Source organism: Flavobacterium sp. W20_MBD1_R3 (genome assembly GCF_052119725.1).
Lineage (GTDB): Bacteria > Bacteroidota > Bacteroidia > Flavobacteriales > Flavobacteriaceae > Flavobacterium.
In genome coordinates this window covers 634,387-692,057 of record NZ_JBGQOR010000001.1, presented here as the reverse complement: position 1 = coordinate 692,057, position 57,671 = coordinate 634,387, and the positions used below count along the sequence as shown (strand labels likewise).

41 protein-coding genes and 3 tRNA genes (2 of these 44 only partly in view) are annotated in these 57,671 nt (G+C 33.6%); 21 read left to right on the top strand and 23 right to left on the bottom strand.

All coding sequences use genetic code 11. The features are described 5' to 3' along the window. A protein-coding gene (locus ACEN2F_RS02890; RefSeq protein ID WP_441735794.1) for a PKD-like domain-containing protein crosses the window boundary here: on the top strand, nucleotides 1-5,671 show its 3' portion. It extends 2,594 nt beyond the left edge of the window; the window shows 5,671 of its 8,265 coding nt (coding positions 2,595-8,265); the start codon falls outside the window, past its left edge; it ends in the stop codon at nucleotides 5,669-5,671. A 13-nt stretch (nucleotides 5,672-5,684) separates the two neighbouring features. Further along, nucleotides 5,685-6,710 (top strand): PorP/SprF family type IX secretion system membrane protein, encoded by a 1,026-nt coding sequence (locus tag ACEN2F_RS02885; RefSeq protein WP_441735792.1) that lies wholly within the window; start codon nucleotides 5,685-5,687, stop codon nucleotides 6,708-6,710. A 346-nt stretch (nucleotides 6,711-7,056) separates the two neighbouring features. On the opposite strand, the gene ACEN2F_RS02880 is transcribed toward ACEN2F_RS02885, so the two are convergent. Next, complete coding sequence (locus tag ACEN2F_RS02880) at nucleotides 7,057-7,245, bottom strand: hypothetical protein (protein WP_441735789.1); 189 nt, start codon at nucleotides 7,243-7,245, stop codon at nucleotides 7,057-7,059. A gap of 82 nt (nucleotides 7,246-7,327) precedes the next feature. Here ACEN2F_RS02880 and ACEN2F_RS02875 point away from each other — a divergent pair, with 82 nt between their 5' ends. Then, a complete protein-coding gene (locus ACEN2F_RS02875) occupies nucleotides 7,328-7,711 on the top strand; it encodes a hypothetical protein (RefSeq protein WP_441735787.1) in 384 nt (127 codons plus the stop codon). Between the two features lie 98 nt (nucleotides 7,712-7,809). Here ACEN2F_RS02875 and ACEN2F_RS02870 read toward each other — a convergent pair whose 3' ends face one another. Continuing rightward, complete coding sequence (locus ACEN2F_RS02870) at nucleotides 7,810-8,877, bottom strand: branched-chain amino acid aminotransferase (protein WP_441735786.1); 1,068 nt, start codon at nucleotides 8,875-8,877, stop codon at nucleotides 7,810-7,812. Between the two features lie 297 nt (nucleotides 8,878-9,174). On the opposite strand from ACEN2F_RS02870, the gene mnmD reads away from it, so the two are divergent. Together mnmD and ACEN2F_RS02860 are read left to right on the top strand one after the other, a co-directional pair. Then, nucleotides 9,175-9,837 (top strand): tRNA (5-methylaminomethyl-2-thiouridine)(34)-methyltransferase MnmD, encoded by a 663-nt coding sequence (gene mnmD, locus ACEN2F_RS02865; protein WP_441735784.1) that lies wholly within the window; start codon nucleotides 9,175-9,177, stop codon nucleotides 9,835-9,837. 164 nt (nucleotides 9,838-10,001) lie between these two features. After that, nucleotides 10,002-10,199 carry a hypothetical protein gene (locus ACEN2F_RS02860; RefSeq protein ID WP_441735782.1) on the top strand — a complete coding sequence of 66 codons (198 nt, stop codon included), beginning with the start codon at nucleotides 10,002-10,004 and terminating at the stop codon, nucleotides 10,197-10,199. Nucleotides 10,200-10,229: 30 nt separating this feature from the next. On the opposite strand, the gene ACEN2F_RS02855 is transcribed toward ACEN2F_RS02860, so the two are convergent. Then, nucleotides 10,230-11,171, bottom strand: a complete 942-nt coding sequence (locus ACEN2F_RS02855) for a LysR substrate-binding domain-containing protein (protein ID WP_441735780.1) — start codon at nucleotides 11,169-11,171, stop codon at nucleotides 10,230-10,232. Nucleotides 11,172-11,286: 115 nt separating this feature from the next. Here ACEN2F_RS02855 and ACEN2F_RS02850 point away from each other — a divergent pair, with 115 nt between their 5' ends. From ACEN2F_RS02850 to can, 4 genes are all read left to right on the top strand, one after another. Continuing rightward, nucleotides 11,287-11,766 carry a Dps family protein gene (locus ACEN2F_RS02850; protein WP_441735778.1) on the top strand — a complete coding sequence of 160 codons (480 nt, stop codon included), beginning with the start codon at nucleotides 11,287-11,289 and terminating at the stop codon, nucleotides 11,764-11,766. 135 nt (nucleotides 11,767-11,901) lie between these two features. Then, nucleotides 11,902-12,177, top strand: a complete 276-nt coding sequence (locus ACEN2F_RS02845) for a hypothetical protein (RefSeq protein ID WP_441735775.1) — start codon at nucleotides 11,902-11,904, stop codon at nucleotides 12,175-12,177. 83 nt (nucleotides 12,178-12,260) lie between these two features. Next, complete coding sequence (locus ACEN2F_RS02840; protein ID WP_441735772.1) at nucleotides 12,261-13,919, top strand: SulP family inorganic anion transporter; 1,659 nt, start codon at nucleotides 12,261-12,263, stop codon at nucleotides 13,917-13,919. Between the two features lie 84 nt (nucleotides 13,920-14,003). Then, nucleotides 14,004-14,639, top strand: a complete 636-nt coding sequence (gene can / locus ACEN2F_RS02835; RefSeq protein ID WP_441735769.1) for a carbonate dehydratase — start codon at nucleotides 14,004-14,006, stop codon at nucleotides 14,637-14,639. 44 nt (nucleotides 14,640-14,683) lie between these two features. On the opposite strand, the gene ACEN2F_RS02830 is transcribed toward can, so the two are convergent. Both ACEN2F_RS02830 and ACEN2F_RS02825 read right to left on the bottom strand, forming a co-directional pair. Beyond that, on the bottom strand, nucleotides 14,684-15,883 hold the full coding sequence (locus tag ACEN2F_RS02830) for an LETM1-related biofilm-associated protein (protein WP_441735766.1): 1,200 nt from the start codon (nucleotides 15,881-15,883) through the stop codon (nucleotides 14,684-14,686). Between the two features lie 214 nt (nucleotides 15,884-16,097). Continuing rightward, nucleotides 16,098-16,874 carry a superoxide dismutase gene (locus tag ACEN2F_RS02825; RefSeq protein ID WP_441735765.1) on the bottom strand — a complete coding sequence of 259 codons (777 nt, stop codon included), beginning with the start codon at nucleotides 16,872-16,874 and terminating at the stop codon, nucleotides 16,098-16,100. A gap of 622 nt (nucleotides 16,875-17,496) precedes the next feature. Between ACEN2F_RS02825 and ACEN2F_RS02820 the strand changes: the two genes are divergently transcribed. Both ACEN2F_RS02820 and ACEN2F_RS02815 read left to right on the top strand, forming a co-directional pair. Further along, the gene (locus ACEN2F_RS02820) at nucleotides 17,497-19,608 is read left to right on the top strand and encodes a response regulator (RefSeq protein WP_441735763.1); all 2,112 of its coding nucleotides are present in this window, start codon (nucleotides 17,497-17,499) and stop codon (nucleotides 19,606-19,608) included. Nucleotides 19,609-20,023: 415 nt separating this feature from the next. Beyond that, the gene (locus ACEN2F_RS02815; protein ID WP_441735761.1) at nucleotides 20,024-21,376 is read left to right on the top strand and encodes an NAD-dependent succinate-semialdehyde dehydrogenase; all 1,353 of its coding nucleotides are present in this window, start codon (nucleotides 20,024-20,026) and stop codon (nucleotides 21,374-21,376) included. Between the two features lie 133 nt (nucleotides 21,377-21,509). Here ACEN2F_RS02815 and ACEN2F_RS02810 read toward each other — a convergent pair whose 3' ends face one another. Next, the gene (locus ACEN2F_RS02810) at nucleotides 21,510-21,989 is read right to left on the bottom strand and encodes a hypothetical protein (RefSeq protein ID WP_441735758.1); all 480 of its coding nucleotides are present in this window, start codon (nucleotides 21,987-21,989) and stop codon (nucleotides 21,510-21,512) included. Between the two features lie 190 nt (nucleotides 21,990-22,179). After that, the gene (locus ACEN2F_RS02805) at nucleotides 22,180-22,488 is read right to left on the bottom strand and encodes a hypothetical protein (protein WP_441735756.1); all 309 of its coding nucleotides are present in this window, start codon (nucleotides 22,486-22,488) and stop codon (nucleotides 22,180-22,182) included. A gap of 610 nt (nucleotides 22,489-23,098) precedes the next feature. Between ACEN2F_RS02805 and ACEN2F_RS02800 the strand changes: the two genes are divergently transcribed. Next, entirely contained in the window at nucleotides 23,099-24,148 is a 1,050-nt protein-coding gene (locus ACEN2F_RS02800) for a porin (RefSeq protein ID WP_441735753.1), read from the top strand. 282 nt (nucleotides 24,149-24,430) lie between these two features. On the opposite strand, the gene ACEN2F_RS02795 is transcribed toward ACEN2F_RS02800, so the two are convergent. From ACEN2F_RS02795 to ACEN2F_RS02775, 5 genes are all read right to left on the bottom strand, one after another. After that, nucleotides 24,431-25,336, bottom strand: a complete 906-nt coding sequence (locus tag ACEN2F_RS02795) for an N-acetylmuramoyl-L-alanine amidase (RefSeq protein WP_441735751.1) — start codon at nucleotides 25,334-25,336, stop codon at nucleotides 24,431-24,433. A gap of 36 nt (nucleotides 25,337-25,372) precedes the next feature. Then, entirely contained in the window at nucleotides 25,373-25,852 is a 480-nt protein-coding gene (locus ACEN2F_RS02790) for a hypothetical protein (RefSeq protein WP_441735749.1), read from the bottom strand. A 39-nt stretch (nucleotides 25,853-25,891) separates the two neighbouring features. After that, entirely contained in the window at nucleotides 25,892-27,205 is a 1,314-nt protein-coding gene (gene rimO / locus ACEN2F_RS02785) for a 30S ribosomal protein S12 methylthiotransferase RimO (RefSeq protein ID WP_441735747.1), read from the bottom strand. Nucleotides 27,206-27,412: 207 nt separating this feature from the next. Further along, nucleotides 27,413-28,993 (bottom strand): OmpP1/FadL family transporter, encoded by a 1,581-nt coding sequence (locus tag ACEN2F_RS02780; RefSeq protein WP_441735745.1) that lies wholly within the window; start codon nucleotides 28,991-28,993, stop codon nucleotides 27,413-27,415. 55 nt (nucleotides 28,994-29,048) lie between these two features. Next, nucleotides 29,049-30,080: a hypothetical protein gene (locus tag ACEN2F_RS02775; RefSeq protein WP_441735742.1), complete on the bottom strand. Its 1,032-nt coding sequence runs from the start codon at nucleotides 30,078-30,080 to the stop codon at nucleotides 29,049-29,051. A gap of 101 nt (nucleotides 30,081-30,181) precedes the next feature. On the opposite strand from ACEN2F_RS02775, the gene proS reads away from it, so the two are divergent. From proS to rpsT, 5 genes are all read left to right on the top strand, one after another. Further along, nucleotides 30,182-31,660 carry a proline--tRNA ligase gene (proS, locus tag ACEN2F_RS02770; protein ID WP_441735740.1) on the top strand — a complete coding sequence of 493 codons (1,479 nt, stop codon included), beginning with the start codon at nucleotides 30,182-30,184 and terminating at the stop codon, nucleotides 31,658-31,660. 78 nt (nucleotides 31,661-31,738) lie between these two features. Next, nucleotides 31,739-31,810: transfer RNA gene (locus ACEN2F_RS02765), tRNA-Glu, on the top strand. 45 nt (nucleotides 31,811-31,855) lie between these two features. Next, nucleotides 31,856-31,927: transfer RNA gene (locus tag ACEN2F_RS02760), tRNA-Glu, on the top strand. Nucleotides 31,928-31,970: 43 nt separating this feature from the next. Further along, a tRNA-Glu gene (locus tag ACEN2F_RS02755) sits at nucleotides 31,971-32,042 on the top strand. Between the two features lie 33 nt (nucleotides 32,043-32,075). Next, on the top strand, nucleotides 32,076-32,327 hold the full coding sequence (gene rpsT, locus ACEN2F_RS02750; RefSeq protein ID WP_441735738.1) for a 30S ribosomal protein S20: 252 nt from the start codon (nucleotides 32,076-32,078) through the stop codon (nucleotides 32,325-32,327). A gap of 66 nt (nucleotides 32,328-32,393) precedes the next feature. Here rpsT and ACEN2F_RS02745 read toward each other — a convergent pair whose 3' ends face one another. Both ACEN2F_RS02745 and ACEN2F_RS02740 read right to left on the bottom strand, forming a co-directional pair. Beyond that, nucleotides 32,394-32,795, bottom strand: a complete 402-nt coding sequence (locus ACEN2F_RS02745; RefSeq protein WP_441735736.1) for a response regulator — start codon at nucleotides 32,793-32,795, stop codon at nucleotides 32,394-32,396. A 4-nt stretch (nucleotides 32,796-32,799) separates the two neighbouring features. Further along, entirely contained in the window at nucleotides 32,800-34,512 is a 1,713-nt protein-coding gene (locus tag ACEN2F_RS02740; RefSeq protein ID WP_441735733.1) for a PAS domain-containing sensor histidine kinase, read from the bottom strand. A 170-nt stretch (nucleotides 34,513-34,682) separates the two neighbouring features. On the opposite strand from ACEN2F_RS02740, the gene typA reads away from it, so the two are divergent. After that, the gene (gene typA / locus ACEN2F_RS02735; protein ID WP_441735731.1) at nucleotides 34,683-36,479 is read left to right on the top strand and encodes a translational GTPase TypA; all 1,797 of its coding nucleotides are present in this window, start codon (nucleotides 34,683-34,685) and stop codon (nucleotides 36,477-36,479) included. Between the two features lie 555 nt (nucleotides 36,480-37,034). Here the strand turns inward: typA and ACEN2F_RS02730 are convergent. From ACEN2F_RS02730 to ACEN2F_RS02705, 6 genes are all read right to left on the bottom strand, one after another. Beyond that, complete coding sequence (locus ACEN2F_RS02730; RefSeq protein WP_441735729.1) at nucleotides 37,035-41,510, bottom strand: T9SS type B sorting domain-containing protein; 4,476 nt, start codon at nucleotides 41,508-41,510, stop codon at nucleotides 37,035-37,037. Between the two features lie 23 nt (nucleotides 41,511-41,533). Then, entirely contained in the window at nucleotides 41,534-43,858 is a 2,325-nt protein-coding gene (locus tag ACEN2F_RS02725; RefSeq protein ID WP_441735727.1) for a choice-of-anchor L domain-containing protein, read from the bottom strand. A 15-nt stretch (nucleotides 43,859-43,873) separates the two neighbouring features. Beyond that, complete coding sequence (locus ACEN2F_RS02720; RefSeq protein ID WP_441735724.1) at nucleotides 43,874-44,710, bottom strand: ABC transporter permease; 837 nt, start codon at nucleotides 44,708-44,710, stop codon at nucleotides 43,874-43,876. Between the two features lie 46 nt (nucleotides 44,711-44,756). Then, nucleotides 44,757-45,653, bottom strand: coding sequence for an ABC transporter ATP-binding protein (locus ACEN2F_RS02715; protein WP_441735935.1), 897 nt, complete (start codon nucleotides 45,651-45,653; stop codon nucleotides 44,757-44,759). A 65-nt stretch (nucleotides 45,654-45,718) separates the two neighbouring features. Further along, nucleotides 45,719-46,120, bottom strand: a complete 402-nt coding sequence (locus ACEN2F_RS02710; protein WP_441735722.1) for a response regulator — start codon at nucleotides 46,118-46,120, stop codon at nucleotides 45,719-45,721. Then, on the bottom strand, nucleotides 46,110-47,939 hold the full coding sequence (locus ACEN2F_RS02705) for a PAS domain-containing sensor histidine kinase (RefSeq protein WP_441735720.1): 1,830 nt from the start codon (nucleotides 47,937-47,939) through the stop codon (nucleotides 46,110-46,112). Before ACEN2F_RS02705 ends, ACEN2F_RS02710 begins: the two co-directional genes overlap by 11 nt. Nucleotides 47,940-48,165: 226 nt before the next feature. On the opposite strand from ACEN2F_RS02705, the gene ACEN2F_RS02700 reads away from it, so the two are divergent. Then, nucleotides 48,166-49,230, top strand: coding sequence for a hypothetical protein (locus ACEN2F_RS02700; RefSeq protein ID WP_441735719.1), 1,065 nt, complete (start codon nucleotides 48,166-48,168; stop codon nucleotides 49,228-49,230). A gap of 80 nt (nucleotides 49,231-49,310) precedes the next feature. Beyond that, nucleotides 49,311-50,186, top strand: a complete 876-nt coding sequence (locus ACEN2F_RS02695; protein WP_441735717.1) for a hypothetical protein — start codon at nucleotides 49,311-49,313, stop codon at nucleotides 50,184-50,186. On the opposite strand, the gene ACEN2F_RS02690 is transcribed toward ACEN2F_RS02695, so the two are convergent. Then, complete coding sequence (locus ACEN2F_RS02690) at nucleotides 50,169-53,903, bottom strand: metallophosphoesterase (protein WP_441735715.1); 3,735 nt, start codon at nucleotides 53,901-53,903, stop codon at nucleotides 50,169-50,171. The genes ACEN2F_RS02695 and ACEN2F_RS02690 overlap by 18 nt on opposite strands. A gap of 25 nt (nucleotides 53,904-53,928) precedes the next feature. On the opposite strand from ACEN2F_RS02690, the gene ACEN2F_RS02685 reads away from it, so the two are divergent. Next, nucleotides 53,929-55,113: a Pycsar system effector family protein gene (locus ACEN2F_RS02685; protein ID WP_441735712.1), complete on the top strand. Its 1,185-nt coding sequence runs from the start codon at nucleotides 53,929-53,931 to the stop codon at nucleotides 55,111-55,113. Here the strand turns inward: ACEN2F_RS02685 and ACEN2F_RS02680 are convergent. Further along, the gene (locus tag ACEN2F_RS02680; protein WP_441735709.1) at nucleotides 55,110-57,479 is read right to left on the bottom strand and encodes a GAF domain-containing protein; all 2,370 of its coding nucleotides are present in this window, start codon (nucleotides 57,477-57,479) and stop codon (nucleotides 55,110-55,112) included. The two genes, ACEN2F_RS02685 and ACEN2F_RS02680, sit on opposite strands and share 4 nt — an antisense overlap. A 153-nt stretch (nucleotides 57,480-57,632) precedes the next feature. Beyond that, nucleotides 57,633-57,671, bottom strand: the 3' portion of a protein-coding gene (locus ACEN2F_RS02675; RefSeq protein ID WP_441735707.1) for a nucleoid-associated protein. 1,020 nt of this gene lie beyond the right edge of the window; the window shows 39 of its 1,059 coding nt (coding positions 1,021-1,059); its start codon lies beyond the right edge, outside the window — the gene reads right to left on this strand; the stop codon is at nucleotides 57,633-57,635.

Here is a 57,671-nt window from a genome sequence, read left to right as displayed (position 1 = left end):
TTGTGCAGGGGCAGTATTTACTTATACCATAACCGTGAAACCTAAACCATTTATTGCAGCGAATATGACTGCTGTGATTTGTAGTGGTTTGCCGTTCACTGTAAGTCCAACGAATGGTGCTGGAAATTTAATTCCCACAGGAACTACATATTCTTGGGCTGCTCCAGCACTTTCAGTGGGGGTAAGCGGTGGAACTTTGGGAACAAATCAAAATGTTATAACAGGAACATTGACTAACTCAATGAATATAATTCAAAAAGCGACTTATACTGTCTTTCCATCATTCAATGGTTGTGCAGGTTCCCCTTTCGATGTTGAGGTTTCCGTAAATCCGAAACCCGATGTAAATCCGACTCCTGACGTTGTTCTTTGTGCTGGAGAAACAAGTACACTTATCAATTTTTCGGGAAATATTTCAGAGTCAATCTATAACTGGTCTTCAAGTACTACAAGCATAGGAATAGCAGTTTCAGGAAACGATGTCATTCCAACATTTACAGCAATAAATACAGGTCTAACGCCAATAATTGCAACAGTTACGGTAACACCATCAGCTGACGGTTGTACGGGAGTATCCAAAACATTTAAAGTAACGGTAAATCCGCGACCGAGCGTCAATCCGATAACTAATCTGGTAAAATGTAATGGCACTGCCACTGGCGCTGTCTTATTTACTGGAAGTGTAAATGGAACCACTTATGATTGGACAAATGATACGCCTTCCATTGGTTTGCCAGCGATAGGAAGCGGCAATATCACCAGTTTTATAGCCACAAATAATGGAACATCTCCAATACTAGCAACGATAACCGTTACGCCAAAAGCAAATGGCTGTTTTGGAACTAAAACCACTTTTACCATAACCGTCAATCCTACACCTACTGTTGATTTGCTATCGGATCAAACCGTTTGCAACGGACAACAAACCACGGCTGTCCTTTTTTCTGGAGCAATAATTTCAAATACAATTTACAATTGGAGCAATACTAGTCCAACTATTGGAATTGGAGCCAGTGGCGTGGGAGCTATTCCTGCTTTTACAGCAATTAATAATGGAACGACTCCAATTGTGGCTACCATAACCGTTACACCAAGTTTAAATGGTTGTCTAGGAGTTTCCACAACGTTTACTATCACAATAAATCCTTCACCAGCAGTAACATTTACTCCCTCGAACCAAATTATATGTTCGGGATCTTCCTCTGTTGCTGTCAATTTAACTAGTACAGCGGGGACAAATTTTACTTGGACCGCAGATCTACCTGCAGGAATTACAGGAATTAGTCCTAATGGAACTAGCACAATTCCAAGTCAAACACTAATCAATTCAACTAACCTTCCAGTTGTGGTTACTTATTTGGCTACAGCCGAATCGACTGGCAGTTTAAGTTGTCAAGGGATCACTTATCCATATACCATAACCGTAAATCCGGTTCCAGCAATCACAACGGAGCAGGCCCAAACCATTTGTTCCAATACTGCTTTTTCGATAATACCTTTGAATGGAGGCGATAATATTGTGCCAGTAGGAACCACTTATTCTTGGGTAACACCAGTTATTTCTGGTGGAATCTCAGGCGGAATCGCAGCATCAAATCAAACATCAATTAACGGTACATTAATTAATACAACAGCAACTGTTCAAACAGCTACTTATACGGTCATTCCCAAATCAGGGTTTTGTAATGGAAATCCTTTTACAGTCGTGATTACGGTAAATCCTTCTCCAAAAGTTGTTTTTTCAGCAGCTAACCAAACGCGCTGTTCTGGTAGCGATAGTTTACCAATTTTATTATCAAGTACAACTACAGGAAATATTACTTTTAATTGGAATGCCAATATTCCGGCTGGAATTACTGGAGCTGCAGCTTCAGGGACAGATATGATTCCAACCCAAACTTTGGCCAATTCAACTTCTAATCCAGTCACTATAATTTATACTGCAACGGCAACAATTGAGAATAATGGAATTTCCTGTACAAGTTTACCTTTTGAATATAAAATAATAGTAAATCCTGATCTGGTAACCTCAGGAACTTTGTTAAATTATAATGGTTTCAACGTCAGTGCTGTTGGTGCGACGGATGGAGCGATTGATGTTACCGTTACAGGAGGTTCCGGTGTTTATACCTATTTATGGTCGGGACCGATTAGTTTTTCGGCTGTAAGCCAAGATATTAAAAATGTTGCAGCAGGTGCTTATTCGCTTACTATTAATGACGGTCTTTGTAATCCAATAGTCTTGAATTTTACTTTGACTTCGCCATTGCCGTTGATTATTGAAGAAGATTTGGCAGCACATACTAATATATTATGCTTTAGTTATTTGACAGGAGCTATTAAAGTGGATATTACTCAGGAATCTGTTGGTCCTTATGATTATGTTTTGATTTTGCAAGGTGGTGGAATAATTAATACGATTACCGACTCATCAGCAACAACTTATACCTTTTCTAGTTTGGAAGCAGGAATTTATGATATCAAAGTTATAGATGTCAATGGTAACGCGAAAACCATTTCTGGAATAGTTATTACACAACCTAGTGGCATAACGGCTTCTACAACGCAAACTAATGTAAGTTGTGCAGGCAGTGCAACTGGTAGTGCAACAGTAACGGCTAATGGTGGCAACGGAACTTTGAGCTATTCTTGGAATACCATTCCCAGTCAAACTACAGAAACGGTTTCAGGTTTGGCAACGGGAACATATATTGTCACTATTACGGATACTAATTCTTGTTCGATACAAAAACAAGTAACAATAACAGAACCGTCTGCTATTGTTACGTCCGTTATTTCTCAAACTAATGTGTTGTGTTTTGGCGATAATACAGGTTCCGCAACTGTAACTGCAAGCGGAGGCAGTGGAACTGTCAATTATTCTTGGGATACAATTCCTGTTCAAACTACGGCAACGGTAACTGGATTAGCTGCAGCGGTTTACAATGTAACTGTAACGGATGAAAACGGTTGTCAAAAAGTACAGGCCGTAATTATAACACAACCTTCGGGAGGATTAAGTTCAGTGATTTCGAATTCGATTGATGTGAGTTGTTTTGGAGGCAATGATGGGACTGCCACGGCTACAGTTAGTGCAGGAACAGCACCTTATTCTTATTCTTGGAATACCGTTCCCGTTCAAACTTTGGCAACAGCCACAGGATTAGTAGCTGGAAATTATGATGTTTTAATTACTGATGTCAATGGATGCAGTACAACAACAACTGTATCCATAAATGAACCGATAGGAATGACTGCCACTATCACCGCCCAAATAAATGTTTTTTGTTCTGGGAACAGTACTGGATCTGCTACAGTTACTGCAACTGGTGGGACAATGCCTTACAGTTATTCTTGGAATACTTTGCCTGTTCAAACTTTAGAAATGGCTGAAAATTTACCCAAAGGGAGCTACACGGTTATCATAACTGATGCCAAAGGTTGTACCGCAAAGACACAAGTTACTATAACAGAACCCAACGGAATTGTAATCGAAATAGCATCACAAACCAATGTGGACTGTTTTGGAAATAACACTGGAGCGGTTACCGTTTCAGCAAGTGGTGGAGCTGGAACTTTGCGTTATGCATGGGACACCAACCCTATACAAACCACAGCATCATTGACAGGATTGATTGCAGGAACCTATAACTTGACGATAACTGATGCAAACAATTGTACAAAAATTCAACAAGTAACCATCACTGAACCCGACCAAATCATTATTGCAACAGTTTTAGAAAAAGATATTACTTGTTTTAATGATGCTGATGGTGCCATTGATATCACGATAACTGGCGGAACAATAAATTATACTTTCGCTTGGACAAAAGATGGAATTCCCTTTGCCACAACCGAGGATTTAATAAATTTAAGTCCAGGAGAATATGTGGTCACCGTTTCTGACGCCAATAATTGTGGGCCAAAGACCTCAAGTTTTACCATTACCCAGCCGCCAATATTAGCGGTGAACTTGATAAATCAGACTAATATTCTATGTTTTGGAGATGCCACTGGTGTTATAAATGTTGATGTAACTGGAGGAACACCGGCAAGTTCGGGTTATGTTTTTGATTGGTCAGGACCCAATGGTTTTAGTAGTTCCATTCAAAATCCGATTGGTTTATTTGTTGGTATTTATAATTTAGTGGTCAGTGATAATTCAGGTTGCTTTAAAACTTTGACCGTTACCTTGACACAACCCACAGCAATAAGTATTACCGCGGCAACGACTCCAATAACTTGTTATGGTGCAAATAATGCAGCTATTTCACTTACGATAGCGGGAGGAGTTGCTCCGTACACCTTTGAATGGAGTAATCTGGGAGGTGGCGCTTTTCAGGAGAATCTTTCAGCAGGAGATTATCTAGTTACCGTTACAGATGCCAATAATTGTAAAAAAACACTAAATGTAAATATCCCCGAAGCTCCGCTTTTTACAGTGAATCCGGTGCTGAAAAACATTAGTTGTTTTGGAGCCAAAGACGGAAGTATCCGACTGAATTTTCTTGGTGGGATTGCTCCTGTGAAACTGGTTTGGGATGATGATGCCGTATCTGGAACCACCAGAAATAACCTAGGGCCTGGTTCTTATACGGTCACAATTGTTGATGGAAAGCCGTGTACAATTAAAAGGACTTTTATTATATTGGAACCACAAATGCTAGTGCTTTCAGCCAATATCACTAATGCATTTAATTGTGACGATGCTAATAGCGGCGCAATAAATCTCGTCGTTGCTGGAGGCACGGCTCCATTTAAATTTGCTTGGTCGAACGGCACTATAACCGAGGATCTATTAAATGTTCCAGCAGGAAATTATTTAGTTACGGTAACGGATAGCAATGGCTGTTCTAAACAAGGACAATATAGTGTCAACAGACCGCCTCCTTTACAACCTGGAGTTGTAACCAAAACGGAAGTGGATTGTGAAACTAAAAATGTACAGCAAACTTTTGTAGCTCAAGTTTCAGGAGGAGTTCCTCCTTATATTTTAGCTTGGTCAAGCGGAACGGTTAGCGGCGTAAATAATGAAATGATGAAAACTAATCAAAACGGAACAGCATTATTATATGTAACTGATGCTTTGGGTTGCAAAGTAAACTACGCTTTTGATGTTAATGTGCCCGTTCTTGGAACACCTTCATTTGATTCTAATTCTTATGCTTATTCTGTTTATGGTTTGTATTCCATAAATGATCCGATACAGTTTACCAATACCGCTACCGGTGATTTCGTGTCTGTTGTATGGGATTTTGGCGATGGTACTTTATCTTCAGAACTCAATCCAATTCATGTTTATATTAATCCCAAAGAGTATGTGGTTACACAAACGGTTACCTATCCTTTTGGATGTGTTTATGTACAAAAAATCACCTTCATTGTTGAAAAAGGATATTTGTTAATTGTTCCAAATGCTTTTACACCAAATAACGATACTGTCAATGATAGATTTAGGCCGGTAACCAAGGCATTAAAAAATATTCATTTAGATGTTTATGACACTTGGGGTTCCCTGATTTATTCTGAGACCGGCGATATCTTGCGAGGATGGGATGCTAAAATAAAAGGTCTCAGTGCCGAAAATGGGAATTACTACTGCAAAGTTAGCGGAGAAACATTTTATGGAACTGTTGTCAATGAAAACCATCCTTTTGTACTAATTAAATAATCCGTAAACGATAATGAAATTAAAATTTGTTTTTTGTACACTATTTACTTTGATTTCCTTTTTAGAAATTAAAGCCCAAGATCCCATTTTTACTCAATATTTCTTAGTTCCTGAGTCTCTTAATGCTGCATTTACAGGGACTTTAGTTACTGGATATGCTGGAATTATACATCGGTCACAATGGCCAAATGAAAATAGAAGGATTGACACGGATTTTGCTTTTATTAATACACCTGTTGGATCTGATAGGGAAATGGGCGTGGGTTTAACTATATTAAATCAGCGAGAAGTTTTTACTAATTATAATTACTTTCAAGTCAACGGCGTTTATTCGTACAATGTGAATCTAAACAATGAATGGAAACTTCGACTAGGCGTTGAAGCCGGTTATGGTCGAAAAAACTTCAATTTTAGCAGTCTTTTGTTAGAGGATCAAATCAATGGTGATAACGGAACTATTAGTGGAGGTAGTATCGATCCTAGTATTATGAATTATAATAACAAAATAGATTTTTTGGATGTTTCTTCTGGACTTTTATTATTTAGTGATAGGGCATGGTTTGGAGCTTCCCTAAAACACTTGAATACCCCTAATATTGCTTTTACAGAATATGCTAATGTACCTTTAGACATGTTTTTTAGTGTTCATACCGGTTATTCTTTGAGTCTAGATGAAGCCTATTTACCTTTTTTTCCTGATCAAACAAATGTACTGTTAACGGCCAATTATATGAGACAAGCACAATATAATAGATTAGACTTTGGAACAGCTCTAGAATTCGAACCTTTTATTTTGGGAGTTATAGCAGCAACTAATCCGGAAGGAAAAAGTAATAATAGTCATTTGCTCACCTCACTAAATTTCTTTGGTTCTATTCAGTTAAATCGGTTTGTATTAGGTTATTCTTATGATACCAACACCTCAAAATTGGGGAATACACAAGGAGTACACGAATTTTCACTAACATGGCAAATTGGGCGTGAATGCTCTAGCTGTGATAATTATTTGGTAAAAAAACCTTGGGGTAGAAATTATTAAGCGTATTCAACAGTGAATTTGTCTCGTAGATGGACCTGCTATTAGATCTTTTGATTCGGAAAACGCAATGAGAAGCTAGTTAAAAAACAAGATCTTGCTTTTTAGAAATTTTATTTAAAATCAGTAATAATAAATCACAAGTTTTACAATACTTAGACCTTTATTCTCCTTCGCATCAATTGTTAAATATCTAAAACAGCACTTTATCTTGTTTTGAAAAGAATTGTGACAGCTATCGATTTCTAAAAATTATTACTTTTTAGTCACTTGATGTTTTAAACATTAGGTTTTGTAGTGATTTGATTAATAAAAAAAGTCTTTTTTAAGGAAGATAATTTTTTAAAAATTAACGTTTAAAAAACACTTTAATTAAAAACAAAATTCCAATAAACACGCCAAACCCAATTAAGATTTTATAATTGCCTTTATAAAATCTTTTGTGTAACGCTAAATCTTTTCGATAGGCATAAATCATTGCAATAACAAATGCAACAAAAAAAAAGCCTGCAAAAATAAATTGTCCCTGACTAAACATAATTATACTATTTTTTGCAAATTTAGGTATTTGTTTAATAATAGTTCGCTAATTTGTATTTTCATTTGATAAAATTATAATTATGCAAAAACAGATTAATGCAGTCAAAGAATTTCACACTGCTTTCAAAATTGGACATAGCGAAACTCCAACGGCCATATTAGCTGAAACTAAGCATCTTCTTCGTTTTAATTTAATGAAAGAGGAAAATGAAGAATACTTAGAAGCCGTTCAGAACAATGATTTGGTTGAAATTGCCGATGCGTTAGGCGATATGATGTACATTTTATGCGGGACCATTATTGAACATGGTTTACAACATAAAATAGAAGCGGTTTTCGATGAAATTCAACGTAGTAATATGAGTAAGTTGGGCGAGGATGGAGAACCTGTTTATCGTGAAGATGGTAAAGTATTAAAGGGTCCCAACTATTTTAAACCTGATTTGTCTAAAATTCTGAAATAGTATTCTGTAGAAATAATATATTATTATTAAATGTTATGTGTCAAAACATAAAAAGCGATTCTCTATGTGAAAATCGCTTTTTTTATTTTTATCTAAAACTACACTTTAACAGTCCAATCAAAAGTATCTTCTTCAAGTTTGTTTTGAATATTTGTCAATTTATCTTTCAGTTGTATCGCCATTGAATTTTCGATTTTTGGCAATTCATGATATACATCTTTATAGGAAAATCCAGAAATTGGGCTAACTACAGCGGCTGTTCCTGCTCCAAAAATTTCTTTCAAGGTTCCGTTACCTGCTGCTTCAACGAGTTCTGATACTAACACAGGACGAATTTCTACATTGATATTCTCACTTTTTGCTAAATCAATAAGCGTTTTTCTAGTGACACCATCAAGAATTCTTTCGCTGATAGGAGCGGTGAATAATGTGTCGTTTATTCTAAAAAACACATTCATTGTTCCAGCTTCTTCTAATTTGGTGTGTGTGGCATCATCAGTCCATATTATTTGTTGAAAACCGTCTTTATTTGCTAATTCAGTGGGGTAAAACTGCGCAGCATAATTCCCGGCTGCTTTTGCAGCGCCTATTCCTCCGTTTGCAGCTCTACTAAAATGTTCGGCGATGATTACTTTTACATCACCAGAATAATAAGAGGAGACTGGCGATAAAATAATCATGAATTTGTATTCATTAGATGGATTTGCAATTACTCCAGTACCTGTTGCAATCATGAAAGGTCTGATATATAAGGCATTTCCTTTTCCTTTTTTGATCCAAGCTTCGTCCAATTGTAGCAGTTGTTTTAAACCATTCATGAAAATATCTTGTGGAACTTCTGGCATGGCCATTCTAACAGCAGAGGTATTGAAACGTTTGTAATTTTGGTCGGGTCTAAAAAGCCAAACGTCATTGCTGTCGTCTTTATAGGCTTTCATACCTTCAAAAATAGCTTGACCATAATGAAAAACTCTTGATGATGGATCCAATAAAAATGGGGCGTAAGGCTTAATGACTGGTTGTTGCCATTGTCCATTTTTATAATTACATTCAAATAAATGATCCGAGAAAACAGATCCAAAGCTTAAATTATTAAAATCAACTTCATTGATTTTTGAAGTAGCTGCTTTGATTATTTCAATTTTGCTGGTTTGAGTTGTACTCATGATAGGGTATTGTTTGTTTTTATAGGTTACTACAATTGATTATTAAAATCTTGATTATGCAAAAAGAACTTTAATATTTGCAAAATTAAATAAAAATCACTAAAATACTTGATAAAACACTATTAATTATAGCATTTAAGTACGATTTATTTATTTTTTAAAAATAAGAAAAAAACGATGTCAATATTAGATCATTTGTATAATAAACGCTCTTTATTTAGGACTATCATTTTAGTTTTGACTAAATTTGGTCAATTTATAAAATCAAAAAATTTCAAATAACATCAAATTATAATTTTGAAAAGAGAAATAATACAAACACTGGATGGTTCTACAACGATACGCATAGACGAATGGGATGAATGTTATCATTCTAAACATGGAGCTATTCAGGAAGCGCAACACGTCTTTATTAAAAACGGTCTTTCCTTATTTCAAAATAGAGCAGTTTCTATTTTAGAAATTGGTTTTGGTACTGGTTTGAATGCTTTTATTACTTTATTGGAAGCAAAAAAAATGAATCAGTCTATTGATTATGTTGGGGTAGAGGCATATCCTATTTCGGCAGATGAGGTTTTGCAAATGAATTATGTTTCTGAGTTAAATGCACCTCAAGAAGATGCAATTTTTACAACCATGCATCAAAGCGCTTGGGAAGAAAAAACAATGCTTAGAAATGATTTTCTTTTGACTAAAAGAAAGCAGCTATTTCAAGATATTGATGACAATAATGCCTTTGATTTGATTTACTTTGATGCTTTTGGGTACAGGGTACAGCCGGAATTATGGAGTACCGATGTTTTTAAACGAATGTTTACTGCGCTAAAAAGCAATGGGGTTTTAGTGACTTATGCTGCTAGAGGTGTTGTAAAGCGGAGTATGTTAGAAGTAGGTTTTACGGTTGAAAAATTAGCGGGGCCACCAGGGAAAAGAGAAATGTTCAGGGCTACTAAAAAATAAAAAATAAGTTAAGTTACTTATTGTCAATATTTTATTATTTTTGATTAAAGGCGGATCAAGAAATAAAAAACTAAAAACTGCGTTAAAACCTAAATGAGTTGTAATAAAAAATGTATTTTTACCAGGCCTTTAATAAAAATGTAACCAAAAAATCTTCATTAATTATGTCGAAAATCATGTATGATTATACTAAATCAGTTTTAGAAAGAGTAAGTTTTGATCCTATGCTTTTTTGTAAAGAATTAGAAAAGGCTATAAAAGCATTATTGCCTTACGAGATGGATCAACTGCGCGAGTGGTTACTCAATTTTACTATTGGCAAACCGGAATTAAAACAATGTTTAATAATTATAAATTCATAATAAAAGAGGAACCTTACACGGTTCCTCTTTTTATTTTTTTGCAATTGGACTAATAATCTGGACATTTTGAAATACAATAGCACCTTTTATTACGCCGGTAATAGTAGCTCGAAGCGCGTCGATTATTTGAATTTTTAATTCGTTTTTAGGGAAAATTAAGCTGATTTCTCGAGCCGGTTTCGGTTCCTTAAATTGACGAAGTTTGAGTTTGTCTTTTTCTTTCAAATCTAATGTATGCAGATAGGGTAATAACGTTGTTCCCAAACCTTCGTCTGCCAGTTTAATCAAAGTTTCAAAACTACCACTTTGTATTTGAAAATGATTGCTTTCATTTTTACCGGCACTCTTGCATAGATTCAAAATTCCTTCTCGAAAACAATGTCCATCTTGTAATAACAAAATTTCATCCACGTTTAAATCTGAAACCTCTATTTCTTCCTTTTGAAAAGTATGATGACTCTCCGGGATGTACGCAACAAAAGGTTCAAAGTACAAGACTATTTCCTTTATTTTTTCTTCCATCAGAGGGGTTGCGGCAATGGCTGCATCAAGGTGACCATTGTTCAGTTTTATAATAATTTCCTCGGTATTTAATTCTTCGATGATTAGTTTTACTTTCGGATATTTTTTTATAAAGTTGTTAAGGAACATGGGCAATAAAGTAGGCATGACGGTAGGTATAATACCTAATCTAAATTCACCACCAATAAATCCTTTTTGTTGCTCAACAATATCTTGGATTCTATCGGCTTCAATTACAATATTCTTTGCCTGATTGACAATTTTATGACCAATTTCAGTTAGCTGAATAGGTTTCTTAGTTCGGTCAAATATTTGAATGCTTAATTCCTCTTCTATCTTTTGAATTTGCATACTCAATGTAGGCTGAGTAACAAAACATTTTTCTGCCGCAAGAGTGAAATTTTTATGTTCCGCTACCGCGAGTACGTATTTTAATTGAGTTATTGTCATGGTATCATTATATCTGATACAAATTTAATAAAACAATAACTTTTTATTATGGTGTTTTTCATTAATCTTACACTAAATTTGTCTTAGACGGAAATAAATATAAAAAACCATAAAAATGAAAACAAATATTTTAGGATTGCCAGTAAAAGAATCAGAATTAATAGTAAGCGAGTTGAATGTTTTATTATCTAATTTTCAAGTTTATTATCAAAATTTAAGAGGAATTCACTGGAACATTAAAGGAAAACGTTTTTTTGATTTACATGTAAAATTCGAAGAATTGTATACAGATTCTCAAATAAAAATTGATTTAATTGCGGAAAGAGTTTTAACCGTAGGAGGAACTCCACTTCATACTTTTGAAGATTATATAAAACATAATCAATTAGTCGTAGGAAGAGATATTTCTGTTGATGAAAAAGCTGTTCACTTAATCGTTACTTCACTTTCTCATTTATTGAAAATTGAACGTGTAATTCTTGATAAGTCAGCTCAAATTAATGATGAAGGTACTAATGCGTTGATGAGTGACTTTATTGCAGAACAAGAAAAAACAATTTGGATGATGCAAGCTTGGTTAGAAGAAAGTTTGTAAATCCCTATTTTAACAATGAAACCAGATAATTATAGTATATTATCTGGTTTTTTTTTGGATATTACTTTTTTTTCTAAAATAAAGAATAACTTTTATTTTTATTGCAAACTAAATTCTATTTTTGTTGGAATGAAAATGGTATCTAAAATATTACTAATTCTATTTTTAACTTTCCTAATCACCCCGACAATTGTGACGGTGATTGAGAAAAATTCCGATATTTCAATTTTTTACAATGCTTCGGAAGAAGAAAATGTTCATAAAGAAATAAAAGTAATATTTTATTCCGAATCTCCTTCGGATATAATTCCTTCCATAAAATTATCCTCCATCGTTGTTCATTCAGAGAATTTATCAAAACACGATAATAATACGGCCTCCATATTTATACCACCTCCCGACCAAATGTAATGCATTGTTAATTCTGTTTTTTTAAATAGATTTTCACTTCTGTCAGTGTTAAGCTTTTTGTATTCAATCTTTAGTTCGGTATTATGACCAAAAAAATTAATCTTTTTGCCAACCTTAAATCTGATTTTGCATCTGGTTTAGTGGTTTTTTTAATAGCATTACCGTTGTGTTTGGGTATTGCTATGGCCTCTGGTGCTCCTTTATTTTCTGGAATTATTTCTGGAATAATCGGAGGGATTGTGGTGGGGTATTTAAGTACATCACACATAAGCGTTTCAGGTCCCGCGGCTGGTCTTACAGCTATTGTTCTTACTGCAATAACAGACTTGGGAGCATTTGATGTTTTTTTAACAGCTGTTTTTATGGCGGGTTTGTTACAATTAATTTTAGGATACCTCAAAGCAGGAAGCATTTCTAATTATTTTCCAACAAATGTTATCGAAGGGATGCTGGCCGGTATCGGAATTATAATTATTCTAAAACAATTGCCTCATGCTTTTGGATATGACAGTGATTTTGAAGGTGATCTAGCTTTTTTACAAAATGACGGGAGCAATACCTTTTCTACTTTATTGGGTATTTTTGACTACGTACAGCTGGGATCTATTTTGATTAGTTTAATTTCTTTGATTGTATTAATTTCTTGGGATAAAGTGCCTTTGTTAAAAAAAATAAAATTGGTGCCCGGTGCTTTAGTAGCAGTCGTTTTAGGTGTGGTATTGAATGAATTTTTTATCAGAACTGGCAGCGTATTGGCAATTCAAAACGAACATTTAGTTTCATTACCAGCTCCAACCAACTTGGAAGAATTCAAGGCAATCATTGTTACTCCTAATTTTTCGGCAATTCTGAATCCTAAAGTTTGGATTGTCGCATTTACTATAGCAATTGTCGCCTCAATAGAAACCCTATTGAGTATTGAAGCCGCAGATCGAATGGATGTTCAAAAACGATTCACGGATACCAATGTGGAACTAAAAGCCCAAGGAATTGGAAATGTAGTAAGTTCTCTATTAGGAGGTCTTCCCTTGACATCTGTCATTGTGCGTTCTTCTGCCAATTCAAATACTGGTGCCAAATCAAAAATGTCCACGATCATCCATGGGACATTATTGTTAGGTACTGTACTTATAATTCCGGTTGTTTTGAATAAAATTCCATTAGCAACTTTAGCTTCCATTTTAATTTTGGTTGGATACAAGTTAGCTAAACCTGCAACTTTTAAGCATTTTTGGATAAAAGGGAAATATCAATTCGTTCCCTTCATAGCTACCTTATTGGCAGTTGTTTTTACCGATTTGTTAAAAGGCGTCGCGCTAGGTATGATCATCAGTATCATTTTTGTTTTAAAAGGTAATCTCAAAAGAGCGTATAGTTTTAGAAAAGAGGAATATGCTGACGGTGATGTCATTCATATTGATTTGGCTCAAGAAGTCTCTTTTTTGAACAAAGCAGCTATTAAAAACACTTTGAATGAAATTCCTGAAAATTCCAAAGTAATAATAGATGCTAAGGATACCGTTTATATAGCTCATGACATCCTAGATTTGATTTATGAATTCAAAACAACAAGAGCCGTAGATTATAATATTAAAGTCAAGTTGAAAGGATTTAAAAAGGCGTATGATTTAGAAAATACTCAAGAAACTAAAAATCATGTGACTATTGAGCATTATTATGATGCCGCAAAACGAGTCATGATCAAAAGAGAGATTGTAGATGAAGATATTGCTAATAAATAAAGTAAATTTTAGGAAAAAACAGTTTCTTTACGCTGCATTAATCTGCAGATAAGGAATTTATAAATAAAATAATCAAAAAAAATTATGATTGATTTTTATAACAATATGATAGAGAATAATAAAAAATGGGTGGAAACATGTTTAGCCTCTGATCCAAATTATTTTGAAGATCTTGCTAAAGGTCAAACACCGCCATTACTCTGGATTGGTTGTTCTGATAGCCGAGTACCAGCAAATGAAATTATAGGAGCAAAACCAGGAGAAGTTTTTGTTCACAGAAATATTGCTAATATGGTAGTTCACTCTGACATGAACATGCTAAGTGTGCTGGATTATGCGGTAAATGTACTGAAAGTAAAACACGTATTGGTATGTGGTCATTATGGTTGTGGTGGTATCAAGGCTGCCATGGGAAATGATTCTATTGGTATTATCGATAACTGGATTCGTCATATAAAAGATGTGTACCGTTTGCACAGTGCTTATTTAGACTCAATTCTAGATGAAACGGAACGTTTTAATACTTTTGTGGAATTGAATGTAAAAGAACAAGTTTTTGATTTGGCTAAAACCTCAATAGTTCAGTCCGCTTGGAGAAATGGTCAGGATTTAATGTTACATGGATGGGCTTATGGTCTAAATTCAGGTTTTGTAACGGACCTAAATGTAAATATCAGTTCCGAAAAAGAGTTAGATGCAGTATATCAATTGAAATTCTAAATCTAGATACTGAATAAAAAAGTCACTCTATTGTAGTGACTTTTTTATTCAGTATCTAAATTTTCATTAAAAGCAGAAGGTAAAAGTTTAGGAATAAATTTAATTAGAATAGGCAACAATAAACTTCCTCCCGGTAATAGAAATATTGTTAATGACGGAATGGTTTTACAAATTTCCAGTAATTGTTTCTTGACCTTTTTCTTTTCTTTTTCATCCAAATCTCTTCGTGTTGAATGAGCCAATAGCACCATTAATTCTTTACTTTGAATAATTTCCCTAATCAATCTGTTTTTGTTTCTACTAATGAGTGCAACTACACTTTGTGTCGTTTGATCATAAAAATGTTTGACCGGATTAGAATAATTAAAATAAGGGATTTCCTTTTTGTACTTTACAATAAACTCATTTGTACTGCTGATGCTATCATCTGAAAAACCTTCTGGAATATTTAATATCTGAGCTAAGGAATGTAAAAAGTAGGCTTCGTTATTTTCAATATCGCCATCACTCCACAAAGCCATTCCTGCAATATCTATTAAATAGTATTTTTCTAAATCGTTTGAAAAATAATCCAATTCAAGAGTTTCAAGGCTTTGGACAGGGACCTTAGAAAACTTACTGTAACGAATAGACGCCTCAAAAAGTTTGATTAGTAAATCATCGTATTGAGATTTTTTTGATTTTATTTTTAACGCAAGTGTGACAACATTTACAATAGTTTCTTCTATTTTTTTTAAATACTTTTCCGGAATTTCCCCGTGAATTAAATATTGTCTAAAAGCTAATACATCAATAAATAATAATGCGTTAGTAACTAAATGAGAAAAATTTTTACTAATTATGCTGTCGTTAGTTTGAACACGCTCGTCAATAATTTTTTCTAACGTTAAAGAGGGAGAATTTTTAGGGAGAATTTTTTTAAATATATTAAACCCTTGAGGATTCATTTGGTTATAAAAAGTAACCGCTTCTTTTATGAAGTTGTCTGGGCTGATGTCTTCATTAGTTAAACAAAAAACTTTGTACAAGGTATTTAAGAGAGCTACTTTTGAGATCTCTTCCTTGAACCAGCCTTTAGTTTTAATTGTTGTTGTGGTTTCAAATGCAATTATATGTCCATATACAAATCCTGTTTCTCTGACTTTTTGATAAAATGTATCTGTAGTTTTTGAAACTGTTTCGTTTGAAAACTGTTGTTCAATAAAAAATTTATCTATCCAACCTGATGCTGAAGGGTTAATCATTGCTTTAATTTGAAGGTACAAAGCTATACTTTTTTCTGGTAGTTTTACCTGCTGGCTTTTAGTTTTATATCGGTACTATTTTCTTGGCGATTTTTTTTACTATTAAGGAATAACGGTAAAAAGTATTTGACTTTTGAATAATGCATACAGACTAAGCCTTTTATTTTTTAATAAAACCCCTGAAAGATATTAAATCAGAGGTTTATTGTAATTTTTATGAATTGAATAAGTTTTCAGCCATATCCCAATCTACTACATTCCAAAAAGAGGCAACATAATCAGCTCTGCGGTTTTGATTTTTGAGATAATAGGCGTGTTCCCATACATCTAAAGCCAAAACGGGTTTGCCTTTCAATCCCTTGCCTCGTAATCGCATCAATGGATTGTCTTGATTGGCAGTTGAACCTACAACCAATTTCCCGTCTTGGACAACCAACCAAGCCCAACCAGAACCAAATCGTTTCATGGATGCATCAGTAAATTGTTTTTTGAATTCATCAAAGGAGCCGAAAGATGTGTTTATAGCTTCTGCTAATTTCCCTTTAGGAGTTCCGCCACCATTAGGTTTCATCAAACTCCAAAACAAGCTGTGATTGTAATGTCCACCACTATTATTTCGGATGGCTTCCGGAAATTTAGACATTTTTTCAAATATATTTTCTAGTGATTTAGTATGATCAATCAAGTTTGAATCTAATGTATCAATTGCTTTATTCAAATTTGAGACATAGCCTTGATGGTGCTTACTGTGATGAATCTCCATTGTGGCTTTGTCAATGTGAGGCTCTAAACCATCATAGCTATATCCTAATTTTGGAAGGCTGTAGGTTCCTGGGACATTTGTTATTGCGTTTTCTAAGGATTCACTTTCAGTATTTAATGCCGGTGCAGCTGCAAATGCAGCATTAAATAAACTCGAGCCAATGATTGTGCCTGTGGACAATAAGGCTGTTTTTTTTAAAAAATTTCGTCGTGTATTGTTATTTTCCATAGTATCATCTTTAATTATAATATATTTCTATAAAATTAGGCATTTATAGCTGGAGACGGGTTAATAAAGACTTAAAGTTTGGCTAGATGTTGTATTCAAAGAAAATGTGCCCACGAAAAAACATTGCTAAATTGTCTTCAAAAAGACTTACGAGTATTTTACAAAGGAACTCTTAGTCGTTATGCCTATGATTTATCAAATAGTGACAATTTGGTTTTCGTATGATATTCAAGAACTTCTATTTTCGGAAATTCTTTTTTTTTTAGGATAACCGAATAGGACTAGTCACAGCTCGTGAATAATGATTGTTGCCCCATTTGTTTCGTCTTTGACACGCCATATTTATTGATTTTCAATAATAGAAGATTTAAAAAACGATCTTTTTTGTCAGAAAACAAACAAATTCTAAGAAAAAATACCTTCCTAGTTCTAAAGAAGGCTAGCAAGATAAAAATGTTTGCTTTGTTTAATTTCTGAGTTAATTAATATTTGTTTTATATATTGCTGTCATTTTGAATGCACTAATTTTTTCTAATGATAAAAAAGAGTAACTTGCGCCTATCAAATAAAGTGATATATCCTACAAAATAAATGATATATTTTTTTGATTTGAATATATTCCATGAAAAGATTGATAAAACTAAATACGTATTCAAAATTATTAATGTTGATTATTTCGGCAAGTATTTTCTTTTTTCTAATCTATATAATGCTGTATTTGTACACTATTCAAGAGGAGAATGATTTTAGGCAAACAACACATAATCAATATAATAAAGAAGTAAAATCTTTGTTTAGGCTTAATTCTAAAACCGCAACAGCTACTATCATTGATGTTACCTTTTGGGATGACTTGGTACTTTTTACAAAAACAAAAGACTTAGAATGGTACGATAAATTTATTCTAAGTGAATTTGAATTTTATGATGTAGATTATGTTGGGATCTACGGCCTTGACAAAAAATTGATAAATGAAACGGTATCTTCTAAGATAAAAAGTGCTGATTTTATTCCAAAAGAGATTATTTCAGCGCTTCATAAATCAAAACTAAAAAAATTCTACATTAAAATTCCTGAGGGTATTGTTGAAGTTTTTAGCGCGACCATACATCCTTCTCATGATCCCAAAAAAAATAAAACGGCGCCTTCTGGTTATTTTTTCATGGCGAGATTGTTAGACGAGCCTTTTTTTAGCTCTTTAGGGAATATTAGTAGTTCTAAGGTTACTTTAGTTTCTGGCAGTCAAGATGTTGTGGAGGAGGGTGATTTTGTAATTGTTAGTTTAGATTTAAAAGATTGGAAAGACGAAGTGGTGGCTAAATTACTTTTTAAAAGACCATTCAATTTGAATTATAAAAACACAAAAGAAATTTTATTTATTGTAGTATTGGTTTCTTTATTGAACATTTTTACCTTTATTTATTACACCAAACGATGGGTTTATGATCCATTAAAATTAGTAAAAAGTATTCTTGAAACCGGTAGCGCAAAATCTATAACTGCTTTAAGAGATTTTAAAGGCGAATTCGGATATATAGGGAATCTTTTTGAAGAGAACAGCAACCAAAGGAAACAATTAGAGATATCTAAACAAAAAGCAGAAGAAAGTGATACCTTGAAATCGTCTTTTTTAGCGAATTTATCACATGAAATCAGAACTCCAATGAATGCTATAATGGGATTTAGTGATTTACTTACAGATACAAATTTGAGCGAAAATGAGAAATTTGAATATTTAAAAATTATTAAAAATAGCGGTAATAGCTTAGTTTCTATTATTGAAGACCTTATTGAAATGTCTAAAATTGATGCGAAACAAATCACACCTAATTATAAAGGAGTGGACTTGGAGAAATGTATAAGAGATTTGTATGATTCGATTAATGTTACTATTCCTAAAGACAAAGATATTCAATTTTATATTCTAGAGAATCCACTAAAAATGGAAAGGAATATTCGCACTGATGAAACTAAACTGAAACAAATTATCGTCAATTTAATTACTAATGCAATAAAATTTACTGATATGGGTTTTGTTGCCTTTGGATATTCAGTAAACAAAGAGAAAGAAATTTTAGAATTTACAATAGAAGACTCAGGAATTGGAATGAGTAAAAACTATCTAAAAGTAATCTTTGATCGTTTTAGAAGAATTGAAGGTGATGGCGCAACTGAATTAACAGGATTAGGTCTTGGCTTATCCATTACAAAGGCTTATGTCGAAATGCTGGGTGGTGAAATATCAGTAGAATCTACTATAGGATTTGGCTCTGTTTTTAAATTTTCAGTCCCTTTAGAATTTGATTTGGAAATCACAGATGAAGCTTTAAGTAAAAGAACATCATTTGTAATAAATCAAGAGAATGAAATAATTTTAATTGCAGAGGATGATAATATTAATTTCTTATTGTTAAAAAAAATAATAGAGTCAAAAAACCATACTGTTTTGCGTGCGGTTAATGGCCAAGAAGCGGTTACTATTTGTACAGAAAACGATGCCATTAGTTTAGTTTTTATGGATATTAAAATGCCTGTTTTGAATGGGTATGATGCTTTTGAAAAGATAAAATTAATTAAACCGGAACTTCCTGTTATAGCCCAAACTGCCTATTCTTCAGCAGAAGATAGGGAGAAAATAGTTCAATATGGGTTTAATGACTACATTACAAAACCGTTAGATAAAGAAAAAATATTCGCAATATTGGATGCAATTTTCATAGAAATACAAGCTTAGGATTTTAGGAAACTACCTTCTCGAATTATTTTTTGAAGTTCGTTAGATAACTGTTCTAAAAGCAGAAATTTCGAATTGGAAACAAATTTTAAAAACTATATTTTTAGTGCACTTGCCTTTCAAGTACTAAAAACTTTTGCTATTGATTTACACAAGCTAATTTGTGATGATTTGTAAAATGAGAAACATAAAATAATTGATAGCATTGCGCCAACTGTAAGTTTGTTAACAATAAGAAAGAACTTTTAGTCGATGGTGATTTATTTCTTTTAGTAGTTTAAAAGAAATTTTCGTTTGAATTGAATTTTTTTTCGTGGGAATACACAATAAGAATTGTCAAACTTTTTATGCAATAAAACGGTGCTGTTTTCTAACTCAAAATTACCTTTATACAGAATTTAAAACACAAAATGAAATGATATTTAACTCTATAAATCCATTTACGCAGGAAATTATTGCTGAGCATGAAGTTTTAACAAACTTACAATTGAATCAAAAAATAGATAGTTCAAAACGAGCTTATAAACTTTGGCGAAACACTTCGTTTGAGGAAAGAGCAGATAAAATGAAAAATCTAGCTCAATTTTTAAGAGCCAACAAAGAAAAATTAGGTCTTCTAATTACCCATGAAATGGGTAAGGTTTTATCCGAAAGTATTTCAGAAGTTGAAAAATCAGCGGCAAATTGTGATTTTTATGCAGATCACGCAGAACAAATGTTGAAAGATGAATATTATGACACACCCTTTAAGAGTATGTCCGTTTACGATCCTTTGGGAGCTATTTTTGCAATTATGCCGTGGAATTATCCCTTTTGGCAAGTGTTGCGATATGCAGCGCCAGCAATAATGGCTGGAAATGTAACGCTATTGAAACATGCGCCTAATGTTATTGGTTGTGCCAAAGCTATTGAAAATGCATTTTTAGAGGCAGGTTTCCCCGAAGGTGTTTTCCTCCAAATTACGATAGATATTCCTCAGGTAGAAGGTGTAATTGCTTCGGATATTGTTAGTGGAATTACGTTGACAGGGAGTGAAAGGGCAGGATCTTCTGTGGCTTCTTTAGCAGGAAAGCATATCAAAAAATCAGTGATGGAATTGGGTGGTTCAGATGCTTTTGTCGTTTTGAATGATGCGAATCTTGAAAAAGCAGCTAGCGTTGCTGCGCAATCCAGAATGCTCAATGCAGGCCAAGCGTGTATTTGTGCCAAACGCTTTATTGTTACTGAGAAGGTAGCTGATGAATTTTTAGCACTTTTTGCCCAAAGGATAAAATCGCTTCAACAAGGAAATCCATTACAGGAAGGGATTCATTTAGGTCCTTTGGCTCGTCTAGATTTAGCTGAGAAATTGAGTGATCAATTGGAGAAGTCATTAGCACAAGGAGCTAAACTAATAGTGGGCGGGGAGCGGGTAGATTGTAATTTCGAACCCACATTAATTGATATTGCTGATTCGAACAATATTGCGTTTCAAGAAGAGACCTTCGGACCGCTTGCCACAGTTATTAGGGCTAGAGATGAAAATGATGCCGTTGCAATTGCTAATAATCATCGGTACGGTCTAGCATCTTCAATCTGGACGGAGGATCGTGAAAAAGCTTATATATTAGCAAGAAATATAGAAGCTGGAAATGTGTTTGTGAATTCATTAGTGCGATCTGACTCTAGAGTTCCTTTTGGAGGAATAAAAAAATCGGGTTACGGCAGGGAATTAGGAACTGTAGGTATCAAAGAATTTATGAATATGAAATCATTGGTTATAGAATAGTTTGTTTATTCAGGTGCCGGTATTCAGCAGGTATGGATAAAAAAGGAAAACGAGAACAGGAATTACAAAACCGGTTCTCGTTTTTTATTTTAGTCTCTTTTTTTTGAAAAAAAAATACTTTGGTCGTTTTTTACTAATAAGTATAGACTGCTGCTTTTAAAGCGTTAGGTTTATTGGACAGAATGACAATAAACGGAAATCCTTTATGTGCTGCATTCTCTTTTAGCCTTTTTTCTCCTCCATCAAGAAAGGATAAATTTGTTTCTCCCTTTGTTTGTCCAAAAAAACTAGTAATCTCGCCAGATTTCTTTAGTCCGACCGTCTGAGATTCTTTAAGGACGATTACTTTCTTGTAATCTGATTTTGCAATTACATTGATTTTTTCAGAAACTTGTTTAGAGCCATTTTCATTTTTTGTATGTAATTGGGCAACGGCATATTGACTTATTTTTTTTTCTTCAGTACTTCCGGGCAAAGCATAATAGACCAGATTGTTTTCCATTTTTATGAAGTTTACATCCATTTTTTTGCTGTCGTGCGTAATGATTTCGTGTGTTTGTGCAATTAATGCGATGTTGAATAAAATTGTAAATATTGTAAATAAATTTTTCATGTGATCAGGTATAAAATTGATTGTTGGTTTTGAGCTTTTTTTAAAATTACAAAAAGGTGCCTTTTACCTATTTATAAAATTGTTTCGAATAGTAAAATTTCTACTGATTAGCTAAGCGGGTAATGATTTCAAGCAAGGAATCAGAAGGATCCGCATACAATTGTGTGGAAGAGAACTTATAAATAGACTTTTACACAAATGCCTCTGGTGGTGGAGTTAAATTTTTTAAAGTAGACTCTTTTACTTTAAATAAATCCAAACGGCTTATTCTATTTAGATCTAATGAATAGCTTTCTAGAGAATTCGGAAACTCTATTACTGCTGTGTAAAGTATTTTTAATTTACTTTCTAAATTATTTTCTTCTGCACTATTTTCGGATACTTCAAAAAACTCATATTTCTTGTCATTAGAAAGAATAGCAACTGCATCACTAATCCATGCAGCGGAAAAAGCAATAAATAAGACCAGAAGATTTAATTTAATTAAGGTACGAATCATGGGATAAATCTAAGACAATTCATTGGGAGTTACCTTTAAAATTTTCATAAATAATAAATTTAAAATTTGATTTTCATTGAGGTTTAGTTTGTCCTATTGACTTGTTTTTTAAGACAAAAAAAATGTTTTTTTTTATAATATAGTGCATCATTATAAATGAAAAATAATTTTTTTGCATTTTGTTAAAAAAATTACAAAAGTTTTTTAATTGTATTTTATATGGGGGTGTTGTGTTTTAAAATATATTTTATTGATATAATTAGTTTTATTTTTAATTATATATTTAAGTTTGTCTAAAAAAATAGGGGGTTGTTTTTTAAAAGTTAATTATTGAATTTTTAAAATACTTTGATAAAAATGTGGAATAACTATTTTTTTTTATTCATTTTTCGTTATTGATAATTCTTTTGAAAACTTGATAAAAAAGTGGAAAATAGTAATTCAAGTGAAGTAAAAGTTAATAAATTCGCCTCAGGATTAGGAAAATATTAACACCTAAAGCGGCTAAAAAAAATGTTTTCAGCAGTCATTTCTAGTTCTGATTTTTTTTAAAATAGTAACCAAAACCAAATAATTACCAAACTTTATTATTAATTAAACGACCTTAAAGATGAAAAACACATTAGCTGTCATAGCAGTATTGCTAACTACGACTTTAACATTTGCACAAGAAACGCCTGCTGTTCCAGCCACAACTTTTGCAGGATCCGCAGATGCGTATTACAAATATGATTTTTCCGGAATAGACAATAGTTTGACAAGTTTTACGAATTCTCATAACTCATTTGAATTAGGTATGGTTTCTATTGAAGCCTCTCATAAAATGGGTAAAGGTTCCGTTTTTGTTGATTTGGGTTTTGGAAACAGAGCGGCTCAGTTTACATACAATGATGCCAATGCAACATTTATGATTAAACAATTAAATTTTACTTACGAGTTCTCTGATAAGTTCAAAGTTACTGCAGGTAGTTTTGGAACTCATGTGGGGTATGAATTATTGGATGCAGTCGACAATAAAAACTATAGTATGTCCTACGCTTTTACTTACGGCCCCTTTTTTAACACAGGTATAAAGGCACAATATACTTCAGGTAAATTCAGTTTTATGGCAGGAGTTACTAATCCTACGGATTTTAAATCTACTATTGATGCGGGTTCGGCTCAAAAAACTTTTATAGGACAGCTCGCTTTTTTAGGCGATACAGGAAGTGCTTATTTTAATGTTACGTCCGGTAGTAGTAATCCATCATCTGATGAAAATAAGACGCAGTTTGATTTTGTTGGAACAAAGAAACTCAGTGATGCATTTTCCTTAGGGTTTAATGGTACGTATGCAATGACTGATAACGACTTTGATAGCACATTGGATGGAGAATGGTTTGCATTAGTTGGATATGCTAATGTTGTTTTAAAAGAATCTTTAAGTCTTACATACAGACTGGAATATTTAGATGCAAAAGAGGCTACTCCTGCATTGGGATTGCTCGCAGGGACAAGTGTTGTAGGTAATACATTATCACTTAATTATAAGGTTGGAAACTTAACTATCATTCCTGAATTTAGACTTGATTCTGCATCCGAAGACATTTTTTCAAATAAAGATGCCGCTAGTAAAGGAATGACTGCTTTTGCATTGCTAGCTACTACCTATTCTTTCTAGAGTTCTAAAGGATTTTTTTTTGCTGCCAAGATGCTGTTTAAGTATTTTGGCAGTTTTTTTTGCTTAAAAATCATGCTTAATGCTATTACGATCTATTAATTAAGAAGGTTGTTTTATTCACAAGTATAAAATTAATCCAAATTATGGAGCAGCTTTAGGGCTTATGCAGCGCTATGATAGTAGTTTGAAGAAAGTAGTAACTAGTGCGGTATTGGATATAAATAAAAACGGTTCCTTGAAAAAATTCAAAGAACCGTTTTAGTGTTTTTTTGGAGAAACTAATTATTGCTGCTTATAAATAGAATAAATGGTATTTCTTGTTTTTTCGTCTAAGATATCATTAACCTCAGTTTGGATATAATGAAGTTTAAAAGCAATAATAGCAGCAGATAAGTTTCTAGTATCGTACCCAATAATTCGTAAGCCTTGATCTATATTAAAATCAAAAGGAGCCGTTTGTAAATATTCATCCGGCCATATCCCAAAACCCTGAGTCGCTAAAATTTCCCAGGGAAATAAGGCGCTAGGATCTTTTTTTCTAGTTGGGGCAATATCTGCATGACCTAAAATATTTTGGGCAGGAATGTTATAGTCTTTTTTTAACTTCGTTAAAAGTGCCAATAAACTATTGATTTGTAATTCTGAGAATACTTCGGAACCATTATTATCTAGTTCAATACCTATGGAAGTCGAATTAATATCCGTATTTTTTCCCCAAGAACCATTTCCGGCGTGCCATGCTCGTAGATAGTCATTGAGCATTTGGACTACTTTACCATCATCTGAAATGACATAATGGGAACTTACCTGTGTTGCTACCTTTGTAAATGTATTAATGGTTTGCTGCAGTGAATCCTGTGCAGTATGGTGAATAATGACGAAATTAGGCTTGCGTAAATTAAAATTGACGGTACCAATCCATTTTGTATTGATGCCATTTTCCAAAAATGTAGACCCCATTTTGAAAATAGTATCCTTATAGGTATGTAATTGTTGTGTGTATAATGTATCTCTGTTTAATTCTACCGGAGGAATAACAACTGGAAGCGGTTTCGGATCTTTGTTAGAGATTGTTTTTTTTAATGTTTTTAGTTGGGTGTCATATACCTTTTCTGTTTTCTTGTATGGATTTGTGGAGCAAGCAGTAATCGAAAGTGCAAAAATTATAGTGTAAAAAATGTTTTTCATTGGATCTTGAGTTTTTATCATTAAATAAAAAACGGATTATTTTGATTTCTTTTTAGACTTTGATTTTTTTGGGTTTTTCTGCTCTTTCTTTAAAATGATGAATTTTTCCTTTTGGTCTTCATTTAATAATTCCATTAATTTCCTGTCAGTAACTTCAGATAATGCCTCGATGTTTTTAATTTTATCTGCCTGATTAGTTTCGGCTTTAAGTAACATCCCTTGAGTTCTAAAGCTTTCGATGAAAATATTTGACATCGCTACTACTTGTAATGCATCCAGATTAAGATCAGGTTTTAAGGTTTCCATTATTTTTGCAACGGAAACTTCAACTGGGATTTCTTTTGGTTTTTCAGGAGTTCTGGCTTGATCCATTCCGCTATTCATTCTACGATTTCCACCATAACCATTGCTATTTCCATAACCATTATTATACCCATTGTTCCCATATTGCGCTGAAATAGTCTGAATCGATAATAATACAAATGTGATAACTAGTATTGATTGAATTGTTTTCATGTTTAGCATTTTAAAATATTAAAAAATCGTTTTAAAAAATTATACTGGCTCTCCGTACAAATCAAATTCCGTTGCTTCGATAATTTTTATCATCACAAACTCTCCTGTTTTTACATAATGTTTTGATGCATCTATTAAAACTTCATTGTCTACGTCTGGACTGTCAAATTCAGTTCGGCCTACAAAATGTCCGCCTTCTTTTCTGTCGATGATACATCGGAACGTTTGACCTACTTTTTCCTGATTTAAATCCCATGAAATTTGAGATTGTAACTCCATTATTTCGTTTGCACGTTCTTGTTTTACTGCATCTGGAACATCATCTTCCAGTAAATAGGCATGTGTATTTTCTTCATGAGAGTAAGCAAAACAGCCCATTCTGTCAAATTTCATTTCTTGAACCCAGTCTTTCAAGATATTAAAATCTTCTTGCGTTTCTCCAGGGTATCCTACAATCAAAGTGGTGCGTATCGCAATTCCTGGTACTGCTTCGCGGAACTCTTTTAATAATTTTGTTGTTTTTGCTTGTGTTGTTCCGCGACGCATAGATTTCAAAATTGAATCTGAAATGTGTTGCAACGGAATATCAATATAATTACAAATCTTAGGTTCACGTTTCATAATTTCAAGAACATCCATAGGAAAACCAGTTGGAAAAGCATAGTGCAAACGGATCCACTCAATTCCTTCTACTTTTACCAAAGCTTCCAGTAGTTCTCCAAGTGCTCTTTTTTTGTAGATATCTAATCCGTAATATGTCAAATCCTGAGCTATCAAGATTAATTCTTTAACGCCATTTTTAGCTAAACCTTCGGATTCTTTTACCAGTTTCTCAATGGTTTGTGAAACGTTTTTTCCTCGCATTAATGGTATTGCACAAAAACTGCATGGTCGGTCGCAACCTTCAGAAATTTTTAGATAAGCATAGTTTTTTGGAGTTGTAGTTAGTCGCTCTCCAAGCAACTCATGCTTGTAGTCTGCTCCTAAGGCTTTTAGTAGAGCAGGCAATTCAGTCGTTCCAAAAAATTGATCTACATTGGGAATCTCTTTTTCTAAATCAGGACGGTACCGCTCAGACAAACATCCGGTAACAAATACTTTATCTACTAATCCTCTTTCTTTTTTATCTGCATATTCCAGAATCATATTTACTGATTCTGCCTTTGCGTTATCAATAAATCCACAGGTATTTATTACAATAATATTTCCCTCTTCAGCTTCCGGAGCTTCATGGGTAACGTCTTTTCCGCTTGCGCGTAGCTGACCCATAAGTACTTCGCTATCATATACATTCTTTGAACACCCAAGAGTGATCACGTTTATTTTATTCTTTTTTAAAGACTTCGTTCTCATATCAGTAGAATCCCTCTAATTTGGGAATTTTGCAAAATTACACATTTTATTTCTAGGACCATAAATCTTTGTGTTTTTTATGGAGCTATTCCTGCTGTACGTTGCAATCTCCCGAAAAAAGTCAAGAGGATTTTCACTTCCATCAGGGCTAAAAAAAAATCCGTTTCACAATCACGAAACGGATTTTCTAATTCATTTTTTAATTTGTTACAATTCAAACAATAGGGTCAAAGAGATATTGTTATTGATTGCATCAATACGTGCTCCATCAGTAAATCCTTGATTGAAAAATCCTTGTTGAGAATTTCTTTTGGCATACGAATACGCTAAGTCTACTTTCGTAGATCCAAAATTATATCCTAAACCTGCTGAATACCCATTCAAATCGCCTACAGTAACAGCATTTTTGTATGGGCTTTGTTCGTAACGGTATCCTGCTCTCAAACTTAATGCCTTAATTTTGTATTCGGCACCTATTCTTAGCTCTCCGGTAGTATCGAGCAATGCATTCACATCACTATTTAGGGTTCTAAAAAAGTCATCATTTTCAGGTTTAAATTTGATGTTGCTATAATCTTTCAGTGCGTAATCAACACTGATTAATCCAGTCTTTCCAAATACGTAGGCAAAACTTCCGGTTAATTTACTTGGAGTTTGTAATTTATAGGGTTCGTATACATTGACCACCTGTGGGTCTACAATATCTTGTGGTAATTCTCCACTAGAATTGCCTCTTATCGTAATTAATCTTTGCGAAAGCTCGTCGTTCAAAGTATACCATGTTGAAGATTCATACGCTAATCCCAAACGAATTTCATTAGTGACTTTTGCAATAGCACCCACTTGAAATGAAAATCCTGATCCATAAGTATAAAGATCATTGTCAAATTGTGCGCGGGTGATTTGGTCATTAGTGCCTAATGGGTTACTATTGTCTTCATAAAAACTAGACGATTTATGAAAATCAGTAAAATGAGAATTTAAATTTAATCCAAAATAAAATTGGTCATTATAGGAAGTGGCTGCATTAAAGGATAATTTCCCGTTGTATCCTGTACTGTAAACAGAATTTTCTTGGTAATAATTTCCCCCAGTAGGAACATTTGAAGTAAAAGTAGAGTTGTTATTGGATCCGTCTGTGGCATTTATAACATAACCTTGATAGCCTAAAAAGGCTTGTTGCGCTGCAAAACCATTTAAATTTGGATATTGACTATTAGGAAGATTACGGCCCAAGAAGGAATACAATTGGGATATTGATTCGCCTGAATTAGTGTTGACAAAATTCTGAGGAACCGCTGCGCCACCGTTTCCATTATTAGCATAATTCAAAAAATATTGATCTATTGAATTATTTGCATTGGTTCCTGCGGAGAACACTCCGTTATCAAAATTATTGATGTTTTCATAGTTTACCGCTAAGGAAACTTTTTTCCAATTACTGTTTGGGTTTCGGGTATTAAAAACAAATACAATTCCTGCTTGATTCAAGTCAAAGGAATTCTCTTTTTCTGATGAGATACCACCAAAATAATTAGAATTGTTTTTAGTATCGAAATTACTCAATGTAACAGCCATTTGATTATTGGTAAACACCGCAGAACCCGCAGGATTTACATTGATGGCCGACAAGTCGCCACCAAGTGCGCCAAAGGCACCGCTCATGGCCCTGAAACGGGCTGTTCCATTTAAATTGTCTTGCGAATAACGCAGCGCATCAGATATTTCTTGAGATTGGGCTACGGTAAACGATAAGCCAGCGAGTAATAAATATAGATGTTTTTTCATTTTTGTAGGGATATTTAATTTTTATTGATAATGAAGGGTTAAGTGGGATATTGTTTTATCCCCTTCCACCTCTTCCGCTACCGCCAGATGATCTTCCGCTACCGCCAGATGATCTACCGCCGCCTGAATTGTTGGATCTGGAGGTGTTTGAACTTGGACTGTAGGAGCGGCTATTGTTGTTATTTCTTGTCGGAGTGAACGATCTTGAAGGCGCATTATTTTGATTGCGCGCATCATTGCTATTTGACCTTCTTCTTGGAATATTATAAGAGCTGTTTTGTGATTGATTTTGATTTCTTGAGAATGTAGGACTAGTTCGGTTTATGCTATTAGTTGTGTTTCTTCTTAAATCAGACGTGTTGTTTCTAAAGTTAGCATTATTAATACGTCGACCAATGGTTGTATTAGTTTTGTTTCGTGAATATTCTCTACTTGTTTGGTTGGTGCTGTTTATCGTATTTGAATTAGAATACGATGACCCTCTTCGGCCTGCGTTAGAAGAATAATTAATAGTGTTCTGGCCATAGCCATAATTTCCCCAGCCGTTTCCGTACCAGTTGTTTCCCCAGCCATTACCGTACCAGTTGTTCCATCCAAATCCAATATTCATTCCCCATCCATATCCCCAATTGTTTCCATACCAATTGTTCATTCCCCAATTGTTCATTCCCCAGTTATTTCCATACCAGTTATTCATTCCCCAGTTGTTTCCATACCAATTATTCATTCCCCACCCATTATCATAGATGTTTACAGATTGGGTATTACCTCCCCATCCGGCATAGGTCGTGTAATTTCCTTGAAGGGTATCACTGTCCATATCATAATTGTTGTAGGTGTCCACATCTGTAAAATATTCATCAGATTCGTCATTTTTTTGAAGCGAATTAAAATAGGAAGCGTACTGATTGTTTTGATTATTTTGCGGAGTTCTTTCAGCAACTTGATAGGATGTATTGCCATATATTCCGTCAGAATCATAATAAGAGCTATTTTGGTAAGAGCTACAAGAAGCGAAAAATATAGATAATAGACCAAACAAGTAATACATGGATGTGTTCGGGGTGAAAAAAGTGCTCGTTTTCATATATGTGGAGTTTTTATTGTTGGACAATACAAAAATAGTTAGTTTTGTCAAACTAATTATTTTAAATATTATATAACAAAATTTATGCCAAACTAATCAATATGGGTAAGAACTTAACTACAAGAGCGGAAGATTATTCAAAATGGTATAACGAGTTGGTTGTCAAAGCTGACTTAGCCGAAAATTCAGGGGTAAGGGGTTGTATGGTCATAAAGCCTTATGGTTATGCTATTTGGGAAAAAATGCAAGCAGAGTTGGATCGAATGTTCAAAGAAACAGGACATCAGAATGCTTATTTTCCCTTATTTGTTCCAAAAAGCATGTTTGAGGCGGAAGAAAAAAATGCGGAAGGATTTGCTAAAGAATGTGCCATTGTGACCCATTATAGATTAAAAAATGATCCCGACAGACCAGGGAAATTGATGGTGGATCCCAATGCAAAACTAGAAGAGGAATTAATTGTTCGTCCTACTAGTGAAGCTATTATTTGGTCAACATATAAAGGGTGGGTTCAATCATACCGAGATTTACCGTTATTAATTAATCAATGGGCTAATGTAGTGCGTTGGGAAATGAGAACGCGATTGTTTTTGCGTACCGCAGAGTTTTTGTGGCAAGAAGGGCATACAGCTCACGCTACCAAAGCAGAGGCTGTCGAAGAATCACAGAAAATGATGCATGTATATGCCGATTTTGCCGAGAACTTTATGGCAATTCCAGTTATAAAAGGAGTGAAGACGGAAACAGAACGATTTGCAGGTGCTGAAGAAACCTATTGTATCGAAGCCTTGATGCAAGACGGGAAAGCTTTGCAAGCAGGAACTTCACATTTTTTAGGACAAAATTTCGCAAAAGCGTTTGACGTTAAGTTTGCTACTGCCGAAGGAAAGCAAGAACATGTTTGGGGAACTTCATGGGGTGTTTCTACTCGTTTAATGGGCGCATTAGTGATGACACATTCAGACGACCAGGGATTGGTTTTGCCACCTAATTTAGCACCTATTCAGGTAGTAATTGTTCCTATTTATAAAACAGAAGAACAATTAATGCTCATAACAGCAGCGGTACATATTTTGACCGTGGCTTTGCGCAAATTAAATATATCAGTCAAATTTGATGACAGAACCACTCAGAAGCCAGGATTTAAATTTGCAGAATGGGAGTTAAAAGGAGTGCCTGTGAGAATTGCTGTTGGTCCTAAAGATTTAGAAAATGGAACTTTTGAGGTTGCAAGAAGAGATACATTGACAAAAGAAGTTGTTTCTAAAGAAGGAATTGAAACCTATATCAGCGATTTATTAGAACAAATTCAAAAAGAATTATTCGAAAAAGCATTGAATTATAGAAATTCTCATGTTACGGAAGTTAATAGCTTTGAAGAGTTTAAAACCGTTTTAGATACCAAAGGAGGTTTTGTATCAGCACATTGGGACGGAACTGCAGCTACTGAAGAGAAGATCAAAGATCTGACTAAGGCGACCATAAGATGTATTCCTTTGGATAGAGTAGAAGAGGCGGGAAGCTGCGTTTTTACTGGAGAAATCTCTGTGGGAAGAGTGTTATTTGCGAAGGCATATTAAAAAAAATATTTTTTTTTAGCACCAGCTATTGTGCGTTTCAAAAATAGTTGTATTTTTGCATCCGCATTAGAGAAGCAGGGCCCGTTCGTCTATCGGTTAGGACGCATGGTTTTCATCCATGTAAGAGCGGTTCGATTCCGCTACGGGCTACTATTTTTTTTGCTAATAAAGTATTCCTTAACTCAATGGGAAAATGGCCCGTTCGTCTATCGGTTAGGACGCATGGTTTTCATCCATGTAAGAGCGGTTCGATTCCGCTACGGGCTACAAATTCAATTTTTGAATAGATTGATAAAACTTAGGGGATAATGGTCCGTTCGTCTAGGGGTTAGGACGCCAAGATTTCGTCTTGGTAACAGGGGTTCGATTCCCTTACGGACTACAAAAATATAGTAAAAGATAAAATCATAATAAAATGGCAAATCATAAATCAGCTCTAAAAAGAATTAGAAGTAACGAAAAGAGAAGAGTATTAAATAGATACCAACATAAAACTACTCGTAATGCAATTAAAGCGTTAAGAATAGCTACTGATAAAGTAGATGCTACGTCTAAATTATCAAATGTAATTTCAATGATTGATAAATTAGCGAAAAAGAATATTATTCATGATAACAAAGCGTCTAATTTAAAATCTAAATTAACTAAGCTTGTTTCTAAATTGTAATTAAAACAATTTACTTCATATAAAAAAAGCTCTCATTTTAAATGAGAGCTTTTTTTATGGTCTGTACTAACCAATTTTGCTTTTTAAGTATTCCAGCATAGATTGTGTTATGGGTTTTGACAAAAAGTCAATCACCATGGGATATTTTTTTGCTTTTTCTAAGTCCTCTGGATCTATTGTAGAGGAAAGTACTATTACTTTTATGGAATTAAAATCCGAAAACTCGGGGCTATTAAAATAGTCTAAAAATTCCCATCCTCCCATTACTGGCATATTCAAATCTAGAAATATTAATTGCGGATATTGGCTTTTGGTTTCACTATGTCTAATAGTATTGAAATAATTAAGGGCTTCTTCGCCATTTTGAGAAGTGACTATCTCGTCAGAAAAAGAGGATTTGTTGATTACTTTTTTGCACAACATAAGCGTTATCGGGTCATCATCAATGCATAAAATTTTATCTAACATTATTCTATTTATTTTTAAAAGTTAATGTAAATATAGTTCCTTTATTTACTTCGCTCTCTATATTTATTGTTCCTCCCATCGTTTCAACTTGAGATTTTACTAAATACAAGCCTAATCCTTTACTATCTGGGTAATTATGAAATCTTTGATAAAGGCCAAAAACTTTATCTTTGTTTCTTTCCAGATCGATCCCTATTCCGTTATCCTTAAAAATCAATACAATTGTATCGTCAATTTCACTAGTAGCGATGGTTATTTTTAACTTTCTGTTTTCTGATTTGTATTTTATAGCATTGCTTAGTAGGTTAAGTAAAATACTTTCTATATAAGCTTTATTGATGTTGATTATTGATACTTTTTCAAAATTGATTTTTACGATAGGCTTGTATAACTCAATTTGAAAATTCAGTTGGTTGAAAACATTTTCGTAAATATCTTGAAAAAGAACTGCCTCTTTTTTAATTGATGGATTATCTTTAATGATGATGACTTTGACCAAGTCATTTATAGTTTCATTCAGTAAATGAGTCGACTTATTGAATCCATTTAAAATTTCTTTTAATTCTGGATTATCAATAGGAATGTCTTCAATTAGATTTAAGAGTCCGGTCAAATTAGATAAGGGGGCTCTAAGATTGTGTGAAGTGATGTATGAAAATTGCTTCAAGTCTTTATTGTTTTGAGTTAACTCTCTTATAAGTTGCTCTTTCTCCTTTTCTTGCTTTTTTTCTTCAGTAATATCTCGTTGTATTGATATCCAATGCGAAAGTTCATCATCAGCATTGTAAATTGGTATCATAGAGAACCGTACCCAGTACTCTCTTTTATCTTTTGTAATGCTGATAGTTTCTACAATGCATTCTTGCTTGTTGTCTATTGCTGCTAGCAGTTTTGTTAACGCTTCATGATCAGAATTGGGGCTATTGAAAAATTCTGGAGATTTCCCAATACTTTCCTCTGAATCGTATCCCGACATAACGGAAAATGCAGGGTTTACGTATGTTATTATTGGGATTTTGCCATCAATTGAAATCGCCTCTGTAATAATGATGGAATCTTTAGATTGTGTGATAACAGTTTCTAGCAATTTTAGCCTTTGTTCTTCCTCTTTTTGTTTTGTGATATCCTGTATGGCTCCAATCATTCGAACTGCTTTTCCATTTTCATCTTTTAATAAAAACCCTCTGTCTAATACGTATTTATATGAATTATCAGCGCATCTGAAGCGGTACTGATCTTGCCAGTTCTCCGTTTTTTGTTCTATAAAGGAGTATAATTTTATCGACATCTTGATGCTATCTTCTGGATGAATCTTATCAAACCACCATGTAGAGGTAGTACCAACTTCTCTTTGCGTATAGCCAAAAACATTTTCTATTCCCTTATTCCAAGAGAAGTTGTCGTCTTCTATTTTCCAGTCCCAAATCGTATCACTGGTTGCTTTAGCTACAATATTGTATCGTTCATTTGATTCTTTAATTTCGTCGTTTGTGGTTTTTAATTTTTCGAAAACAGCAATGTTTCTGGCATCATTTTTTGATAAAATCAGCTTAAAAATTATGCCAGTAAAAAACACAAAAAGAAGGTCTTTTGTAAAGATATATAGGGGTTGATTGTTGTCAGAAATATACTGTTGTACTAGTTTATGACTAACAATAGCAACAAACAGAGCGATAAGAATGTAAATTAGGATTACTTGATTGGTTTTGCTTTTCATTACTCAAATGTAAATAATTATTGCTGAATTATGAAGTATCATTCCTAACTTATTTTTAATTTTTTTTAGTCCCATTTTTCGTATCTAAGAGGTTAAGAATATGTAAACTATTGCACAAACATTTTTTTTATCAAAAAAAAGTGTACCTTTGCACCCATTAAAAATCACAGATGGAATCTATTAGAAACATTGCAATTATTGCCCACGTCGATCACGGTAAAACAACTTTGGTTGATAAAATTATGTATCACTGTCAGTTATTTCGCGATAACGAAAACACAGGTGACTTAATCCTTGATAACAACGACTTAGAGCGTGAAAGAGGTATCACCATTACTTCTAAAAATGTTTCTGTAGTATACAAAGGAACAAAAATCAACATTATAGATACTCCTGGTCACGCCGATTTTGGTGGTGAGGTAGAGCGTGTATTGAATATGGCTGATGGAGTTTGTCTACTTGTAGATGCTTTTGAAGGACCAATGCCTCAAACTCGTTTTGTATTACAAAAAGCTTTAGATCTTGGTTTGAAGCCATGTGTTGTAATCAACAAAGTCGATAAAGAAAATTGTACTCCTGAAGAAGTACATGAGAAAGTTTTTGACTTAATGTTTGAATTAGGTGCTGAAGAATGGCAGTTGGATTTTCCAACAGTTTACGGTTCAGCTAAAAACAATTGGATGTCTGACCATTGGGAAAACGTAACTGATAATGTTGAAGCATTATTAGATATGGTGATCGCTAACGTGCCAGCTCCTAAAGTATCAGAAGGAACTCCTCAAATGTTGATTACTTCTTTAGACTTTTCAGCTTTTACTGGACGTATCGCTATTGGTCGTTTAGAAAGAGGTGTTTTGAAAGAAGGAATGCAAATTTCTTTGTGCAAAAGAGATGGTGTAATCATTAAATCACGAATTAAAGAATTACATACTTTTGAAGGTTTAGGTCGTAAGAAGGTACAAGAAGTAATTGCTGGAGATATCTGCGCAATTATTGGGGTTGAAGGTTTTGAAATTGGAGATACAATCGCTGATTTTGAAAACCCTGAGGCTTTACAAACAATTACAATTGATGAGCCAACAATGAGTATGTTGTTCACTATTAATGACTCTCCTTTCTTTGGAAAAGAAGGTAAATTTGTAACTTCTCGTCACATTAGAGATAGATTGACTAAAGAATTAGAAAAAAACTTAGCGATGAAATTGGGTGAAACTGATTCAGCTGATAAGTTTATGGTTTTTGGTCGTGGAGTACTTCACTTGTCAGTTCTTATTGAAACTATGAGAAGAGAAGGATATGAGTTACAAATTGGTCAACCACAAGTTATCATCAAAGAAATTGATGGTAAAAAATGTGAACCAATTGAGGAATTAACAATTGACTTACCAGAAAATTTGTCTGGTAGAGCGGTAGAGTTTGTTTCTTTCCGTAAAGGAGAAATGTTGAGTATGGAAACTAAAGGAGAGCGTATGATTATAAAATTCAACATTCCATCTCGTGGAATCATTGGATTGCGTAACTTATTGCTTACTGCCACTGCTGGCGAGGCTATTATGGCACACCGTTTCATAGGATATGAGCCTTACAAAGGAGAAATTTCTGGTCGTAATAAAGGTTCTTTGATTTCTATGGAAAAAGGAAAAGCGATTCCTTATTCTATCGATAAATTGCAAGATCGTGGTAGATTTTTCGTTAATCCTAATGATGAAATTTACGAAGGTCAAGTAATTGGAGAAAACTCTCGTAGTGATGATATGTGCGTAAACGTGACTAAAGAGAAAAAACAATCAAATGTTCGTTCTTCTGGAAATGATGATAAAGCTAGAATTATTCCTCCGGTTATTTTCTCTCTTGAAGAAGCTTTAGAGTACATTCAAAAAGATGAGTATGTTGAGGTAACTCCAAAATCGATTCGTTTGAGAAAAATATATTTGACTGAAACTGATAGAAAAAGATTCAAAATCTAATTTTATTTTTCATATAAGTTAAAAGCCATTCGTTCATTCGAATGGCTTTTTTTTTTGGTTTTTAATTTCAAATTTAATTATTAATTGGACTTGGAGCAAATCTATTCTAAATTAGTTATGTGCATGGTTTGTTTTTAATATGTTTTTTGTTTCCTAATTTAGTTTGGGTCGCAAGACATATATTATAGTAATTATTAAAAGAATTTTTGCCACAGATTGCAATGATATTTTTTTTAAAACTAGATAATGAAGCTGTTTTGCTAATTTGAAGATATTTCACAACGAATTTAGATTTTGAGTAAAATATGAATCAAATTTTATCTTTTTTAGGCAGTAATCTATTCTGCTTTAACATCGTAGTTTTCAGTAGCTACTTTTTAATTTTAAATTATAATTGTAGGTACATGAAATAGTTCTTGTCCGAGATTTGCATGAGGGATAGGAACAAGCTACCGAAGTAGCGTGGATAGCCCGACAGCATAAATAGAAAGGGCCAACTTAGCGCAATGATGAGTTGGCCCTCTTTATTTATGGTGGCATGCCAAACTAATTACTTTATCTCTTCAAACTAAAATGCCCTTTGGCTTCTCTGCCATCGTCTAATTTTACAGTATACCAATAATCATCAGATGGTAGCGGTTGTCCGGTGAAAGTACCGTCCCAACCTTGACTCGAAGCTGTGATTTGTTTTAGTAATTTGCCATAGCGATTAAAAATATAAATTATTGAATTGGGATTAAAAGTAGCATTTATTCCTTTTATATTCCAATAATCATTAATACCATCACCGTTTGGAGTAAAAAAATTGGGAGTGCCAATCACTGCAATTGTCTCACTTACGATCCCGCATCCATTTTTGTCATTTATGAATATTTCATGAATACCAGGAGCCATATTATCAAAGAAATTAGAATCTTGAAAAGGTCCTAATGGCGCATCAATGCTGTATTCGTATCTTCCTTGGCCACCAACAATAACTGTTACGGTATTAGTCTCGGAGAGGTCTATAATGTTAATTGTGGTAATCTTTGCAACATCGGAAGCCGTTACTTTTATAGTTCTTATTCTGCTGCAACCAGCAAGAGAACTTACTGTTACAGTATAATTTCCTTCTTGATTTACAGCTAGTGTAGCACTTGTTTCGCTAGTTAGCAAGTTGTTATCCTTGGACCAAGTGTAGGTGTAATCAGTAGTTGGCGATCCATCTTCGATTCCGGAATCAAGTGTTACGTAAAAAGTAGGAAGATTTAGACAAACCAACTCATTAGCTGCTAAATTCTTGTTTGTGTTAATATTAGGTTTTGGATTTACGATTAATTTAATTTTAGGGCTCAAGCCATAGCAAGTATTATCAGTGGCACTTTCGACCCTGATCCAAATATTTTGTTGATGTGGATAGCCCTCGTTTCTATAGTTAAAAACATTTGTTATTTCATCATTTTCGGATAAAGCATCAGCTTCATTTTTATAATATTGTACCAAATAAGGAGTACTTGACGGTGGAAGAATGGCGAGGATGTCAGAAGTTACACTACTAAAATCGAAGGCTGATATTCCATCTGTATCATCATTTTCTACACCTAAATCATCGCAATTACTGAATATTCTGCTGTATGAAGTTGGAATTTTTGTAGTTGATACGATCAAATTAATTTGAGCAGTTTTGATACATCCATTTGAATTTTCTACGCGTGTCCAAACGGTCATATTTCCTGTAGAGGTATTCCTAAAAGCATAGGGATTGGGTATTAATTTACTGGAGTCTGCATTTTCAGCAGCTTCAAGTGTTGTATAATACGTGAATGTTTCTAATACTGCATTTGAAGAGATTGCATCATTTTTTACCGTTAAATTAAAGTTGGAATACCCATCAAGGTCGTCGTCACACTGCACAATTGTTGTATTAGTAACTGCTGGTAAATTCGTAATTATCAAAGTCGTTTCTGCAGAAATCAAACCACATGAATTTCCTGTCTTTTCCAGTTTTACTCTATATTTATAACCGTTCATGATTTTTATGACGGGATCAATCAGTAACGTATTTGAAGTTGCACCACTGTACACAGTAGAATTAATAATAGGATTCCAATTACTGCCATTAGTAGAGACTTCCCATTGGTATGTATTACCTCCATTGTCTTGAAGCATAATTGCGGTGCTTTCTAGTTCACATGTTGGTAGCGCTTGTGGCTGCACAATAATTAGTATTGGTGCCGCAATCGTGTAATTGTTATTTGGAGTTGCATAGCCACTTCCACTCGTAACTTTTCCATTTAGATTTACTATTTCGAGACTACTGCCTAGCAGTCCATTATTGTCTGGATCCAAAAAGCCAGCCTCTATAACATCAAAACAAGAATCATTATCACTGTCCAGATCGATATAATTTGAAGTGCCATCATCATCGGTATCTAGAGTGATATAATTTAGTTTTCCACTATCTGGTGCCGTTTCCAGCGCATCAAGAAGGCCATTTGTGCCAAAATAAACGGGTCCACCATCTAGAATTCCATCTTTATTGGTGTCAATCACATTATGTCCTGATTCAACAAGATCATAAATACCATCATTGTCGCTATCTGCATCTAGATAATCCGGAATTCCATCTTGATCAGTATCTTTGGGTATAATACCGGGTCCAAAGGCATTGTCTAGTCCATTTTTATCTGAATCTGTTCCAGAAAAGATCGTGAATCCTTTTCCTTGTGCTTCAATAGCATCTGGAATTCCGTCATTATCACTATCTCTATCTTCTAAATCTGGAATTGTGTCTAAATCCGAATCATACGTCGCAGTATGACTAATTGTAAAAATGGCATTGTTGGTATTTGTTTCAGAAAGATTTGTATGAGTCAATGTTACTGAATTAGTGTGATACGATGAAAATTGGAAACTACCTGAACCAGGAGCCAGTGGAGTGGTACTTTTTAATCTGAATCGAATTTCAAAAGAGGAAAATTCAGTTACGCCACTTTCATATATTCCATCGTAATTAGTATCAACTAATAATTGATTTTGTGGGTCCGTGAGGGTAATTGTTTTGTCTGTAGGGACTTTTAAAACAAAGTCACCTTCGGCATTTAAATAGTCAGAAACAGCAGTAGTTTGATTTGTGTTGTCTTGTGGTATATAATTAATGCTTATACTTTCTGTTTTGGTTAGATTTAGCGTGTACGAAACAGAACTGGTTTGACTAGGCGGAACCGCCGATACGAATCCATATAATGGTTGTCCGGTAATTGTTCCATTTCCTGATATTGTAGCATTATAATCTGGACTTAAGGTGCTATTTTGTTGGTTTAAAAACGAAATATTGGCTTCAAGGCTATTTATGATACCATCATTATCTAAATCTATGTCAATGTTGTTGTTAGTGCCGTCATTATCCGAATCCAATGGACAACTACTGACTGGAATTTTATCTGAAAAAATAGGAACAGTATTGGGACAATTTGTGATACTTCCCTTTACTTGGTAATATCCTGGCTGTGTTGGGTTATATGAATTAGAGTTGGCCAGGTCAATTGGAATATCATTAAAATACCATTGAAAAGAATCGTAAGAGGATAAAGTATTAATTTTTAAAATAATATTGGGAATACATGCAGTATTAGAAACTAATATTTTATCTGTAATTATCTCTGGTTTAGTATCAAAACCTGAATAATAGCCGCCATAAGTAGCCGCTCCATTTGTTCCAAAATACGACACATATACTTGTCTGGTTGATTTTACAGTAATATTTCCACTCAAATCAGAAACCGTATACCGCACATAATTGTTGTTACCAGTTATGGAAAATGCAGGAGTGCTAATAGGGCTTCCATTTATAGTAACGGCTGCTCCATTTTCAGTTACAATATTTAATCCACCATTATAAAATGTAGCTCCTATTGATTCTATGTGAGGAATGTTGTCAACACTATTAGGCGTCGCACAATTTAAAGGCGGTACAAAAAACAAATTTTGATTAGCGGGCGGATTATTGTTTGAGCTAGAACCTCCTATACTTTGATAGGCTGATACATTTTGAGAGGTGGTAACGTATAAATTTCCATCAATAAATTGGCCTCCATCAATAACAATGTAATCCCCGGGATTATTTAAAATGGTAAATGGCGCTAAAACATTATTTAAATAAATTTCAGTTTGAGCTTCATTGGCAATTAATAATACTCGTTCTAATTCATCTGTGCCAAGACCTTTAACAAAGATATATTCTTTTCCCGTTTTCTCTGTTGGAACAATTTGATCAAAACCTACATCTCTTCCAGTAGGATTCCCTTGTAGGTTGACAAATGAGCTATTACTACCTCCAAAAGAACCTGAATTAATTGCTACAGGTTTATCTGATTCTACTAAAGCTCCAATCATTTTAGAGCTATTAGAAATAGAAGTACTATAATTTTCTAAAGCCAAAACATAACTTTCATTTTTGTTCAAAGTAACTTCTATAGGCCCAGAAATAATTGTTCCATCGGATAATCTTGTTCCATTTTCTATTTTTGAAATAGTGATTTTTGTTCCGTTTTCTGTGGCTAATACCGAAGCAAAATTCAATACACTTTGATCGTAAACAGGATTCAACATGGCTCCTAATCTAAACTCTTTTCCCAGAGCACTATTTCCTTTTGATACTAATCCCCCAGCATGATTATAAGAATTATTTTGATTTGAAAATCCAGCATTGACACGAACACTTACATAAATTAAATCTTCGGCCTCAATTATAAACCCCTTGTTTGTTATTTTTCCAATACTATTTTTTGGAGTGAATAATTGAGTATCTTGACCTTGACCAATATTATAAATGAAGGGTGTGTCATTTTTTACTGCATCGATAACAATAGGTATTCCGTTAGCAATGATTTTAAAGTTGACATTAATGTTGCTTGGTGTTGAAATATATAAATACTGATCACCCGCTAAATTTGTAGAACAGGTCAATGGCGGTATATAATGTGTTTTACTAAACTGTGAGTAACAACTTATAGAAAAAAGTATTATGAGTACGAGTAACGTTTTTTTCATGTGTTAAAAATAGCAAATTTATATTATCTTTTTAATGAAAAATGGCCTGTTATTACTTTTTCATTAACAAATTTTAAACGGAACCAATAATCATCAGCAGGTAGTGGCAAACCATTAAAAGTTCCATTCCAGCCATCACCGGATGTGGTCAATTGTTTCAGGAACTTTCCGTAGCGATCAAAAATGTACAACATAGATTTAGGTAGTGTTTCTAAATTTTTAATATTCCAAACATCATTATATCCATCATTATTGGGTGTGAAATAACGAGGATAATCAACAATATAAACAACGAAAGGCCGTGATAAACCACAACCATTTTTATCTCTGGCATACACTAAATATTTGCCGGGAGCCAATCCACTAAAAGTAGCACTATCCTGAAAAAAAGCACCATCTATTGAAAACTCATAGGAACCAATACCAGTATATTCAATTGTGATAGCATTTTCATTTCTTGCAAAACTCGTTGTTTGTACTCCTGTAATTATTGCTATTCCTGAAAGTGAAACCGTAAACAATTTGGTTTTTTGACAACCATTTTCATTGCGTACCGAAACAGAATAGGAGCCTGGGGAATCAATAGTGATGGTATTTGTTACCGCTCCTGTATTCCATAAATAACTCGAAAAACCAGTTTCAACGGCCAAATCAATTACAAATCCTTCACATATAACCAAAGTTTCGTCTTGAAAATTGGGTGGGTCAAAAGGGTTTACTTCAAGAATTATTGGCACAATTGCATAACAGTCCGGTCCATTTATAATCTTAGCAAAAATTGTTTGTTGATAGGGAATTGTATTTTTAAAAATAGTAGGTAATACATTCTCTTCTGCAACTGCAGCTGTTCTGTTTAAGTAATACTCCACCAGCATTCCAGCTGGTAGACCTGATAGTACTTGAGGTGTTACCTGTGTATTTAGGTTAAATTGTGTCATACCATCCTCGAGACCATCACCATCACAAGTTGCAATAGGATTTTGTGCTGAAATGCTATTATTAGAAATAATCAGCTTTACTTCTGCAAAATTTTCACATCCTAATGCATTGGTGACTCTCGCAAATACAGATTGATTTGTGCTCGTATTTAGAAAAGAAGTGTTAGTAGTAATGGCATTCGTTTTTGCTTTGGCATCAGCTAAAGATTGATAATACTGTACTGGACTTAAGTTAGGAATGTTGTTTTTAACAATGACATCAACTTTAGTCAAATCAAAAATGGTGAATCCATCTGCATCATCATCACATTGTGATAGGGTAGTGTCCTTTAGATCGATCTCCGGAATGTATTCAATGCTAATTTCTTCCGTTGCTATACAACTGGCTGTAAGTAAGACTTCTACTTTATAAACTCCGGGGCTAGTAACGTTGTAAGTTGGCGTATTTTCTGGCAAAAGCGTATTGTTTTTGTACCATCGATACGTATAATTTGATGCTAATTTAGGATCAATTGTATATCTTTCGCCAAAGCAAATAGCAGTATTTGTTGTTATTAATCTGTCAGGACCTAAGTCAATTTTTGGTTGAAAGCTTCCCGCCTCAAGAAAAACAGCGGAGTCATATTCTTCATTGGAATCATCGGCAATGACTAATTTAATGTGATAAGTTTTTCCTGCAATAACGGTACTTTGCGCATTCAGAACAATTGTCTGAGCACTATAGTTTATAGCACTGGAACTATTGTTGTATCCTCCAAAATAACTCTCATTTTCGGGAGGGCATCCTAAGATAATTCCGTTTTCAGAATTAAATTCCGGAATTAGAGGATGCACATTAGTTGAAGAAACCGGAGTGTTGGTGTTAGGAATTACAGCTAAATTTTGATATGCTCCCACACTTCCCTTTTCTTTGATTAAAAAAGCAAAACCATCCGAAAATGCGCAGGGATAGTAATCTTGATATTCATTAGAGGCAAAGATATAATTGAAACTAATAAAATTAGTCAACGGAACAAAATCAAATTCAAGGACAGTAGCATTAAATGTTTTGGTTAAATTCAGTACTTGCTCTAAATCAAAATCACCTGGCCATTGGGAGTCGCCACCACCTTTGTTTCTTATAAATGGACCTTCGGAATTCTTGCTGCTCCAAGTACTCAAAAGCACTCCTTCCTTGAAAGGAAAATCGCTGGTTCCAGTATTAAAATAAGCATAACTTTTTTTACTTCCAGAATAATTATCTCCTATAGCCGCTGGATTTGAAATTGTTACACAAGAGCTGTTTACCAAAACATTTTCAATTAGCTCTTGTGCATTTTGAGTATCGTCAACTAAAATATATTGCGCCGTGGCTGTAGAGGTATAGCAATACACGCAGGCATAAATCAAAATTGTTGTTACCCATTTCATAGCCTAGCAAATATACTACAAATCTCGTTTTTTTAATAATCGGTAGGAAAGGAATATGAAAATGGCAGTCCAGCATAGCACAATTGCCACAGCTGAATACTGAACCCCATAATCTTTAATGTTGTCTAAACCAATTTGGTTTCCTAAATTTTTTACTACCGATAATCGGGAAAATGGTTCGACAATTAAATTCGACATCGATTCTAGCGGTAAAAACTGAGTAATAGAAGCTGCAGTAGTATTTTCAGGGAACACTTTGAAACTCAAAATCCCATTGATTATTCCTTCAATAATATTCCAAACTAACAGAAATCCAAGCGCAAATGCAGAGCGCTTCACCAATATTCCAAGGAACAAACAGAAAGAGAAAAACCCAACTAATTTGATAAAATAAGCAAGCAGATATTCGACATCCGAGAAAACAATACTAAATTCGGTATACGAAGAAAAGCTGTATCCTAAAAGGAGTGACATTATAAAAATAAAGACAGTTGATACGGATGCAAATAATACGACAGTAAGAAATTTAGACTGAATAAATTCCTTTTTACTCATTCCGTCAATTAAATTCTGTTTCAAGGTGCCATAACTGTATTCGTTAGCCATCATGGAAACAATTACAATAGCCAAGAATAATTTTAATATTGCAGCAATATAAGTGTTGAAATGCCAGATGTAAGGAAAGTTAAAAATTCCCATCTCGGCCAAATGAAATTTAAAAATACCGAGATCAAATTTGATTGAAGCAATTAATGCAATAAAGGTTAAAAGAATAAAATAAGTCAAAGTCAAAACGCGGCTTGCTTTGTTTTTCCAGATTTTTTGAAGTTCTATTGAGAGAAGTCGTTTCATATTGAAATACTAATTTTAGTGTGCTGTTGCGATTGAAAGGTAGTTTTTATTGGTTTTTTGTCAATTCAAGAAATTGTTCCTCCAAGCTGTTTTTGCGCTTCACCAAATGATTCAATACTATATTTTTTTCAAAAAGATACTGATTTAATTCTTTAGCTTCCAAAATCTCTTTTAAGTAAACCAATACTTTATCATGCTCCTTGACGACATTTTTTACAGCAGGATGTGTTTTTACAATTGCTATTAAAGAATCTAAATCATCTGCTTGCAGTTCAAAAAAGCCCTCATTTGCTGACATTCCATCGACTAAACCGGTGTATAAAATCTCGCCTTTTCTTAATACCAAAACGTGGGTACACACTTTTTCTACTTCGTCTAATAAGTGGGAAGCGAGTAGGATGGTAGTTCCTTTGGCTGCAATTTGCTTGATGATATCTCTAATTTGATGAATCCCCTGAGGATCTAGACCATTTGTGGGTTCGTCCAGAATTAAAATTTCAGGATCATTTAATAAAGCTGATGCAATGGCTAAACGTTGTTTCATTCCTAACGAAAAAGCACTAAATTTACTATCCTGTCGTTCCGTCAAGCCCACTAGCTCTAGCTTTTCGGTGACCTTCGCATAATTAATTCCTTTGATTTTACAGACTAATTCTAAGTTCTCCTTAGCGGTCATATACGGATAAAAATTAGGTCTTTCTATAATGGCTCCCACTTTTTTTAATGCTTCGTGAGTTTCCATTGTGCCGCCAAACCAACTGTATTCTCCAGAAGTTTTATTGACTACATTCAAAGCAATTCCTAAAGTTGTTGATTTCCCGCTCCCATTAGGACCTAGTATTCCGTATACATTGCCTTTTTGTATTTCGAAAGAAACGTTTTTTAAAGCTTGAAGTGAGCCATAACGTTTGTTGAGATTTTTGATAGAAAGTATCGTTTCCAAAGGGTTCATCTTTTAAATTTAAGATAGGACGAACAACACTGGATTTTGTTACTCTAAATTTCACATTAGTTTATCTCTTCGATCAATTCACGCAACGAATTTAATTTTTGAGCCGTGATTGGCTTGTCAATATAATCTTTGACCACACTATATTTTTTAGCTTTTTCTATATCATTTGGATCTATGGATGACGTCATGATAAAAATAGTAATCTTTTTTTGAATAGGTAGTAGTAAAAATTCTTCTAAAAATTGCCATCCATCTATGACGGGCATATTCAAATCTAATAAAATAGTATCTGGTAGGATTTCGTTAGTATTAAAACTGTGTTTTAACTTGTCTAATGCAACTTGTGGGTTGTGAAAAGTTTCTATTTCATCACAAAAATTATTTTTCGAGATAAGGATGCTCATCAATTTTACCGTCAATTTGTCATCATCAATGATGTATGTTAATTTATTTTTCATTTAAATAAATTTTAAAATTAGAGCCTTGTCCGACCTTGCTTTCTACTTCAATTTTTCCTCCCATAGCCTCGAGTTGGTTTTTCGTTAGGAATAACCCAATTCCTTTCGCATCTTCATTGCCATGAAACGTTTTATACATGCCAAAAAGCTTGTGGCCATCTTTTTCTAAATTTAATCCTAAGCCATTATCTTTAAAATTTATAATGTTGTAATTGTCTTTAGTTTCATAACTTATTTCTAGAGTTGCATTTCTGTTTGGAGATTTATATTTTATTGCATTGGTAAATAAGTTTAGTAAAATACTGTCTAAATAAGCAGGTATAACGCTAACCATTAAGGAATTGGGTATTGAGTGCGTGATTACGATTTCACTAGCTTTGATACTTAGACTTAAAGCCATCCTTGTTTTTTCAATTTCGTGTTTTAAACGAATACTTTTCTTTTCAATATTTGTTTTCTGCTGAATGGTTATAATTTCATTCAAATATTCAATTGTTTCTGATAATTTTTGTGTGCCCTCTTTAAATAAATCGAAATAAGAAAGCTTTTCAGGAATATCGTCAGTATGATCAATCACATCAATTACCATTGATAGGTTACTAGTGTGAGAGCGAATATTGTGAGAAATGATGTGCGCAAAATTATATAATTTATTATTTTGGCTGTTTGTGATCTCTAATAAGCGTTTTAGTTCTAATTCTTTTTCAATTCTTAATGTCACATTTCTGCCAACACCTATAAAATGAAGGAAATTATTCTCGCTGTCAAATACGGTACTTATATTCAACTCAAACCAATATTTTTCTTTGGTTTTAGTATAATTAAGGATCGTGATGTTGATGCTTTCTTTATTTTTAATTGCTTTTCGCATCATAGCAGTAGACTCGATATCAGTTTCGGGACCTTTAGATAAATATCCTGGTTTTTGTCCTAAAACTTCGGTCATACCCAAACCAGTGAGGTCTAAATAAGCTTGATTTGCCCATATCGCTTCTCCATTAGAATTAGCAATTACAATTGTATCTGTTGTTCCTGAAGCAGCCAGAGACAATAAATTTAACTTGTCTTCAACATTTTTTCTTTCCGTGATATCTCTTACAAAACATACCAAATAGGTCAAGTCTCCAACCTTAAATTTTTTGCCAGATGCAATTTCAACAGCAATTGAATTTCCTGATTTTGCTTTTATATAAGTGTCGTTAACCGTATACTCATTTTTTGTTAAGTTGTATTTTATAAAAAAACGCAATGCTTTTCTAAATTCTACAGTAAAAAGGATGGAATTATGCATCCCTCTTATTTCTGAATCTAAGTATCCGGTAAGTTCAGAGGATCTTGAATTGCAATCCGTGATAATACCATTTGAGGTGTCAACAATAAAAATCGCATCATTAGCACTAGAAAAAATAGAAGAAAATTTTTCTACACTGAGCTGTAATTCATTAATTAGATTTTGTTCTTTTGTAATGTCTTGAAAAGTACCTAACAAATTTATCGCTTTTCCATCTAAGAATTCTACTTGACAAATACATTCAACATATTTGAGATTGTTTTTTGCAGTAGTAATCTGAAATTTATCTTCAAATGAAATTCCTTCATTGATAGCCCGATCTACAAATTTTTTTATTCGGTCCCTATTTTCGCCAAAGGTGTAAAAATCAATTCCATTACTAACTGTTGCAATAAAATCTTTTGGAACTTCCAGAATAAATTTCGTTACTGCATCCCAATAAATATCTTCCGTTTGCAAGTTCATTTTCCATATTCCAATCTTAGCTGATTGCGCAGCCTTGAAATAGAGTTCCATCTTGTTCTTCATTAGTAGGATTTGATTTGTTTAAGTGTCTTGGGGAGATATCAAATGTAGGGGTTATTTTTTATGTTTTAGCAATTTTAGGTTCAAAAAATGTATTTATCGGTTACCTTAACTTTTGGGTTGACTGTTTCTTTTTATAAAATGTTTTCATTTTACTACAATATTCTTTTGACAATTAATCACAGCCCACGCTTGATTTTTATTGTAATTTTGCATAAAATTTTTTCCAATGAGTGAGCCAGTAATGCTTTTTAAAAAACCATCCTATCCAGTAAACAAATTGCTTTTAGAATACTTGGTACGTTTTGATCGCTTGTCTAAAGTTTCTATTTTTTATGATGACTTATTGCGTTTTTCCGGATCAATAACGGTTTATGATAAGAACGAGCAAGATACGTTATGGATACGGGTGTACTACAATGAATACGAGAGAGAAGAAATTGATTTGAATCTAAAAAAAATCTACTCGTTGCTGCATTCTGATGGAAATCTGGGAATTATTAAATTTTTGAATGTTGATTCCATTGACTATTGCACTTTTGGAAATTCGAAACCTTTTAGAATAAAAGTCAGAAATATACTTAATGATAATTACACCCATTTTTACATAAAAAAAGCGGATGCTTCCCGAATCTACGGATTGGAATTAGAACATATTCTTTCCCCAGATAAAATAAATTTTTTAGTGTTTGGAGATACACTCATCGAAGAGCATATTATGGGAATTCCTGGTGATGTGTTTATGAAAACACTGCTCATCGATTGTAGTGAAACCGAAAAAGCACAAATAGCAAAAGAATTTGTCAAATTCAACGAGCGCTGCATGATCCGGTTATTAGGCGATATGCGTTCCTATAATTATGTGATTGTGCCCACTCATGATTTTGATCAAGTGGTTTATAAAATACGTGCAATAGATTTTGATCAACAATGTTATGAAGGGAATTTTAAGGTATACCGACCTCAGTTTTTTAAAGAAAATTACCCAATGGTAAAATTAGTTAAAGAAAAACTTCAAAACAGTTCTATTGAGCAATATAAGGATGAAGAAAGAGCCGTTTTAGCTAAACGAATCCTAAGCGCCGAAAATAGGATCAAAAGATTATTAAAAATTATGCGGGAAGATGTAATTGCCCCAGCGGCGCATATTGAACAACTTCGGATGGAACTTTATAGATATACTAACGATTTGAATTTCAAAAATGCAAAATCAATGGGCGGTATAATGAGTTCTGCTTTTCTTTTTATCACTAGAAATTTCAAAACCAGCACTTTATTCAAAAATAAATTATAATTAAAGGAGTTTTCTTCTGGATTCAAAGTGTGATGATTTTATAAAATAAACTTTCTTCGGGAATATTTAATGTATCAAAAATGAAAAAATTTAGTTATTTCTTATCTGTTTTCCTTTTATTGGCTTGCCAACAAAATACTCAAACTTTGACTACACTTTATTCTTTTCCAAAAAAGTTAAAAGAAGTTTCTGGTATCAGTTATTCCGCGGAAACTAATTTGCTTTGGATTTTAGAAGATAAAGGTAACGCCAATATGATTTATGGGATGAATTCCAAAGGTGAAATTGAATATAAAAGTACTATCGAAAATACTATAAATACGGATTGGGAAGACCTGACAAAAGATAAAAAGGGTAATCTGTATATAGGAGATTTTGGTAATAATGACAATTCAAGAAAAGATCTGAGTATTTATAAAATTGATAAAAAGTCAATATCATCGGAGCGTATCGTTCCAGCATATAAAATTTCATTTGCGTACCCAGAACAAAAAGATTTTCCATCAAAAAAAAAGGAATTGTTTTATGATGTAGAAGCTTTTTTTGAGTTTAAAGATAATTTTTATCTTTTTACAAAAAACAGAAGCAAAGGATTTGACGGTTCTGCATTCTTGTATAAAATTCCTAATATACCGGGTTTTCATCAAGCCATTTTAATGGGTGAATTCAATACTTGCGGCAACTACAATCAGTGTGCAATTACAGGCGCAGCAATTAGTCCCGATGAGACAAAAGTTGTTCTGTTAACGCATGATAAGATTTTTTTATTGGAAAACTATACCGACGATAATTTTTTAAATGGAAAAAAAACAATCCTCGAATTAAATCATTTTTCCCAAAAAGAATCGGTTTCCTTTAGCGATGACGATACCTTACTGATTGCTGATGAACGAACAAAAAAGATTGGAGGAAATGTATATACCGTTAGCATTACTAAATTAAAATCCAAAACCTAAACCAAAAACAATTCGCGCTTCTTCACCAGCACTCTTAAAATAAGTGATTCTAGCTGTAATTACATTCAGTCCATTCAGCCACAATCCACCACCAAAAGATTGATGCCATTTCTCTGAATTTTCCCCTTTTTGCCACACTCTACCATAATCAAAACCACCTAAAATTCCATAAGACATTGGAATGATTGTTTTTTTTATTTTTCCGATGTTCCAACGTAAATCACTACTTTGATAAAAAGACTTATTCCCTAAGAAACGTTCGTTTCTAAATCCTCTTAAATCATAATTACCGCCTAAAATGGCTCCTTGGTAAAAATCAAAATTATTATTTAATAGCATTTTTGCTTTCAAAATCGTGGCCAAAACTACTTTTCCTTTGGCATCAATTTTATGGTCAAAATTTATCTTACTTTCTATTGCTGGAAAATTCCGACGGCTATCATTCAAGTTCATTTTCCAAGTTCCCGCTATTGAAAATCCCATTCCCATCGATGGAAATGACGGAATATCATAATTCTCAAAACTATATTTTAAAGTGGCTCCTGCAAATTGTTGAGTATCAAAAACTGCTGGAAGTATAATTTCGGAAACGGCTACCAAGCGATTACTTGTTTTTTCTACGCTAATTCTTTCAAAAATAGTTTGAAAATTTATTTCGCTACCATGTTTTCCTACTCTTTTGATTGATGGTAAAACTTTGAGCATTTCAATACGGACACGATTGTAATTCATCCCGAAAGTATCGTCATTATTCACAGTTTCATTACCATAACCAAAATAATTAATTGTAAAATTAGGACTTGTAAATCGGCTTTCTAAATCTAGGTCCCATTTGCCAAATAATTTAGGAAAACGGCCATTGTAAACCAGTTCAAAACCGCTTGTGGCAAAATAGTAATTGGCTTTTAAAACATGTCTGTGTGTATAAGGATTTTGATTGAAATTATACACGGTATAGTTTGCAATTAAGCCCATTTTGACTCCATCATCAGGATTATAACCAATATTTGGCAGCCCTGAAAAAACATTATATTTTGGCTTTTTATAATCATAAAGACTCGTTTCGTAGTCGTCTGAAAGAATAATTTTGGTTTTTTGATCTACCTCGAAGGTATTCTTTTTTGATTTGAAATCATGGATTTTAATTTTCTCCCCATTTTCGATCGCGTAAAAATCGGCATTTTGTCCTCCTATCAATCGGATATTTATGGCTGATGTGGCTGTCCCTTTTTCTTCAAAAATATCATTATCATCCAAACCATAAATCCAAATATTTTTTGTTTTTCCAGCCGTAAAGTTTTTAGTGTAAAGTAATTCATCGCCATCTTTTTTGATACGATATACTTCAATTTCTATTCTTTTTTCTGCCTTTTTATGTATGATAAATTTATCTTTTTTGTCAGTCCCTACAATTAAAACAGTTTCTTGTAACACCTTGTAATAATCAGTTGCATATCGTTGTAGTTGTTTTTTTCGAAGTTTTAAATTGCGTTTAATTTCTTCAACTGTTTCATCTTGAATTGCGGCAGGTAAATCATCAAAAGCAGCATCAATTGCCGCATCTGAAAGGTTTTCCTGAATATATTTTGCTTGAGCTATCCATGCTTTTTCATCAGAAGTCTTTAAGAAGGCGAGGTCTAAAGGGTAGGCTTCTCGGTTTAGCCATTTTACATTTTTAATATCACTTTTAAACGTTTGCATGTGACGCAGTATCGGCATATTCATCAAAATTGAAAGTAAAGCGCCATCGTATTTTGTAAACACTTGATCCCTGTCTCGAGGAATGGGTTTATAAATTATTTTTCCATCCTCCTTGTATTCGCCCCAGCGCCATTGATCTTCATGCCTGTCCCAATCCCCAATAAGCATGTCTAATATCCTTGCTTTAATATACTCATTTTCATCAATGCTATATTTTTCATCTTTGTGAAGATTCTTCATCACATCTTCTGTATTGCTTATTGATATCGGATTTCCAAAACTCTTTACATCAATTTGGCTATCAGTTGGGCGCTCTTCAATCATATACAGTTCATCACCAAATTCAGTATTAAAATCGTTCAGTGCCGCGTGTTTAGGGATATAATATAAAATAGGATTGGTATGAGAAACGCCAATTTCCTGCGCTAAATTGCCAATTGTAAATGGCAAGTACGGATGGGCTGTAGTGTAAAAATCAAAAAGAAAATTTTCAGCATAAGTGTCCTCAAACTCTTTGGCTATAAACTGATCTTTAAATGCTACGGATTGCAGGAATCGGGACGCACTTTTTTTTAAGGCTCGCATGACGTATTCTTTCCCGTTTTTGCCAATAAGGTGTAACGATTTTGATTGATGTCCGCCACCTGCACGTTTGGGTTTTAATCCGCCAAAAAGGGTGTCAATCGTTGTGGTTTTTACTTCTACAGGTAAACTGTAATAGTTTCTGTAATGTTTTCCAAAAAGAAATTTATAGAATCCGCTTTTTTTAGTTTCTTGTGCTGAGTAAATTGTTGCCGGTACAGTCACAGGAAATGAAGCAGGAAAAATTTTGGTGTAATAATCTGTTTTTTTCTCCAATACCATTTGCTCAAAAAGTAGTTTTTCTTGGTTGTCTTCAACTCCATAAAATGAAATTTTTGCGGTTCTATTTCCATAAATGGATAAAGCGGCATATCCGTTTCGACCATAAGAAAAGTCATTTGGAAAAACGGCTTTCGCTGCAGCAGATTTAGATCCAGCCCCACTGATAATTTGCTTAATATTATCTTTCGAGAGGTATTGTAAATTATGATCGTGACCAGAAACTACAATAACGTTATCCAGACCTTGCAAAAGCGTTTTTACCCTTTTGCTAAATTGTGTATATTGCTTGTTTTGAAGATCTTGAGGACTAATTCCAGAAGTTTTTCGGATTAGATTGACTAAAGATCCTATAACCGGAAGCGGTATTTTTTTTTCTAATGGAAAAAGTTGTTTTTCTAATGAAAACTGACCACCATGAGATCCATTGGTCATCAAGGGATGATGAATTGCAAGTATAATTGTTTTATCTTGGTTTTTATTAAGAATACTTTCTAATTCAATAAAGAAAGCTTCTCTGGTTTTGATGGTACAATCATCATTTATGGTTGCAATCTTATCCCAATCTTCAAGAAACCATTGACTGTCAATGGTTATTAGCGTTATGTCCTTATTAATATCCAAGTCATCAATACCACAGCTTTTTTTGGGTAAAAAAGATTTTTTGTCATCAAGATATTCAGTTATAAATTTTGCCTCCCGTTCTAAGCCTTTTATTCCGCTGTACCAATCGTGGTTTCCAGGAATAAAAATAGTCTTTCCTTTGAAGTTCTTAGATAGTTTTAGCTGGTTTGTCAATTTACTTTCGGCAACTGCACGTTCGTTTTGCTTGTCGGTATCAGGAAATCCTTTTGGATATATATTGTCACCAAGAAATAAAAGAGTCGAATTTTTAGCTGCAATTTTTAATCGATTTTCTACTAAACCAAGGGTTTGTTGTGCTTTTTTTTCAGTAGCATTTCCAGCATCTCCAATTAAATAAAAAGTATGACTAATTTTTGAGCTATCGGTAGTATTTTGGGCTATAGGATTTTTGACGTTTTCTCCAAATTGCGCATGATGTGTAGCACACGATTGAAAAATCAATACGCTGAGTAATACTATATATCCTGCTTTATTAAAAGGAATTAAACAGTTAACCAAAAATAATTTCATAATTTTGTCGTATAAAAACATGTCCATGAATGTAATAGAACAAGCCAAAGAATTTGTTGAAAAATTGTTCAAAGATAAACTTTCTTCTTTATATACCTATCATAATCTAAACCATACAATTGATGTAGTTGCAGCTGTTAATACGCTGATTGCAGCTGAAAATTTAGATCCATCTGATAAAGAAATTGTACTCCTTGCAGCTTGGTTTCACGATACCGGATTTATAACCGGTTGTGACAATCATGAGGAAAACAGTGTGCTTATTGTAACTGATTTTTTGAAAGAAAAAGAAAAGTCTGCGGATTATTTAGCAAAGGTGTCAGGTTTAATTCGCTCAACCATTGATGGATATATTCCCGTAACACTTTTAGAAAAAATAATCAAAGATGCAGATTATTGCCACCTTTCCTCGGATCAATATGCAATTACCTGCAACGCATTACGATTAGAATGGCAAAATGAAGATCGAAAAACGTATTCTGATACTGAGTGGGCTCATGAAAACCTAGATTTTTTAGAAAACAAGCATCATTATTACACTGACTTTGCGCTAAAAAATTGGCAACCACTAAAAGAGATAAACATATTAAAGCTTCAGAAGAAAAAAAATAAAATGGAAATTATTGCCAATCAAGATTTTGATAAAAAATTAAAAAAAAGAGAAAAGAGAGAAAAACCGGAGCGTGCTATTGATACTTTATTCCGGGTAACGCTCAATAACCATACTACTTTGAGTGGTATTGCTGATAGTAAAGCAAATATTTTACTTTCGGTAAATGCCATTATAATTTCAATTGCACTTTCTACGCTAATTCCAAAATTAGATAGTCCCAGCAACGCACATTTAGTAATTCCTACTTTTATCATGTTAGTATCCAGCGTGATAACTATTGTTTTTGCAATACTTTCCACACGTCCTAAGGTAACAAAGGGAATCTTTACCAGACAGGACATTGAAGACCAAAAAGTTAATTTGCTTTTCTTTGGAAATTTTTATAAAATGCCTTTAAACGAGTACCAATGGGCTATGAATGAAATGATGAAAGATAAAAAATACTTGTATAATTCTATGATTAAGGATTTATATTTTCTGGGTGTAGTTCTCGAAAAAAAATACCGCTTGTTGCGAGTTGCCTACAATTTTTTTATGATAGGAATCATTATTTCAGTAATAGCTTTTGTTATAGCTTTTAAAATGGCTGGTTCTTAATTCAATTCTTTCAATAAGTCTTGGTAAGAGTATTTCTTTTGATGTTGCTCCACATTCGTATTGCTCACTTTTACTCTGATTGCTCGTAAACCGGAAACTCCTTGTAATTCCTCGACTTCAAACTTTTCTATAGTGGGTTCCAAAATGTTTTTGAATTGTAAAAACGTTATGTACTTTAAATATTCAGTTTCTTCATTATTGTGCGAGTAAACAATTGTAATTTTTTCTTTCTCGGTAATTCGCTCTTTGGTCCCTTTGATATTGGCTTTATCGATACGTTTTTTAACAACTTCATAACGTGCATTGTATGTTCCGTCCACATCAAAACGTTTTTCATCCATCCTGAATCGGATGGAAATAGGAGAACTGAAAACTAATATCAACGAGGTTACATCGAGTTCATACGGCAATGAATGCTTGAGTTGATGGTGTTCTAATTCCATTTCGCATAACGTTTGTAGTTGCCATAATCTTAAATTATAAAGGTATAGCAAATCAAAGTCTTTGTTTGGTGCAATAGAAGCACCAATATAAAGATTATGTTCTACACCATCCGTTTTGAAACGTTCGTAATAATGAGGAAAAATATTTTGCGCTTCAGCCTGTTTTTTGTCTAATACAGTTGCTAACGTCTTATTTATAATCGACATTGCGTTGTCAAATTTCTTTCTTGACTGGTAAAACATTCCTGTTTTTTCATCCAGACTTTCAAAATAATTTTTTTCTAAAATCGCTCCGGCTGAGTCGGTTGTGGTATTTCTTAAAATTGGATGAATTTCATTTGTAATATAAAGTTGCATTTGTTGTTCCGTATCAGCCTTCAATGGAGTTTCTAGTTCCTTATAAAGGGATTGCAATTCAAATTTTCGTTGTTCCAGTAAAACTAAATTGGTCTTTAACTTTTGATTTTCAAAAATATAAATAAGCGCATTTATTTGGTTTTTTAAATCTTCTTTTACCGTTTCGTTTCTGTGATTGGAAGAACCTTTTATGTCAATTTGGCCATACAGCGGATAAATATCTTTGAACACAATTTCTTTAAAAATATAATCACCATTTTCATTGGAAGTTTCTAAATATTTTAGCGCTTCTTTTCGGAATTTCCAATATACACTGCTATGAATTGCAGTATATTCTCGTTGAATGATCGCTTCGACTTGATTTTTTTTATCCGTATTGTACCGTTCTGCGGTGTCTATCAAGTAGGGTAAAATTAAATCTAATTTGAGCGCATTAATGCTATTAAGTTCGCGTGCATTTGCAGAAACGAGTTCTACAACTCCTAAAAGCAGCCCGTTTTTTATAATTGGAGCAAAAATACAACTCTGTATATTTTGTTGTAATAGATGATTGCCTAATATTTCGTTTCCAGCTTCACTTGCAAATTTCTTCACATTAGAAATGGTTATTGCCTTTTTATTTTCCAATAAATTTTCAAAAGAACAACCTAACAACACATTTTTGCAGGCTACTTCTTTTTCTGCAGACAGTATAAAACTGGTAAGACTATTGTCATTCAAGCTAGGTTTTACAAATTTATCCTCTTCTGCGTTGTAAATAATGATACCAACTCGTAAATCGGCTATTTTAAAAATAGATCGAAAAATAGATTCGGAATTTTCTTGTGAAGTTATTTGTTCTTTTTCCGGCTTCAAGAGATTACTTTTTAATCTGGAGATGGAACTTTCTGTAGTAGCGTCAAACAAAATTGCAATACCAAAACCTTTTAGAATCCAACTCTCAATTGGAAATTTTTCTTTCCACAAAGCAAGGTCATCATAATTATCCATTAATAAATCGATGTCCTCTTGCGTTAGAGCTGGCGCTTTATCAGTTGCTATAATTTCAATAAAATCAGCATTATACAAAATGCGATATTGATTCATGATTCCATTTTTATTTGGAATATCATAAAATAGAGGATTAGTAAAATCAATTTTTTGACCATAGAACGCATTCAAAATGAGCGTACAACTCATGACGTAAAACTGATGTTCATCAAAATCCCGTATTGCCATGTCAAACATAATACCTGCTTCATTGACTATTTTTTTGAAGCGCTTTGTGTAATTAAAAGTAAAATTTTGAAACGGAATGGTAACGGCCTTGATTTCATTATTTGTTAAAGCAGTTGGGAATAAATCCGCCAGCAAATATTGGATCAAAGTCTCGTTTTCAGAAATAAGATCTAAATTTTCTATACCAGTTCTAAATTCAGGAAAAGGTTCAATTTCTTTAAGTAATGCTTTAGCATAATTTGCACGATAATCTATATTAGTAACCGCTATTTCTTCTAAAGACTCAATAAGCTTGTGGAATGAAATCAGTGTTTTGAACGGACTTTCTTTGAAAAAATTAGACGTCATTTGTTGATAATTTGGAAGTGTAAATTTACAAATAAACCAAAATTTAGAGGTCGGTTTAGCAGTTTATTTAAAAAAAAATCTCCAATTACAAAAGTGTACTTGGAGATTGTATTTATAAAAACTATATATCTAAATTGCGACGAAAGCGCAACGCTAACTTTTTTCTTCTTTATTAAAATAAACTAAGTAATA

What these genes read in the sequence shown, in the direction of transcription:
- ACEN2F_RS02885 (WP_441735792.1), top strand. Translation starts at nt 5,685, where the DNA reads ATGAAATTAAAATTTGTTTTTTGTACACTATTTACTTTGATTTCCTTT.
- ACEN2F_RS02880 (WP_441735789.1), bottom strand. Translation starts at nt 7,245, where the DNA reads ATGTTTAGTCAGGGACAATTTATTTTTGCAGGCTTTTTTTTTGTTGCA.
- ACEN2F_RS02875 (WP_441735787.1), top strand. Translation starts at nt 7,328, where the DNA reads ATGCAAAAACAGATTAATGCAGTCAAAGAATTTCACACTGCTTTCAAA.
- ACEN2F_RS02870 (WP_441735786.1), bottom strand. Translation starts at nt 8,877, where the DNA reads ATGAGTACAACTCAAACCAGCAAAATTGAAATAATCAAAGCAGCTACT.
- ACEN2F_RS02860 (WP_441735782.1), top strand. Translation starts at nt 10,002, where the DNA reads ATGTCGAAAATCATGTATGATTATACTAAATCAGTTTTAGAAAGAGTA.
- ACEN2F_RS02855 (WP_441735780.1), bottom strand. Translation starts at nt 11,171, where the DNA reads ATGACAATAACTCAATTAAAATACGTACTCGCGGTAGCGGAACATAAA.
- ACEN2F_RS02850 (WP_441735778.1), top strand. Translation starts at nt 11,287, where the DNA reads ATGAAAACAAATATTTTAGGATTGCCAGTAAAAGAATCAGAATTAATA.
- ACEN2F_RS02845 (WP_441735775.1), top strand. Translation starts at nt 11,902, where the DNA reads ATGGTATCTAAAATATTACTAATTCTATTTTTAACTTTCCTAATCACC.
- ACEN2F_RS02840 (WP_441735772.1), top strand. Translation starts at nt 12,261, where the DNA reads ATGACCAAAAAAATTAATCTTTTTGCCAACCTTAAATCTGATTTTGCA.
- can (WP_441735769.1), top strand. Translation starts at nt 14,004, where the DNA reads ATGATTGATTTTTATAACAATATGATAGAGAATAATAAAAAATGGGTG.
- ACEN2F_RS02830 (WP_441735766.1), bottom strand. Translation starts at nt 15,883, where the DNA reads ATGATTAACCCTTCAGCATCAGGTTGGATAGATAAATTTTTTATTGAA.
- ACEN2F_RS02825 (WP_441735765.1), bottom strand. Translation starts at nt 16,874, where the DNA reads ATGGAAAATAACAATACACGACGAAATTTTTTAAAAAAAACAGCCTTA.
- ACEN2F_RS02820 (WP_441735763.1), top strand. Translation starts at nt 17,497, where the DNA reads ATGAAAAGATTGATAAAACTAAATACGTATTCAAAATTATTAATGTTG.
- ACEN2F_RS02815 (WP_441735761.1), top strand. Translation starts at nt 20,024, where the DNA reads ATGATATTTAACTCTATAAATCCATTTACGCAGGAAATTATTGCTGAG.
- ACEN2F_RS02810 (WP_441735758.1), bottom strand. Translation starts at nt 21,989, where the DNA reads ATGAAAAATTTATTTACAATATTTACAATTTTATTCAACATCGCATTA.
- ACEN2F_RS02805 (WP_441735756.1), bottom strand. Translation starts at nt 22,488, where the DNA reads ATGATTCGTACCTTAATTAAATTAAATCTTCTGGTCTTATTTATTGCT.
- ACEN2F_RS02800 (WP_441735753.1), top strand. Translation starts at nt 23,099, where the DNA reads ATGAAAAACACATTAGCTGTCATAGCAGTATTGCTAACTACGACTTTA.
- ACEN2F_RS02795 (WP_441735751.1), bottom strand. Translation starts at nt 25,336, where the DNA reads ATGAAAAACATTTTTTACACTATAATTTTTGCACTTTCGATTACTGCT.
- ACEN2F_RS02790 (WP_441735749.1), bottom strand. Translation starts at nt 25,852, where the DNA reads ATGAAAACAATTCAATCAATACTAGTTATCACATTTGTATTATTATCG.
- rimO (WP_441735747.1), bottom strand. Translation starts at nt 27,205, where the DNA reads ATGAGAACGAAGTCTTTAAAAAAGAATAAAATAAACGTGATCACTCTT.
- ACEN2F_RS02780 (WP_441735745.1), bottom strand. Translation starts at nt 28,993, where the DNA reads ATGAAAAAACATCTATATTTATTACTCGCTGGCTTATCGTTTACCGTA.
- ACEN2F_RS02775 (WP_441735742.1), bottom strand. Translation starts at nt 30,080, where the DNA reads ATGAAAACGAGCACTTTTTTCACCCCGAACACATCCATGTATTACTTG.
- proS (WP_441735740.1), top strand. Translation starts at nt 30,182, where the DNA reads ATGGGTAAGAACTTAACTACAAGAGCGGAAGATTATTCAAAATGGTAT.
- rpsT (WP_441735738.1), top strand. Translation starts at nt 32,076, where the DNA reads ATGGCAAATCATAAATCAGCTCTAAAAAGAATTAGAAGTAACGAAAAG.
- ACEN2F_RS02745 (WP_441735736.1), bottom strand. Translation starts at nt 32,795, where the DNA reads ATGTTAGATAAAATTTTATGCATTGATGATGACCCGATAACGCTTATG.
- ACEN2F_RS02740 (WP_441735733.1), bottom strand. Translation starts at nt 34,512, where the DNA reads ATGAAAAGCAAAACCAATCAAGTAATCCTAATTTACATTCTTATCGCT.
- typA (WP_441735731.1), top strand. Translation starts at nt 34,683, where the DNA reads ATGGAATCTATTAGAAACATTGCAATTATTGCCCACGTCGATCACGGT.
- ACEN2F_RS02730 (WP_441735729.1), bottom strand. Translation starts at nt 41,510, where the DNA reads ATGAAAAAAACGTTACTCGTACTCATAATACTTTTTTCTATAAGTTGT.
- ACEN2F_RS02725 (WP_441735727.1), bottom strand. Translation starts at nt 43,858, where the DNA reads ATGAAATGGGTAACAACAATTTTGATTTATGCCTGCGTGTATTGCTAT.
- ACEN2F_RS02720 (WP_441735724.1), bottom strand. Translation starts at nt 44,710, where the DNA reads ATGAAACGACTTCTCTCAATAGAACTTCAAAAAATCTGGAAAAACAAA.
- ACEN2F_RS02710 (WP_441735722.1), bottom strand. Translation starts at nt 46,120, where the DNA reads ATGAAAAATAAATTAACATACATCATTGATGATGACAAATTGACGGTA.
- ACEN2F_RS02705 (WP_441735720.1), bottom strand. Translation starts at nt 47,939, where the DNA reads ATGAAGAACAAGATGGAACTCTATTTCAAGGCTGCGCAATCAGCTAAG.
- ACEN2F_RS02700 (WP_441735719.1), top strand. Translation starts at nt 48,166, where the DNA reads ATGAGTGAGCCAGTAATGCTTTTTAAAAAACCATCCTATCCAGTAAAC.
- ACEN2F_RS02695 (WP_441735717.1), top strand. Translation starts at nt 49,311, where the DNA reads ATGAAAAAATTTAGTTATTTCTTATCTGTTTTCCTTTTATTGGCTTGC.
- ACEN2F_RS02690 (WP_441735715.1), bottom strand. Translation starts at nt 53,903, where the DNA reads ATGAAATTATTTTTGGTTAACTGTTTAATTCCTTTTAATAAAGCAGGA.
- ACEN2F_RS02685 (WP_441735712.1), top strand. Translation starts at nt 53,929, where the DNA reads ATGAATGTAATAGAACAAGCCAAAGAATTTGTTGAAAAATTGTTCAAA.
- ACEN2F_RS02680 (WP_441735709.1), bottom strand. Translation starts at nt 57,479, where the DNA reads ATGACGTCTAATTTTTTCAAAGAAAGTCCGTTCAAAACACTGATTTCA.